This is a genomic window from Methylobacterium sp. Leaf465 (genome assembly GCF_001424705.1).
Classification (GTDB): Bacteria; Pseudomonadota; Alphaproteobacteria; order Rhizobiales; family Beijerinckiaceae; genus Methylobacterium.
In genome coordinates, this window is record NZ_LMRA01000044.1 from 228,458 (window position 1) to 279,927 (window position 51,470).

General features: G+C 67.6%; 50 protein-coding genes and 1 pseudogene. 31 read left to right on the forward strand and 20 right to left on the reverse strand.

Translation table 11 applies throughout. The features are described from left to right. Position 1: 1 nt before the first annotated feature. Genes ASG51_RS18375 through ASG51_RS18405 form a run of 7 tightly spaced genes read left to right on the forward strand, consistent with a single transcriptional unit; the run spans position 2 to position 3,047 of the window. Positions 2–370 carry a head-tail adaptor protein gene (locus tag ASG51_RS18375; protein ID WP_056382314.1) on the forward strand — a complete coding sequence of 123 codons (369 nt, stop codon included), beginning with the start codon at positions 2–4 and terminating at the stop codon, positions 368–370. After that, on the forward strand, positions 367–813 hold the full coding sequence (locus ASG51_RS18380; protein WP_056382316.1) for a DUF3168 domain-containing protein: 447 nt from the start codon (positions 367–369) through the stop codon (positions 811–813). The genes ASG51_RS18375 and ASG51_RS18380 overlap by 4 nt, the downstream gene beginning before the upstream one ends. A 23-nt stretch (positions 814–836) precedes the next feature. Next, positions 837–1,244 (forward strand): phage major tail protein, TP901-1 family, encoded by a 408-nt coding sequence (locus tag ASG51_RS18385; protein WP_056211943.1) that lies wholly within the window; start codon positions 837–839, stop codon positions 1,242–1,244. After that, the gene (locus tag ASG51_RS18390) at positions 1,244–1,567 is read left to right on the forward strand and encodes a gene transfer agent family protein (protein ID WP_056277413.1); all 324 of its coding nucleotides are present in this window, start codon (positions 1,244–1,246) and stop codon (positions 1,565–1,567) included. Before ASG51_RS18385 ends, ASG51_RS18390 begins: the two co-directional genes overlap by 1 nt. Then, positions 1,564–1,782 carry a phage tail assembly chaperone gene (locus ASG51_RS18395; protein WP_056277409.1) on the forward strand — a complete coding sequence of 73 codons (219 nt, stop codon included), beginning with the start codon at positions 1,564–1,566 and terminating at the stop codon, positions 1,780–1,782. The genes ASG51_RS18390 and ASG51_RS18395 overlap by 4 nt, the downstream gene beginning before the upstream one ends. A 16-nt stretch (positions 1,783–1,798) precedes the next feature. After that, complete coding sequence (locus ASG51_RS18400; protein ID WP_056382319.1) at positions 1,799–2,374, forward strand: phage tail tape measure protein; 576 nt, start codon at positions 1,799–1,801, stop codon at positions 2,372–2,374. A gap of 19 nt (positions 2,375–2,393) precedes the next feature. Beyond that, positions 2,394–3,047 (forward strand): DUF2460 domain-containing protein, encoded by a 654-nt coding sequence (locus tag ASG51_RS18405; RefSeq protein WP_056382321.1) that lies wholly within the window; start codon positions 2,394–2,396, stop codon positions 3,045–3,047. On the opposite strand, the gene ASG51_RS18410 is transcribed toward ASG51_RS18405, so the two are convergent. Then, positions 3,028–3,978, reverse strand: coding sequence for a pyridoxamine 5'-phosphate oxidase family protein (locus ASG51_RS18410; RefSeq protein ID WP_056382323.1), 951 nt, complete (start codon positions 3,976–3,978; stop codon positions 3,028–3,030). The genes ASG51_RS18405 and ASG51_RS18410 overlap by 20 nt on opposite strands. A gap of 29 nt (positions 3,979–4,007) precedes the next feature. Then, positions 4,008–4,622, reverse strand: a complete 615-nt coding sequence (locus ASG51_RS18415; RefSeq protein WP_056211931.1) for a glutathione S-transferase — start codon at positions 4,620–4,622, stop codon at positions 4,008–4,010. 149 nt (positions 4,623–4,771) lie between these two features. Between ASG51_RS18415 and ASG51_RS18420 the strand changes: the two genes are divergently transcribed. Genes ASG51_RS18420 through ASG51_RS18430 form a run of 3 tightly spaced genes read left to right on the forward strand, consistent with a single transcriptional unit; the run spans position 4,772 to position 7,053 of the window. Beyond that, positions 4,772–5,647, forward strand: a complete 876-nt coding sequence (locus ASG51_RS18420) for a LysR family transcriptional regulator (RefSeq protein WP_056350942.1) — start codon at positions 4,772–4,774, stop codon at positions 5,645–5,647. Positions 5,648–5,669: 22 nt separating this feature from the next. After that, positions 5,670–6,563, forward strand: coding sequence for a DUF2163 domain-containing protein (locus ASG51_RS18425; protein ID WP_056350944.1), 894 nt, complete (start codon positions 5,670–5,672; stop codon positions 6,561–6,563). 52 nt (positions 6,564–6,615) lie between these two features. Next, positions 6,616–7,053, forward strand: a complete 438-nt coding sequence (locus tag ASG51_RS18430) for an NlpC/P60 family protein (RefSeq protein ID WP_244480192.1) — start codon at positions 6,616–6,618, stop codon at positions 7,051–7,053. Here the strand turns inward: ASG51_RS18430 and ASG51_RS18435 are convergent. Together ASG51_RS18435 and ASG51_RS18440 are read right to left on the reverse strand one after the other, a co-directional pair. Continuing rightward, complete coding sequence (locus ASG51_RS18435) at positions 7,050–7,424, reverse strand: helix-turn-helix transcriptional regulator (protein ID WP_056211922.1); 375 nt, start codon at positions 7,422–7,424, stop codon at positions 7,050–7,052. The genes ASG51_RS18430 and ASG51_RS18435 overlap by 4 nt on opposite strands. A gap of 48 nt (positions 7,425–7,472) precedes the next feature. After that, positions 7,473–7,727 carry a type II toxin-antitoxin system RelE/ParE family toxin gene (locus ASG51_RS18440; protein WP_056212124.1) on the reverse strand — a complete coding sequence of 85 codons (255 nt, stop codon included), beginning with the start codon at positions 7,725–7,727 and terminating at the stop codon, positions 7,473–7,475. 85 nt (positions 7,728–7,812) lie between these two features. Between ASG51_RS18440 and ASG51_RS18445 the strand changes: the two genes are divergently transcribed. Further along, positions 7,813–11,706: a glycoside hydrolase/phage tail family protein gene (locus ASG51_RS18445; RefSeq protein ID WP_056382326.1), complete on the forward strand. Its 3,894-nt coding sequence runs from the start codon at positions 7,813–7,815 to the stop codon at positions 11,704–11,706. Between the two features lie 42 nt (positions 11,707–11,748). Then, the gene (locus ASG51_RS25225) at positions 11,749–13,257 is read left to right on the forward strand and encodes a DUF2793 domain-containing protein (RefSeq protein ID WP_056382328.1); all 1,509 of its coding nucleotides are present in this window, start codon (positions 11,749–11,751) and stop codon (positions 13,255–13,257) included. A 10-nt stretch (positions 13,258–13,267) separates the two neighbouring features. On the opposite strand, the gene ASG51_RS18455 is transcribed toward ASG51_RS25225, so the two are convergent. Beyond that, positions 13,268–13,477 carry a hypothetical protein gene (locus ASG51_RS18455; RefSeq protein WP_056211916.1) on the reverse strand — a complete coding sequence of 70 codons (210 nt, stop codon included), beginning with the start codon at positions 13,475–13,477 and terminating at the stop codon, positions 13,268–13,270. A 98-nt stretch (positions 13,478–13,575) separates the two neighbouring features. Between ASG51_RS18455 and ASG51_RS18460 the strand changes: the two genes are divergently transcribed. Together ASG51_RS18460 and ASG51_RS18465 are read left to right on the forward strand one after the other, a co-directional pair. Then, positions 13,576–14,259 (forward strand): lysozyme, encoded by a 684-nt coding sequence (locus tag ASG51_RS18460; protein ID WP_082487291.1) that lies wholly within the window; start codon positions 13,576–13,578, stop codon positions 14,257–14,259. A gap of 50 nt (positions 14,260–14,309) precedes the next feature. Then, positions 14,310–14,687, forward strand: a complete 378-nt coding sequence (locus ASG51_RS18465) for a hypothetical protein (RefSeq protein WP_156389785.1) — start codon at positions 14,310–14,312, stop codon at positions 14,685–14,687. A 231-nt stretch (positions 14,688–14,918) separates the two neighbouring features. Here ASG51_RS18465 and ASG51_RS18470 read toward each other — a convergent pair whose 3' ends face one another. The 7 genes from ASG51_RS18470 to ASG51_RS18500 form a co-directional block, all read right to left on the reverse strand. Beyond that, complete coding sequence (locus tag ASG51_RS18470) at positions 14,919–15,854, reverse strand: hypothetical protein (RefSeq protein ID WP_056382331.1); 936 nt, start codon at positions 15,852–15,854, stop codon at positions 14,919–14,921. A 17-nt stretch (positions 15,855–15,871) separates the two neighbouring features. Then, positions 15,872–18,280 carry a S8 family peptidase gene (locus tag ASG51_RS18475; protein ID WP_056382333.1) on the reverse strand — a complete coding sequence of 803 codons (2,409 nt, stop codon included), beginning with the start codon at positions 18,278–18,280 and terminating at the stop codon, positions 15,872–15,874. A 46-nt stretch (positions 18,281–18,326) separates the two neighbouring features. Further along, positions 18,327–19,415: an AAA family ATPase gene (locus ASG51_RS18480; RefSeq protein WP_162245253.1), complete on the reverse strand. Its 1,089-nt coding sequence runs from the start codon at positions 19,413–19,415 to the stop codon at positions 18,327–18,329. A gap of 50 nt (positions 19,416–19,465) precedes the next feature. After that, positions 19,466–19,852, reverse strand: coding sequence for a hypothetical protein (locus tag ASG51_RS18485; protein ID WP_156389787.1), 387 nt, complete (start codon positions 19,850–19,852; stop codon positions 19,466–19,468). 399 nt (positions 19,853–20,251) lie between these two features. Beyond that, the gene (locus tag ASG51_RS18490) at positions 20,252–20,434 is read right to left on the reverse strand and encodes a hypothetical protein (protein ID WP_244480193.1); all 183 of its coding nucleotides are present in this window, start codon (positions 20,432–20,434) and stop codon (positions 20,252–20,254) included. Further along, the gene (locus ASG51_RS18495) at positions 20,431–22,581 is read right to left on the reverse strand and encodes an AAA family ATPase (RefSeq protein ID WP_056382339.1); all 2,151 of its coding nucleotides are present in this window, start codon (positions 22,579–22,581) and stop codon (positions 20,431–20,433) included. Before ASG51_RS18495 ends, ASG51_RS18490 begins: the two co-directional genes overlap by 4 nt. 455 nt (positions 22,582–23,036) lie before the next feature. After that, entirely contained in the window at positions 23,037–23,729 is a 693-nt protein-coding gene (locus ASG51_RS18500) for a hypothetical protein (protein WP_056382341.1), read from the reverse strand. Positions 23,730–23,965: 236 nt separating this feature from the next. On the opposite strand from ASG51_RS18500, the gene ASG51_RS24345 reads away from it, so the two are divergent. The 7 genes from ASG51_RS24345 (at position 23,966) to ASG51_RS18525 (ending at position 33,042) form a co-directional block, all read left to right on the forward strand. Further along, on the forward strand, positions 23,966–24,286 hold the full coding sequence (locus tag ASG51_RS24345) for a hypothetical protein (protein WP_156389788.1): 321 nt from the start codon (positions 23,966–23,968) through the stop codon (positions 24,284–24,286). A 329-nt stretch (positions 24,287–24,615) separates the two neighbouring features. Further along, positions 24,616–25,245 (forward strand): hypothetical protein, encoded by a 630-nt coding sequence (locus ASG51_RS18505; RefSeq protein WP_210168773.1) that lies wholly within the window; start codon positions 24,616–24,618, stop codon positions 25,243–25,245. Positions 25,246–26,281: 1,036 nt separating this feature from the next. Continuing rightward, the gene (locus ASG51_RS24350) at positions 26,282–26,455 is read left to right on the forward strand and encodes a hypothetical protein (protein WP_156389789.1); all 174 of its coding nucleotides are present in this window, start codon (positions 26,282–26,284) and stop codon (positions 26,453–26,455) included. A gap of 360 nt (positions 26,456–26,815) precedes the next feature. Continuing rightward, positions 26,816–27,565 carry a hypothetical protein gene (locus tag ASG51_RS18510; RefSeq protein WP_156389790.1) on the forward strand — a complete coding sequence of 250 codons (750 nt, stop codon included), beginning with the start codon at positions 26,816–26,818 and terminating at the stop codon, positions 27,563–27,565. An 88-nt stretch (positions 27,566–27,653) separates the two neighbouring features. Continuing rightward, the gene (locus ASG51_RS18515) at positions 27,654–29,969 is read left to right on the forward strand and encodes a DDE-type integrase/transposase/recombinase (protein ID WP_056382347.1); all 2,316 of its coding nucleotides are present in this window, start codon (positions 27,654–27,656) and stop codon (positions 29,967–29,969) included. Beyond that, positions 29,920–31,128: an ATP-binding protein gene (locus ASG51_RS18520; protein WP_082514105.1), complete on the forward strand. Its 1,209-nt coding sequence runs from the start codon at positions 29,920–29,922 to the stop codon at positions 31,126–31,128. Before ASG51_RS18515 ends, ASG51_RS18520 begins: the two co-directional genes overlap by 50 nt. Before the next feature lie 24 nt (positions 31,129–31,152). Then, complete coding sequence (locus tag ASG51_RS18525; protein WP_082514107.1) at positions 31,153–33,042, forward strand: TniQ family protein; 1,890 nt, start codon at positions 31,153–31,155, stop codon at positions 33,040–33,042. On the opposite strand, the gene ASG51_RS23640 is transcribed toward ASG51_RS18525, so the two are convergent. Continuing rightward, the gene (locus ASG51_RS23640) at positions 32,989–34,896 is read right to left on the reverse strand and encodes a TniQ family protein (protein WP_082514108.1); all 1,908 of its coding nucleotides are present in this window, start codon (positions 34,894–34,896) and stop codon (positions 32,989–32,991) included. The two genes, ASG51_RS18525 and ASG51_RS23640, sit on opposite strands and share 54 nt — an antisense overlap. Positions 34,897–37,019: 2,123 nt before the next feature. On the opposite strand from ASG51_RS23640, the pseudogene ASG51_RS18530 reads away from it, so the two are divergent. Both ASG51_RS18530 and ASG51_RS18535 read left to right on the forward strand, forming a co-directional pair. Further along, positions 37,020–37,658 (forward strand): annotated as a pseudogene (locus tag ASG51_RS18530) (2,3-bisphosphoglycerate-dependent phosphoglycerate mutase). 147 nt (positions 37,659–37,805) lie between these two features. Beyond that, positions 37,806–38,903, forward strand: a complete 1,098-nt coding sequence (locus ASG51_RS18535; protein WP_043765941.1) for a putative sulfate exporter family transporter — start codon at positions 37,806–37,808, stop codon at positions 38,901–38,903. Between the two features lie 26 nt (positions 38,904–38,929). On the opposite strand, the gene ASG51_RS18540 is transcribed toward ASG51_RS18535, so the two are convergent. Then, positions 38,930–40,081, reverse strand: coding sequence for a TDT family transporter (locus ASG51_RS18540; RefSeq protein WP_012752395.1), 1,152 nt, complete (start codon positions 40,079–40,081; stop codon positions 38,930–38,932). A gap of 214 nt (positions 40,082–40,295) precedes the next feature. Between ASG51_RS18540 and ASG51_RS18545 the strand changes: the two genes are divergently transcribed. From ASG51_RS18545 to ASG51_RS18565, 6 genes are all read left to right on the forward strand, one after another. Then, positions 40,296–40,529: a hypothetical protein gene (locus ASG51_RS18545; protein WP_012752396.1), complete on the forward strand. Its 234-nt coding sequence runs from the start codon at positions 40,296–40,298 to the stop codon at positions 40,527–40,529. 78 nt (positions 40,530–40,607) lie between these two features. Continuing rightward, positions 40,608–40,742: a hypothetical protein gene (locus ASG51_RS25400; protein WP_012752397.1), complete on the forward strand. Its 135-nt coding sequence runs from the start codon at positions 40,608–40,610 to the stop codon at positions 40,740–40,742. Positions 40,743–41,020: 278 nt separating this feature from the next. Further along, on the forward strand, positions 41,021–42,244 hold the full coding sequence (locus tag ASG51_RS18550; protein ID WP_012752398.1) for a molybdopterin-dependent oxidoreductase: 1,224 nt from the start codon (positions 41,021–41,023) through the stop codon (positions 42,242–42,244). Positions 42,245–42,255: 11 nt separating this feature from the next. Then, a complete protein-coding gene (locus ASG51_RS18555; protein WP_012752399.1) occupies positions 42,256–42,594 on the forward strand; it encodes a cytochrome c in 339 nt (112 codons plus the stop codon). A gap of 185 nt (positions 42,595–42,779) precedes the next feature. Next, positions 42,780–43,763: a beta-propeller fold lactonase family protein gene (locus ASG51_RS18560; RefSeq protein ID WP_012752400.1), complete on the forward strand. Its 984-nt coding sequence runs from the start codon at positions 42,780–42,782 to the stop codon at positions 43,761–43,763. A 78-nt stretch (positions 43,764–43,841) separates the two neighbouring features. Then, positions 43,842–44,927 (forward strand): molybdopterin-dependent oxidoreductase, encoded by a 1,086-nt coding sequence (locus ASG51_RS18565; RefSeq protein ID WP_012752401.1) that lies wholly within the window; start codon positions 43,842–43,844, stop codon positions 44,925–44,927. Positions 44,928–44,930: 3 nt separating this feature from the next. Here ASG51_RS18565 and ASG51_RS18570 read toward each other — a convergent pair whose 3' ends face one another. From ASG51_RS18570 to ASG51_RS18595, 6 genes are all read right to left on the reverse strand, one after another. Then, positions 44,931–45,302, reverse strand: a complete 372-nt coding sequence (locus ASG51_RS18570; protein WP_012752402.1) for a DUF202 domain-containing protein — start codon at positions 45,300–45,302, stop codon at positions 44,931–44,933. Further along, a complete protein-coding gene (locus tag ASG51_RS18575) occupies positions 45,299–46,189 on the reverse strand; it encodes a LysR family transcriptional regulator (RefSeq protein ID WP_012752403.1) in 891 nt (296 codons plus the stop codon). The genes ASG51_RS18570 and ASG51_RS18575 overlap by 4 nt, the downstream gene beginning before the upstream one ends. Continuing rightward, positions 46,186–46,977 carry an SGNH/GDSL hydrolase family protein gene (locus ASG51_RS18580; RefSeq protein ID WP_056382354.1) on the reverse strand — a complete coding sequence of 264 codons (792 nt, stop codon included), beginning with the start codon at positions 46,975–46,977 and terminating at the stop codon, positions 46,186–46,188. Before ASG51_RS18580 ends, ASG51_RS18575 begins: the two co-directional genes overlap by 4 nt. A gap of 112 nt (positions 46,978–47,089) precedes the next feature. Further along, positions 47,090–47,893 carry an anti-sigma factor gene (locus tag ASG51_RS18585; protein ID WP_012752405.1) on the reverse strand — a complete coding sequence of 268 codons (804 nt, stop codon included), beginning with the start codon at positions 47,891–47,893 and terminating at the stop codon, positions 47,090–47,092. Beyond that, positions 47,890–48,399 carry a sigma-70 family RNA polymerase sigma factor gene (locus ASG51_RS18590; protein WP_012752406.1) on the reverse strand — a complete coding sequence of 170 codons (510 nt, stop codon included), beginning with the start codon at positions 48,397–48,399 and terminating at the stop codon, positions 47,890–47,892. The genes ASG51_RS18585 and ASG51_RS18590 overlap by 4 nt, the downstream gene beginning before the upstream one ends. Positions 48,400–48,442: 43 nt before the next feature. Beyond that, entirely contained in the window at positions 48,443–48,838 is a 396-nt protein-coding gene (locus ASG51_RS18595; RefSeq protein ID WP_012752407.1) for a hypothetical protein, read from the reverse strand. 182 nt (positions 48,839–49,020) lie between these two features. On the opposite strand from ASG51_RS18595, the gene ASG51_RS18600 reads away from it, so the two are divergent. Next, complete coding sequence (locus ASG51_RS18600) at positions 49,021–49,476, forward strand: DUF305 domain-containing protein (protein WP_012752408.1); 456 nt, start codon at positions 49,021–49,023, stop codon at positions 49,474–49,476. Continuing rightward, on the forward strand, positions 49,473–50,909 hold the full coding sequence (locus tag ASG51_RS18605; protein ID WP_012752409.1) for a YncE family protein: 1,437 nt from the start codon (positions 49,473–49,475) through the stop codon (positions 50,907–50,909). Before ASG51_RS18600 ends, ASG51_RS18605 begins: the two co-directional genes overlap by 4 nt. The last annotated feature ends 561 nt before the right edge of the window (positions 50,910–51,470 follow it).

The window sequence follows — 51,470 nt, forward strand, 5'->3', positions numbered from 1 at the left end:
CATGCCCCAGCCCCTCCCCCCCGTGTCCATCGGCGCGCGCCGCCGCCGCTTCGTGCTCGAACGTCCCGTGGAGACGCCGGACGGCTTCGGCGGCGTGGTGCGCCGGTTCGAGGCCGGCCCGCTGCTCTGGGGGGCGATCGAGCCCCTGCGCCCGGTCGAGCGGCTCCGCTTCGGCCGCGCCGAGGCGGTCGCCACCCACCGGGTCCGGTTCCGCTTCGGCCCCACGATCACGCCGGCGATGCGCCTCGCCAGCGGCCCGCGCCGCTTCGCCGTGCGCAGCGCGGGCGATCCGGACGGGCGCCGGCGCGACCTCGTCTGCCAGGTCGAGGAACTCAACGTCGAGGAACTCGGTGCCGGGGCCGCCGCATGAGCCTCGCCCCCGCTCCCGCCGGCTCGCCCACCAGCCCGCTCCTGGCGCTGCGCGCCGCCATCCTCGCCTGGCTCGCCACCGACGCGCCCCTGGCGCGGCTGATGGGCGGGTCCCTGCGCCTGGCCGACGAGCCGCCCCGGGGCGTCGCGCCGGTCTACGCCCTGTTCGGGGACGCCGAGATCCGCGACGATTCCGTCGACGGCGCCCGGCGCCACCGGCACGCCCTCGGCCTGACGGTCTTCGCCCGGCCGGGCTCGCTCCGCAGCGCGGTGGATGCCGCCGAGCGCATCGCCGACCTCCTGCACGACGCGCCCCTCGCCCTCGCGGGCCACACCCTCGTGCGCCTCGACCTGGAGGCCATCGCCGTGCGGCGCGACCCCGCCAGCGGCGAGGCCCGCGCCACCCTGACCCTGCGGGCGATCACCGAGCGCCTCTCCGCCTGACCCCTCGATCCACGGAGCCCCCCATGGCAGCCCAACGCGGCAAGGACCTGCTTATCCGCATCGCCTCCGGCAGCGGCTTTCTCGCGGTGGCGGGCCTGCGGGCCCGCCAGATCGCCTTCAACGCCGAGACGGTGGACGTGACGAACGCCGATTCCGCCGGGCGCTGGCGCGAACTCCTGGCCGGGGCCGGGGTGCGCCGGGCCGCCCTCTCGGGCTCCGGGGTGTTCCGCGACGAGGCCTCCGATGGCCGCCTGCGGCAGGTGTTCTTCGACGGCAGCCTGGAGACCTACCAGATCGTGGTGCCGGCTTTCGGCACCCTGGAGGGCGTCTTCCAGATCACCAGCCTGGAATACCGCGGGGATCACGCCGGGGAGGTGACCTTCGACCTGGCCCTCGACTCGGCCGGCCCCCTCGCCTTCACGGCCGCCTGATGGCCAACCGCCGGCGCGGCGAGGTGGCCCTGGCCCTGGGCCCCGAGCGCTACACCCTCTGCCTCACCCTCGGGGCCCTGGCCGAACTCGAGGATGCCCTCGGGGCCGCCGACCTCACCGAGCTCGCCGCCCGCTTCGGCGAGGGGCGGCTCAGGAGCCGGGACCTCATCGCGCTCCTCGGCGCGGCCCTGCGCGGCGGCGGCCACGACCTCGACGCGGCCGCCGTCGCGGCCCTGCCGCTGGCGGGCGACCTGGAGGCGATCGGAACGGCGATCGGCGCCGTGCTCGCCGCGGCCTTCGGCGAGGCCCCCGAAACCCCTTGAGCCCCACGGGCGGGACCGCGCCGGAGCCGCCCTCCGCCTTCCCGTGGGACGAGGCGCTGGCGCTGGGCCTCGCCCGCCTGCGCTGGCGCCCGCGCGACTTCTGGCGCGCCACGCCGCGCGAACTGATGGCCGCCGCCGGCCTGACCGGGGCCCGCACCGCCCTCGACGGGGCGGCCCTGCGGGACCTGATCGCCCGCTTCCCCGACCCGACCTGATGCGAGGACCCCCGCCATGGCCGAGACCGACCTCGACCGCAGCACCGCGGCCCGCGCCCGGCAGCTGGAGACCCTCGACCGGCTCGCCCAGCGCTTCGGCCAGAGCCTGTCCCAGGCGCTGAGCCTCAATGTCGGGGCCGGGCGCCAGCTCGACAGCGTCCTCGGCACGCTGGCGACGAAGCTCTCCAGCGTGACGGTCAAGGCGGCCCTGAGCCCGGTGAAGGCCGGGATCACCCGGCTGGTGAACGGGCTGATCGGGTCGGGCGCGGGCAGTGCCGAAGCGGCCTTCGCCGACGGCGGGGTTCTGCAGCGGGGCCGCGTCCGCCCCTTCGCGGCCGGCGGCGTCGTGGCCGCCCCGACCTACTTCCCCATGCGCGACGGCCTCGGCCTGATGGGCGAGGCCGGGCCGGAGGCGATCCTGCCCCTGAAGCGCGGCAGCGACGGGCGGCTCGGCGTCGCGACGGGCGGCCAGGCCTCCGCCCCCGTGACCATCCACATCGCCACCCCGGACCTCGAGAGCTTCCGCCGCTCGGAGGCGCAGGTGGCCGCCGGCCTCGCCCGGGCGGTGGCCCGGGGCCGGCGCGGCCTGTGAGGCGAAAGGAGGAATCCACATGGTCGACGATCCGCCGAGCGACTTCCACGAGGTCCGCTTTCCCCTCGACGTGGCCCTGCGCGGCAGCGGCGGCCCGAGCCGGCTGACCGAGATCGTCACCCTGGCCTCGGGCCGCGAGCACCGCAACAGCCGCTGGGCCGATTCCCGCCGGCGCTACGATGCCGGCTTCGGCATCCGCACCCTCGACGCCCTGCACGCGGTGCTGAGCTTCTTCGAGGAGCGGCGGGGCCGGCTCTACGGCTTCCGCTACCGCGACCGGGTCGATGCGACCTCCGGGCCGCCCTCGCGCGCGATCGCGGCCACCGACCAGCTCCTCGGCCTCGGGGACGGGGCCACCCGGGTGTTCCAGCTCGCCAAGACCTACGGCACCGGGCCCGCGCCCTATCGGCGGACCATCGCCAAGCCGGTGGCCGAGAGCGTGCGGGTGGCGGTGGACGGCGTCGCGGTGCCGGTGGCCAAGGTCGCCTGCGAGGCCGCCACCGGCCGCCTCACCTTCGCGGCCGACGCCGTGCCGGCGGCGGGCGCGCGGGTGACGGCGGGCTTCGCCTTCGACGTCCCGGTCCGCTTCGACACCGACGACCTCACCATCGACCTCTCGGCCTTCGCCGCGGGAGAGATCCCACGGGTGCCGCTCATCGAGATCGTGCCGTAGGGGGTGCGAACCGCAGCGGCCAGGCGCCCGGGCGCCGGATCACTTTGCGGGGCGTGACGCGCCAGAGGCGCTCGGCGCCGGGGTGCTCCGCGAGATCGGGAGCGTCGAGGACGACCTCGGAATGCCCGGTCATCTGCACGAGGTCGCCGGTCGCGAAGTCGATGAACAGGAGCCCGGCGCGCGGGTTGGCGAGCAGGTTGCCCAGGGTGTTGAAGAACCGGTTGCCGGCATAATCCGGCACCGTCAGAACCCCGTCCGCGCCGATTCGGACGAAGCCGGCGGGACCGCCCCGATGCGAGACGTCGACCTGCCGGCGGCCATCGGCGCCGAGGGCGTAGCTCGCCACGAACATCGTCTCCGCGCTCCCGATGAGGGCGCGGGCCTGCCCGTCGAGGTGGTGCGACACGCGGGGCGCGGCCAGCGAGGCCGGGACCGGCGCCGGATCGGTCCGGACGCGGATGTATTGCGGGCAGTTGCCGAAGCTCTGCGCCACGCGGACCGCGAAGCCGTCCGGGCGGTCGCGCACCACCGTGCCGTTCAGGCGGTTGCGCCGCCGCGTGCCGAGGTCGATCCCGAGGAGGCCGAGGGCGGCGCCGTCCGAGAGCCCCGCCTCGGCGGGATCGTCGGGCTCGGGGGCCGCCCGGACCCGCAGGTGCCCGGGATCGGGCGCGTCGAGGAAGCCCGGCGCCCCGGTCCGCACCGTCGCCCAGGCCTCGCCGTCCGGATCGACCGTCCCGAGCACCACGAAGGGGAGTTGGCGGTAGAAGGCGCGGTGCTGCGCGATCAGGTGGTCGCGGATCACCCGGGGACCCAGTTCGGCCATCCGCTCGGCGACGCCGACCCGGGCCTGGAGGGCGGTCTCGCCCGCGTGCCAGGGCGGGGTGGGCCGGGTTTCCGGGAGGGAGCAGGAGGGGCAGTCGGTGGGGGACATGGGCGTTCTCCTGACGAGAGGGATGGGACTCAGGCGGCGCGCAGGCCTGCCGGCGTCTGCGGGAAGGGCACGAAGCCCGGCAGCGCCTCGATGCGGGCGAGCCAGGCGCGGACGGCGCCGTAGGGGGCGAGGTCGACGTTCCCCTCCGGCGCGGCGGCGACGTAGCTGTAGAGCGCCACGTCCGCGAGGGTCGGGTGGTCGGCGGCGAGCCAGGGCCGCTCGGCGAGTTCGGCCTCGATGCGGCCGAGGATGGCGTGGGCCCGGGCGATGACCTCGGCCGCGTCGAAGGCGGCGCCGAAGACCGTGATCAGGCGAGCGGCCGCCGGCCCGAAGGCGATGGGCCCGGCCGCCACCGAGAGCCAGCGCTGGACCCGCGCCGCGCCGGCCGCGTCCTCCGGCAGCCAATCGGTGCGGCCGAGGCGCTTGGCCAGGTAGACCAGGATGGCGTTGGAATCGGGGACGACCGTCTCGCCGTCCACGAGCACCGGCACCTGGCCGAAGGGATTCAGCCTCAGGAAGTCCGGCGTCCGGTGCTCGCCCTTCGCGAGATCGACCGCGACGATCTCGCAGGGCTGGCCGACCAGGGACAGGAACAGGCGGGCCCGGTGGGCGTGGCCGGACAGCGCGACGTGGAACAGCTTCATGGGAGGCCTCCTCGGGGACGGGGACAGAACCAGGGCCGGGCCACCGGCGACATCCGCATTCAAGACCAGGGGCCGGACGGGGAGAATGCGCTTTCCGCGCAAGCCACTGTTCCGCAAAATGGAACAATCGCGAGTCGGCGGAGGACGGCATGGATCGGTGGCAGGCGATGCGGGTCTTCGTCCGGGTGGCGGAGGGCGGGGGCTTCGCCGAAGCGGCGCGCCAGCTCCGCCTCAGCCCGCCGGCCGTGACCCGGGCGGTGGCGGCCCTCGAGGCGCGGATCGGGGCGCGGCTCCTGACCCGGACCACCCGCTCGGTGAAGCTCACCGAGGCGGGCGGGCGCTACCTGGAGGATTGCCGGCGCATCCTGGCGGAGATCGCGGAGGCGGAGGCCGCCGCGGCGGGCTCCTACGCCACGCCCTCCGGCACCCTGACGGTGACGGCGCCGGTGCAGTTCGGCCGCCTCTACGTGCTGCCGGTGATCACCGAATACCTGGCCCATCACGCCGCCGTCTCGGCGCAGGCCCTGTTCCTCGACCGGATCGTCAACATGGTCGAGGAGGGCGCCGACGTGGGCGTCCGGATCGGCGCGCTTGCCGATTCCGGCCTCGCGGCGATCCGGGTCGGCACCGTCCGGCGGGTGCTCTGCGCCGCACCGGACTACCTCGACCGGCACGGGACGCCCGGGACGGTGCGGGACCTGCGCGACCACGCCGTGATCGGCTCGGCCAGCACCGGCCCCGGGACCGTCGCCCTGCGGCCCCGGCTGACCTGCAACACCATCGACGCCGTCCTGGCGGCGGCGCTGGCCGGCCAGGGCCTCGCACAGCTCCTGTCCTACCAGGTCGCCCCGGCCGTGGCGGAGGGGCGCCTGCGCCTCGTCCTCGACGATCCGGAGGCGGCGGCGATGCCGGTCCACGTCGTGAGCCCCGAGGGGCGGCGCGCACCCGCCAAGGTGCGGGCCTTCATCGATCTCGCCGTGGCGCGGCTCCGGGCCGACCCGCGGGTCAACCCGACCCGTTCCTGACATTCTTCGGGGCTTCCAGACCATGCGCGACCTGCCCCCCGACCTCGCCGCGCATCTCGCCGGCGGGGCGACCACGCTGTGCCATTGCTGGGCCCTGACCCGGCGCGACGGCGTCCGCCTCGGCTTCACCGACCACGACCGCGACCTCAGCTTCGGCGGCCTGACCTACGCCGCCCGCTCCGGGCTGGAGGCGGCCGAAGCCAGCGCCGAGCTCGGCTTCGCCATCGGCGGCGGCGAGGTCGCCGGGGCGCTCTCGGCGGTCGGGCTCACCGACGCCGACATCGCCGGCGGCCTCTACGACGCCGCCTCGGTGGAAACCTGGCTGGTGGATTGGCGCCGCCCCGAGACGCGCCTGCTCCTCGAAATCGGCACGGTCGGCGAGGTGCGCCGGGCCGGCACCGCCTTCGTGGCCGAGTTGCGCGGGCTGATGGACCAGCTCGACGCCGAGCGCGGCCGGACCTACCGTGCCACCTGCGGGGCCGATCTCGGCGATGCCCGCTGCCGCGTGGACCTGACCGATGCCCGCTTCGCCACGACCGGCACGGTGCTGGCGGCGCCGGAACCCGGCCGCCTCGCCGTCGCCCTGGCGGGAGATTTCGCGCCAGGGTGGTTCGCCGGGGGGCGCCTCGCCTGGATCGGCGACGGCCAGGCCGGACAGGAGGCCGAGATCCGCGACCAGGCCGGCGCGACGGGGACGATCCGCCTCGACCTCTGGCAGGCCCCGCCCCGCCCGGTGGCGCCGGGCGACCGCTTCCGCCTGACGGCGGGCTGCGACAAGCGCCTCGCCACCTGCCGCGACAAGTTCGCCAACGTGCCGAACTTCCAGGGCTTCCCGCACCTGCCGGGCAACGATTTCGTGCTGCGCCCCGCCCCCGGCGCCGGCCCGGGCCTCGACGGCGGCAGCCTGTTCCGGTGAGGCCGCCATGACATCCGAGACGATGACATTCGAGACGATGACATCCGAAACGATGACGCCCGAGAGGATCGTCACCCTGGCGCGGGCCTGGATCGGCACGCCCTATCGCCACCAGGCTTCCCTGAAGGGCGTCGGCTGCGACTGCCTCGGGCTGCTGCGCGGGGTCTGGCGCGAGGCCCTCGGCCCGGAGCCCGAGGCGGCCCCGCCCTACGCCGCGTCCTGGGCCGAATCCGCGCCGCCCGGCTGCGATCCCCTGGCGGACGCGGCCGCGCGCCACCTCCTGCCCGTCGACGGTCCGCCATCGGCCGGCGACGTCCTGCTGTTCCGCTTCCGCGCCCACCTGCCGGCCCGGCACTGCGCCCTCGCCACCGGCGCCGGCACGATGATCCACGCCCATGACGGCGCCGCCGTCACGGAGGTCGCCCTGACGGCCTGGTGGCGCCGCCACCTCGCCCAGGTCTTCCGCTTCCCGGGCGTGGAGGGCGGCTAACCGACGAGGTCGTCGATCGTGACGGACAGGACCTCGGCGATCCGGCGCAGGGTGTCCACGGTGCCCTCGCGCTTGCCGGTCTCGATCTGCGACAGGAACGGCTGGGCGATCCCGGCGGCCTCCGCCAGGGCGCGGGCGGTGAGGCCGCGGTGCTCGCGCCAGACGCGGATGCGGTTCTCCCCGCCAAGGATGCGGTCCACCATCCCGGAGGGCAGCAACTCCTCCTCGCCGGCGGCGAGCCGACGGCGGAATTCCTGGATCGCGAGGCGGTCGGCATTGTCCTCGGCCGCCTCGCTCAGGGCGCGAAAATCGGCTTCCGACAGGACGACGAGGCGCTCGCCGGCCGGGGTGACGATGGTCTGGGCGTTCATGGGCGAAGGTCCGTTCCGGCAGTGTCCGATGCGACGGGTTCGTCGGGGTCAGTCATAGGCGCTGCCCCGGGGGGCGACCCGGATCACGGCGAGGATCTCGCCCTGGTCCGTATAGAGGACCCGCCAGTCGCCGACCCGCAGGCGGAAGACCCCGGGTTCGCCCTTGAGGGCCTTCACGTTGTTGGCCTGGGCGGCCGGATCGGCCGCCAGCAGGGCGATCTTCGAGCGGATCATCGCCGAGACGTTGGCCGGCATCCGGCTCAGCGTCTTCAGGGCAGCCTTGCTGTAAGCGATCCGTTTCACCAACTAAAAATAGCACATCGCTATAATACCGCAAGGGCGAGTTGCCCCGAGATCTCAGACCTCGCCCCCGCTATCGGAGTCCGCCATGGCCACGCTGATCCTGCAAACCGCCGGGGCGGCGGCCGGTACGGCGCTGGGCGGGCCGATCGGCGGGATCATCGGCAGTGCCCTCGGGGCGGCGGCGGGCTCCGGCCTCGACGCCGCCCTGTTCGGGGGACTGGCGGGCGGGCGCACGGTCGAGGGGCCGCGCCTCTCCGACGTGGCGGGCCTCAGCTCCGGCGAGGGCGACCCCATCCCGCGGGTCTACGGCCGGGCCCGCATCGGCGGCACCCTGATCTGGGCGACCCGGCCCCTGGAGGTGGCGAGCCCCGCCGCCGCCAGCGCGGCCGGCGGCAAGGGCATCGGCGGCGGCAAGGTCAAGCGGACGGCCTATGCCTACTTCGTCGACCTCGCCATCGGGCTCTGCGAGGGCCCGGTGGCGGGCCTCCGGCGGGTCTGGGCGGACGGGCGCGAGATCGACCTGACCACGGTCACCCTCCGCCTGCACGTCGGCGACGGGGACCAGGCACCGGACCCGCTCATCGTCGCCAAGGAGGGGGCGGCGGACGCGCCCGCCTATCGCGGCCTCGCCTATGTGGTGTTCGAGCGCCTCGCCCTGGCCGAGTTCGGCAACCGGATCCCGCAATTCGCCTTCGAGGTGCTGCGCCCCGTGGCAGGCCTCGCCGGGATGATCCGGGCGGTCTGCCTCATCCCCGGCTCCACCGAGTTCGGCCTCGATCCGCTGCGCGTCACCGAGGAGGCGGGCTACGGCACGACCCGCCCGGCCAACCGGTTCCAGCTGCAGGCGGGCACCGACGTCACCGCCTCCCTCGACGCGCTCCAGGCGCTCTGCCCGCGGCTGGAGCGCGTCTCCGTGGTGGCGAGCTGGTTCGGGGACGACCTGCGCGCCGGACTCTGCACCCTCGCCCCCCGGGTCGATTCCGCCGCCAAGGTGACGAGCGGCGACGCCTGGTCGGTGGCGGGCCTGGGCCGCGACCAGGTGGCGCCCGTCTCGACCGGGCCCGAAGGCGGGCCGGCCTATGGCGGCACGCCCTCGGATGCGGGCCTGACCCGCCTCGTGGCCGACCTGCACCGGCGCGGCCTCGCGGTGGTGCTCTACCCCTTCGTGATGATGGACGTGCCGGCGGGCAACCGCCGGCCGGACCCGCGCGACCCGGCCGCCGCCGGCCAGCCGGCCTATCCCTGGCGCGGGCGCATCACCTGCGACCCCGCCCCCGGGCAGCCGGCGAGCCCGGACGGCACCGCCGCGGCCGGCACGCAGGTGGCGGCCTTCCTCGCGCAGTATCGCCCCTTCGTGCTGCATTACGCGACGCTCGCGGCCGCCTGGGCCGCCGCGGGGATTCCCCTCGCCGGCTTCATCCTGGGCAGCGAGTTCGTCGGCCTCACCCGGGTGCGGGCGGAGGCGGGGCGCTACCCCGCCGTGGAGGGCTTCCGCAGCCTGGCGACGGCCCTGCGCCAGCGCCTCGGCCCGGACGTCGCGCTCGTCTACGCCGCCGACTGGACCGAGTACGGCGCCGACGTGCGCGACGGCGGCGCCACGGTCCGCTTCCCCCTCGACGCCCTGTTCGCGGACCCGGCCATCGACGCGGTGGGGATCGACTACTACCCGCCCCTGACCGACTGGCGCGACGGGGACGCCCATGCCGACCTGGCGCTCGCCGATTCGATCTACGACCCGGCCTATCTCAAGGGGCGGCTCGGCGCCGGCGAGGCCTTCGACTGGTTCTATGCCGGTGCGGCCGACCGGGCGGCGCAGGTCCGCACGCCGATCACCGACGGGGCCGCCGCCAAGCCCTGGATCTTCCGGGCCAAGGACCTCGTGGGCTGGTGGGCGAACCCGCACATCGAGCGGGCGGACGGGCGCGAGACCCGGGCGACGGCGTGGGTGCCGCGGGGCAAGCCGATCTGGCTCACCGAGATCGGGGTGCCGGCGGTGGACAAGGGCACCAACGGCCCCAACGTCTTCCCCGACCCGAAATCCGCCGAGAACGCCAGCCCGCCCGCCTCGCGCGGCACCCGCGACGACCTGATCCAGGCGCGCGGCCTCGCGGCGATCCTGGGGCGGTTCGACCCCGACCTGCCCGGCTTCGAGGCCGCCCACAACCCGGTCTCGCCGGTCTATGGCGGGCCGATGGTGCCGGCGGAGGGGATCTTCGTCTGGTGCTGGGACGCCCGGCCCTACCCGGCCTTTCCCGACTTCGACACCGTCTGGGCGGATGCGGGCAACTGGCCGGTGGGCCACTGGATCACCGGGCGGATCGAGGGGCTGGAACTCGACCGGCTCATCGCCGCGATCCTGGCCGACCTCGGGATCACCGTGCCGGCCGCCATCACCGCCGACGCGACCCTCGACGGCTACGTCATCGACCGGCCGATGTCGGCCCGGGCGGCCCTGGAGCCCCTGGCGCAGCTCTACGGCCTCGACGTCTCCGCCGCGGCCGGCGCGCTGATCGTGCGCGGGCCGCGGCGGGAGGTGCCGCGGGCGATCGCGGCGGACGACCTCGTGGTCCTGCGCGACGCGGAGGCCCCCCTGGCCCGGGTCCGGGCCGAGGAGGCGGAGCTGCCGCGCTCCCTGGCGATCGGCTTCACCGACGGCGAGACCGCCGAGTACCGCCGGGCGAGCGCCGCCGCGACCCGGCCGACCGGCCGGCGCCGGCGCGAGACCCGGATGGAGGCCGCCGTGGTGACCCGGCGCGCCAGCGCCGAGGCCCTGGCGGAGGCCGCCCTCGACGCCGCCCTCGCGGCCCGCGACACCGCGCGCTTCACCCTGAGCCCGCGCCGGATCGACCTCGCGCCGGGCGACCTCCTGGCCCTGCCGGGGGAGCGGCTGCCGCACCGGATCCTGCGCATCGCCGACAGCCCGCGCGGGCGCGCCATCGAGACGCGGGGCGTCCCCCGTCACGGACGGGCGCCCCGCGCGGGCGAACCGGCCGGACTGCGCCCGCGCCGGGCGGTGCCGGCCCTGGCCGGGCCGCCCTTCGCGGTCGCCCTCGACCTGCCGGCCGACCGCGGCACCCCGACCACCCTGCAGGCGCTGGCGGTGACGGCCGACCCCTGGCCCGGGCCGATGGCGATCTGGCGGGCGGAGGGCGAGGCCGCCCCGCTGGTGCCGCAGGGCTTCGTCGACCACCCCGCCTGCCTCGGCGAGACCCTGACGGCGCTGCCCCCCGGCCCGCTCTGGCGCTTCGACCGGGGCGCGGCCCTCACGGTCCGCCTGCGCCAAGCCGGGGACCTCGACGCCATCGGCGAGGCGGCGGCCCTCGCGGGCGGCAACCTGTTCGCGGTGCGCAGCGCCGGGGACGGGGCGATCGAACTGATCGCAGCCGCCGGCGCCACGCTGGTGGGGCCGGGCTCCTACCGGCTCACCGGGCTCCTGCGCGGGCTGGCCGGAAGCGAGGCGCAGGCCGGGCGCGCGGCCCCGGCCGGCAGCCTGATCGTGCGCCTCGACGGGGCGGTGGTGCCCCTGGTCGAGCGCCTCGACGAGGCCGGTCGCCCGTTCCGCTACCGGCTCGGCCCGGCGGCGCGCGATCCGGCCGATCCGGCCACCGTCGCGCTGCGCGCCACGGCAGGCCTCACCGCCCTTAAGCCCCTGCGCCCCGTCCATCTCCGGGCACGGCGGGCGCCGGGGGGCGTGCGCCTCGCCTGGATCCGGAGGGCCCGGCGCGACGGGGATTCCTGGGACGCCGTCGAGGTCCCGCTGGAGGAGCCCGAGGCCTACCGGGTCACGATCTACGCCGCCGCGGGCCACCCCCTCCGGACCCTGAGCGCGGACCGGTCGGACCTCCTCTACGCCGCGGCGGACGAGGCGGCGGATTTCGGCACGCCCCAGGACCGCCTCGACGTCGCGGTGGCGCAGGTCGGCGCGGCGGCCGGGCCCGGCCCCGAGACCCGGACGCGGGTGCCGGTGGAGCCCGCCTGAACCCGCGATCCAACCCAGTCCCGAGACACCCGGAGCCCGACGATGCCCGAGACCACCCCGATTCTGGCGCTGCCGCTGATCGCGGCCGGCCAAGCCCAGAAGCACGTCACCCACAACGAGGCCCTGATCCAGCTCGACGCGGTGGTCCAGCTCGCCTGCCGCGACAAGGACCTCGCCGCGCCGCCGGCCGCCCCCGCCGAGGGCGACCGCTACCTCGTGCTGAGCCCCGCCCCCACCGGGGCCTGGGCGGGGCTGTCCGGCCAGGTCGCCCAGTTCCAGGACGGGCGCTGGCGGGGCCTCGCGCCGAAACCCGGCTGGCTCGCCTGGATCCTCGACGAGGACGAGCTCTACATCTTCACGGCCGCCGGATGGGTCAGGTTCCGCAGCACCCTCCGGCAGCTCCAGACCCTGACGCGCCTCGGCCTCGGCACCACGGCGGACGCCGCCAACCCCTTCGCGGCCAAGCTGAACACCGCCCTCTGGACCGCCCTGACGACGGCCGAGGGGGGCACCGGCGACCTGCGCTGCACCCTCAACAAGCAGGGGCCCGGCAACGTCCTCTCCCTGCTGTTCCAGAGCGCCTTCACGGGACGGGCCGAGATCGGGCTGTCGGGCAGCGACGATCTCACGATCAAGGTCGCGCCCGACACCGGGGGGTTCCGGGAGGCCCTGCGGATCGACCGGGCGACGGGCCGGGTCGACGTCGCCGGGCCGGCACCCGCCCCTCTCCTCGGAGCGCCGGCCCTCCGCCTGACCCAGGACCTCGCCACGGATGGCAGCCTGCTGGCCGGCGGCCTGACGATGCAGGCGTCGAGCGGGGGCCTCGCCTGGACCGTCGCCGGCCTGGCCGGAACGGGCGGAACGGCGGGCGGCTTTGCGGGGGGCCTCGCGGTCTTCGTCAAGCCGGCGGACAGAACCCGCCCGGGCGCCCTGCGCGAGGCGGCGCGCTTCGGGCCGGAGGGCAATCTCGGCCTCGGCACCAGCGCCCCCCTGACGACGCGGCTCGGGGTCGCCGGCATCATCGCCCACGCCGCCGACAACACCTGGAGCCTCGGCACGCCGGCGCTGCGCGCCTCGGAGCTCTATGCCGGGACCGGAGCGATCAGCACGTCCGATGCCCGCGAGAAGACGCCGGTCGCCCCCCTCTCGGAGGCCGAGATCGCCGCCGGCCGCGCGCTGGCCCGGGAGATCGGCACCTTCCGGTTCCATGACGCCGTGGCGCGGAAGGGGAACGGGGCCCGGCGCCACGTCGGCCTCACCGTCCAGCGGGCCGTCGCGATCCTGGAGGCCGAGGGCCTCGATCCCTTCGCCTACGGCTTCGTCTGCCGCGATTCCTGGCCGGCGGTCGCCCCGCAGGAGGCCGTCCCGGCCACGGAGGCCGTGCGCGACGCGGACGGCGCCACGATCGCGCCGGCGATCCCGGCACGGGCGGCCTGTCCCGGGCGCGCGGCCGGCGAGCGCTACGGCTTCCGCACCGACCAGCTGCTGCTGTTCCTCGCCCGCGGCTTCGAGGCGCGGCTCACCGCCCTGGAGGCGGCCGCCGGTCCCTGATCCGCGCAGGTCAGCGCAGGTATCCCGCCGCCCGCAGGTCGGCCTCGACCGCCTCGCACAGGGCCGCCAAGGGGTTGTCGTTCCGGGCGGCGGGCGGCTCGACCGGCCGCATGGGCGGGAACGCCAGGTCGGGCGGCCGCGCCGACCCCTCACGGGCGATGTCGCCGGTCTCAGTCTCGGTCTCGCGTCGCAAGGCCGTCGAGATGAGCTTTCGCAGCATGTCCGCCCCCGACCCCGCGGTCCTTCCAAGTATCGCGTCAGTTATCGCGTCGCGTATCGCGCAAGTCTAGCTGCCACGCCATCAAGCGGAGACAGGCCATGAACCTCAGTGCCATCGGCGAAGCCGTGCTCATCGCGCGCGAAGGGCGCCGCCTCACCGCCTATCGCGACAGCGTCGGGATCTGGACCATCGGCATCGGCCACACCGCGGCGGCCGGGCCGCCCCTGGTGACGCCGGGCCTGCGCCTGACCGCGGCCGCCTGCGACGCCCTCTTCCGGCGCGACGTCGCCCGCTACGTCCGGGCGGTGGACGATGCCATCCAGGACGCCTTGCCCGACGCCCTGCCCGACCACGCCTTCGACGCCCTGGTCTCGCTCTGCTTCAACATCGGCCCGTCGGCCTTCGCGCGTTCCACCGTCGTCCGGCGCCTGAAGGCCGGCGACCGCGACGGCGCCGCGGCGGCGATCCTGCTCTGGAACCGCCCGGCCGCGCTGATCCCGCGGCGCGGCGCCGAGCACGACCAGTTCCTGACGCCCTACGACCGCGCCCTGCCGCGGGCGCGCCGGAGCGACGCGGCGCCGGTTCCCGCGCCAAGTGCCCTGACCCCGTCCCTGCAGCTTCCCCTGACCCCGCCCCTGCCCGTGCAGCGCCGGACGGTGCCGCGCATCCCGCCGCTGCCGCGCCGCGGCCTCGAGCCGGCCCCCGATCCGGCGCCCGGGCGGCCCGTCGCCCTGGCCCGCCTGTGGGCGACCCTCCGCAACCGCCTGCGCGGCGGCCCCTGAGGGCCGGCCCCTCCGCCTTCGCTTCGATGTCCCCACCGATGGAGTCCGCGATGATCCGATTTGTCCCCGTTCCCTTGCGCGCCCGCCCCTTCGCCGCCCCCTTCGCCGCCGGCGTCGGCCTCGCCCTCTTGGCGGTCGCAGCGGCCTCGGTCGCGGGGGCTTCGGCGGCCCCTTCGGCCGCACCGGCGACCGCCGCCGTGACCGTCCCCTGGGGGGACGCCCTCGCGGCGGCCGTCCAGGGCATCGGGAGCGTGGTGGTGCCCCTCGCGGTCACCGCCCTGACGGCGGCCCTGGCGCGGATCGCCGGGCCCGTGCGGGTCCTGATCACGGCCAGCCTGGTGGAGCGTCTGGTGCGCAATGTCGGCGCCTACGCGGTCAACGCGGTGGCGGGGGCGGCGCAAGGCCGCACGCTGACGGTTGTAGTATGACTCAAAAATCTGGTTCTTTTCGCAATTTTGTTGCTCCAATGGAGCCGTAATTCTAGTTCCTCGCATGATTGGGAGAGCGACCAATAATCCTAGGTGAGATTTTTACGTTAATTTATAGATTCAGTTTCTGCCCGCGCACAGCTGCTCACTCTGAGGAGCGATCGACGTTCAGCCTCCCTTCGATCCACCCAGCTCGGTTTTCGACGCTCGGCAGATCGCCGCCGATCGAGGCTATTGTTCAGATTTAGCTGCAGGCCGCCTGCTCGGCCTTGCGGCAGGTCTCGCCGCCTCGCCTGCAAAGTCGTCGATCCCTATAACGAAATAGTTGGCCTCAAGAGACTGGCCGTCCGCTCTTCTAAGCACACGCCGCGTCTGAGCCGCGAACGAGAATCGGGACCAATCCCACTCCGCTTCGCTAGTTTGGACGATGACGTAAGATCCACGACGAAGGCGTGCCGATAGGTTGCGAGTATTAAAATCCAGACCAATGTCGAATTTGAAGACTGGCATGTTGAGACTGCGTTTGATGGCCGCCTTCACCACATTGGTGGCGAGACCGACAAACGGTTTGAGAGCCGGCTGAAGCGTCGCCGCGAGAGTTAGCCCACCCTTGAAGGCGTCTCCGTTGATCGCATCCAGAATGAGGTCATCGGTCCGGCTGCAGATGTTCACAGTCTGACCGCGGAAGTTCATTCCGTCTTCGCCGATCGTCAGACCCATGAAGATCGGCTTGCCGATGACGGCTGCCGGCTGTCGGTCGGCGGCCTCGACCATCAGCGTGAATTTCAGCTCCTCGATATCGTCGGCGATCTGATTCCGGCCGGCAAATTCGCATAGGATCCGATGCGTCCCGATGCCCGGATACTCCTGAACGAAGAACTGATCGAGCGTGACTTTGACCCGCCGACCTTTAAGGTCGACCTCAGGCTCGATCGTATTTGCGTCCACGATGGCACGCGTTTGCTCGCCCTCGTTCGGGACGAAGCCCACCACGAGCCCGCTGCGAAGGTATTTCGTAGGCAAGATTGCAGCGGCGAGGCTCTGCCCTTGCGGACGCAGAGCTTGCCGCTCCAGGCGGTCGGCACCTTCATCGTCCTCGATCGCGCGAAGATAGGCAACGATCTCTGGAATCGTGCGTTCGGCGAGGACGCGTTCGTCGTCATCCATCCAAGTCGTTCCTTGCTTTAAACGCGTTCGCGCTGCCGAACCCGCGGCCGGACGCGCTGGCGCACGTCCGTGTAGATGTCGGCCCGCAACGTCTGTGCGACCTCGATGGTCACGGCCAAGGCATACGGGACGATCGCCTCCTCGAACTCCTCGTGGAGGCGGTATGCCTGGACGCCGACGAAGACGCCGCCTTCGGGAAGCGCGCCGATTCTCCGCGCGCCCTCGAAGACACGATGGATCGTCGTACCCTTGGCACCAAAGTTCGGATGGGGCTGAAGGAACGGATCCACTGCCTTCCAGTACTGCCCCTTGCCTTCGCGGTTGACCAGCTGCAGTCGTACACCCCGATAGGTCGAATTCGCCGGATGGATCGGCGTGCACCAAGACAGAGTCAGGGAGATGCGGCGGATCTCACGGCTGCCGAGGAGCGCGCTCGGGATCGGGATGCGGTACTCGTGGAGATCGCCGCTCCTGATCTGATCATCCGCCAGCAGTGTGATGCGGTTCGCATCTCCTTGAATGACGCTATCGATGTCAGGACGCCCGAATCCAAGGAAGCGCGCGATGGTCTCGCGTCGACGCTGCCGCCTCGGATCCGCTGGCGGATAGGCTCGATCCAGCACGCCGCCGATCGAGCCCCACCGGCAGCCATGCGTGAGCAGTGCCTTCAACATGACCGCGCGGGTGGCCTGATTCTGCCACCGTTCTCCCGACGACGCAAAGACATCCTCGAGGGCCTCAGCGATTCGGATGCCGTGACGTGTGGCGAGGGCCGCGGCGTTGCTGGTCCCGGTGGAGCGTCGGACGTAGTCAGTGGTGCCGCCGTCGACGTCCGGAGCGGCCGCCCTTTGTCCCAGATGCGCGATCTGACGACCTTCGATCGCAAACCCGCCCGGGTGAGCGACCGCAGCCGCGACCTGACGCCCTCCATCCATGACCAGATCGGGTTTGAGTGCACGGGCGAAGCCCAGACCGATGGCCGAGCAGAGGTTGTTGGCAGCAAATCCGAACGGATCGACCTGGCGGGGCGGACCGTCGTCGGCACCATCCGCATGAAGGGCGCCGACAGTCACGGCGTTCAACGCTTCCGCAGGGCTCAGAATGCCGCGCCGTCCCTTTGCCGCCTCGACGGCCCGGAGGATGGCGATGCCTCGTTCGTCCGGATCGTGCGCCAGGAATTCATCGAAATCCTCGTAGGCGTCCATCGGGATCGGTGCATGCACGTTTCCGGCACTGACGATGAAGAGGATCCGATGTCGGTGGCTGAGATGGTCGAGGAGCTTTGCCCAGGGCGTCGGCCGCCGCACGAAGGGCGAGGAGACGTCGCAGACCGAGTGATTGAACAGGACGGTGTCGAGCGTACCGTTGCTTCTCGCGGCCAGTGCTTCGACCGCTCGGTGAACCATCGCCAGCGGAAGCTTGTCGGTCGGTGTGGTTTCGACGTCCGCGTCCTGCGCTCCGGCCAGTATCGGCACGACCTTCAGCACCCGCTCCAGCGGTGCTTCGTTCGCCGCAAGATCTCCATGGAGGATGAGGGACGCCATAGCCGTCCCGTGAAAACGCATTTCGACTGGCGCATCGTCGCCTGTGACGTCGACTTCCTCGATGTCGATGCGATTCCGCAGAAGTTCGTGCGACTGGACGGGATAACCGTCGAGCAGCACGGCGATGGGAGGACGGACGTCGAGCGTCGGTGGAACGGCACGATTTTCCCGTTCGGTCGACGCTGTCTCCGGCAATGCGATCGAAAAGAGCGATTGCGGCCGCACGATCATCACCATGGACGCGGTAGCCAGTGGTCCAGTTCTTCCGGCCGCTTCGCGAGCGATGCCGGCGGGCATCGAGGCGAGCACGCCGTGATAATGAATCTCGGGTATGCTCACCTCGTCGAGAACGGAGGCGTCCAGTTCGCTAAGGACCGATTGCAGTTCGTCGACCGCGCGACGTCTCCGAGCCTCGGTGCCGAGATACCAGAGATCGAATTCGACACGCACGAGCGCCTGCGGATCCCGCTCGAGCATGCGTTCGACGTACGCAGCGAGGGAAGGATCGACGCGGTCTTTCGCCGACCAGACGCGTACGTCGGCGAGGTAGCCGAACAGCTTCCACCATTCCTTCTCGAGCTTGTCGGACGGCTCCTTTCCGTCGGTAAAGGCCTTCCACCATCCGAGGAGGCGCCTCAGTCCTTCGAGAGACGGCATCGTCACGTAGAGTATCGAGGACGAGGCTTCCTCTCCCGTGTCGTCGGCCGCATCATCCTCGTCGCCCGCGGCTTCCGGGTCGACGAGGTCTTCCGAAAGCCATTCAAATCCCGCCTCGCGGGCGGCGCGGGCAAACCCGTCGACGCGACCGATCACCTCGAAGACGAGCGCCCGGTCGGGCGATGTCGCGGCGGGGTCGACCGAGATGCCGGCACCGGTCGTCATCCTCTCGAAATCGGCGGAAATCCTTGAGAACGTACCCGCCTGCCGCTCAGCTTGTTCCTGGTAGGTCAGCTTGCGTGGGATCCGCGGCTTTCTCCCGGGGATGCGCCTTCCGAGCCTTTGCTCGCGTCGAATTCGAACGATCGGCCTTTCTGGCATCTACTCTCTCGTTCTCCACCAACGAGTCCTGTTGGCGGCACCACCTACTCAGCACGATCAACGCAACTTCGCTGGCCGTCATCGAGCCTCTCGACAGCACCAAACGACGTTTCACGTCAAGGTTGAACTGCTCAATCTCGGACATGCTCCGACCAAGCATGCAATCGACATACTTCTCTTGCGTGAACCCGGATCCACGCACCGTCCTGGCAAGCCGGCGATACATCTCGACGACCGCATCCCGATCGGGCAGCGGCAATTCGATCCGAAGCTGGAACCGCCGCCAGACGGCTCGATCCAGCAGTTCCGGATGGTTCGTGGCGCATACCACGACGCAGTGGGAGGGCAGGGAATCCAACTGGACCAGCAGCGAGTTCACGACGCGCTTGATCTCGCCGGTCTCGTGGATGTCGCCACGCTCCTTTCCGATCGCATCGAACTCGTCGAAGAACAGGACGCACGGCGCCGCGGCCGCATGATCGATGATCCGACGAATGCGTGCGGCCGTCTCGCCTAGATAGCTGTCGACCACGCCGTCGTAGCGGACGGTCAGGAACGGGAGGCCGAGTTCGGTCGCTATCGCTTCGGCGAGCGTCGTCTTGCCGTTGCCGGGCGGGCCGACCAGCAGGATTGCGTGGCGCGGCTCTAGCGAATTCGCCCGGAGGAGCGCCGTCTCTTCCTGCTCCTGAATGACCTCGCGGACATCGGCGACGATTTCGGCTGGAAGGATCATGTCGCCAAGCGTGCGACGAGGCATCCTGTCGATCAAAAGGTCCCGAACGGATTCGGGAAGACCGCGCGAGCCGACGCGACCTGCCGCAGAGGAGGCACGTCGCGGCTTGTCACCGGCCAATAGACCCGTGAGTCGACGCGCCTGGGAATGGCGGCCTTGTTCCGCTGCTTCGGTAGCAAGAAGGTCCATCGTCCGCTGAAGTGCGTCGCGGTCTCCCTTGGCACCGGCTTCGGCGAGTCTGTACACGAGGTCGCTCCTGCTCATCCCGATTGTCTCGCAGGTAACAGGGAGACGATTCAATATGGCGATCCGGCGCGGCCTGGGCGCCCGGCGACATCGGTGTCGCCCGCCTCGTAGGCATCCAGAGCCGCGATCAGATAGTGAAGCATGAGCCTCATCTTCGCAACGTCAGATCGTGAAAAACGAAACTGATCAACCTGTTTCTTTTCCCTTTTCCCCGCTGTTTCCACAGTCGATCCCGCAGTCTGGCTGCCTGCGACCCCCTCCAACGCGTGCTTCAACTTCGTGACGTTTCGCGGGATCGCCTTGCCTGTCTTCAGAAATCTCCAGACGAAGATGCGCGAAAGCTGGAGCGCATCGGCCGCTTGCGCTGCGCCGCCATGCTGCTCGACGAAGACCGAAAGCTGTCGGCGCAGTATCTCGTCCGCTTGCATTCTGGGCATGGCGTTTCAGTTATCACGTTCAAAAACGAAATGATATTGCGTTTTGAGCTACTTGGCTTTATGACCTCGACGTCATCCGTCGAGCGTGCGCCTGAGACCTATGCCGTCGGCTCGTCGTCCTCGTTCAGTGCCACCAACTGTGGAAGGCAGACCGACAGATCTCGGGTCGTCGCTGAGAACTCATCGCGAGCGCAAGCTGCTCACCTCGGCGACGGCAGCAGCACCAAGACCCGCGGCCGGGTCCGGTGCGCCAGCGTCAAGAGGATGGCGACATGACACCTCACAAGGCATGGGTGGCTCGTTGCTCATCGGATCCTGCCGGAACGGGGGCCTGCGCCGGCATCCAAGAACGAGGAACGAACCGGGTCAGACGCGAGGTCCTGGCCCGGTCCTTGGTCCCTAGCGAGAATCCAAGAGTTGTTTCAAAGCTTCGAACTGGGTGCGACGCCGTAGGATCTCGGCCAAGCCCTCGATGACTGTCTCGCGGTCGCCGTCCAGGATCTCGCAGAGATTGTCGATGGCTTCCACCAGCGGCTGCAAATCGCCGAGATCGGGTTCATCGGGAGGAAGCGCGAACATCATGCCGCCCCCATCGTGAGTGCCGGTACAGGCATCTCGACCGGATGCGCAGGTGCCGCATGAGCCAGCATGATCCGGTCGACATCCTTGGCTGAGAGGTAGCCCGCCTCGGCAAGTTCCAAGGCGATCGCCCGCAGCGCCGGCGTTTGTGTCTCGAGGACGGCACGGGCTCGCGCATAAGCCCCACGCAGCCGTTCGGCCACCGTCTCGACGAGACCATGGGCGAGGTAGAGCGGGCTATCCGTCGGGTCGACGTAGTACGGTCCCAGCTTGCCGAGCCCGAACTGCAGATCGATGTTGCGGGCAAGTTCTGTCGCCTGGGCGAGGTCCGAGCCCGAGCCTAAGCTGCTGCCGATCGAGATGTCGCCGAACGTGATCTCCTCGGCCGCGCGTCCGGCGAGCAGCATGGCGAGCGCCACCTCGAGCTTCGGGAGCGTCGCAGCACCATCGACTGGAGGCTCGAACTGGGCTTCGCCACCGCCGTCGTGAAGCGAGAGGTCGACGATTGCACTGTGGCCGAGGGACAGGCTCACGATCGCATGGCCCGCCTCGTGGATGGCCGCGCGCCGCCGCGACGCCTCGGACATCGCGAGCCGCCCCTGGCGGATCTCGGCCAGGATGTCATCGAGACCGATCTGGCGCCCCGCACGCCGCGCGGCCCCCCTGGCTCGGCGCACGAAGGCTTCGACATCGGCTCCGGTCTTGCCGCGCGCGGCCAGTGCAAGTGGCAGCAATGAAGCCTCGGCCAGCGCGTCGACTCCGAGATGATGCCGGAAGATCCTGGCCAGGCTCATCGTGTCCGGCCGCTTGATCGCGATCTCCCGATCAAGGCGGCCGGCTCGTTTCACAGCGGGATCAATCATCTCGGGGTGGTTCGAGGCCGCGACGACGACCACGCCCGGGCGCTCCTCGACACCGGCGAGCAACTCGAGGAACAGGTTCACGACCTGGGTCCAGTACTGGACATGTTCGCCCCGGATCTGTGCGCGGTCCGAGATCCCGTCGAGCTCGTCGATGAACAGGATGCAGGGGGCCTGCGCCCGAGCCTGGGCGAACGCCCTGCGGATCGCCTGCAGGGTGCCGGAGAGGTAGTCCGAAGCGTTCCACTCCGCGACCGAGGTCGCCACCAAGGGGACGCGCGCGGATTTCGCCAGGGCGCGGGCGAAGCTGGTCTTGCCGACGCCCGGAGGACCCGACAACAGCAGACCCCGATTGTCAATGTCGGCCCAGGCGAGGCGACCGCCTCGGTAGGCCTGCAGGTCGACGGCAAGGGCCAGGCCCCAATCCTTGGCCGTCCCATACCCGTCGAGCTCCTCGAGTGACGGGCCCGTCTGGAAGTAGTCGGCCTTGGCGGCCATGACCCGGGCGACCGCATCGATGCAGGCATCCGGCGAGGCGGCGCCCCGGAAGGCGATCGGCAGGTCGGCGATGTCGACGGTGCGGACCAGATCGGGATCGATCCGTCGTGTCGGGCATCCACCGGTAACCGCTTCGATGACGAGGTCGAGCCCGCTCTGATCCAGGCCCGGGAGTACGATGCGATGCTCGGCCGCGCGCAGGAGATCGCGCGGCAGCTGGCGCGTGGGATCGGGGGCGACGCCAACGATGGGAACCCGCGCATGGAGCGCAGAGGCGACCATGAGGTTGCCGACATCCGGCCTATGCTCCTTGTGCGAGCCGTCGCGGATGAGCAGGCCAGCCTGCTTCGCACCCAGAGCAACCGCTCGGTTGCCGCTCAGGTCCATCGCCCGAACCCCCGGCCGGAAGACGCATCTCTCGAGGACGTCCCGCACCGGCTCGACGAGATCGGGCAGGTGAGTGGTGGTGATGACGACCGGCGCCTCACGCCGCAGCCGCCGCACGAGACCGTCTTCCGCCTCGATGGCACGCGCGACGAGCACGGCCACCGCGGCGAGATCGGCTGGAATGGGCACGTGCTCGGTCTTCCGCTCGCCCTCGGTTTGCGCCAGGATACGCTCGACCGGATCGTCACTCTCCAGGTCAAAATCGCAATCCAACCCGAGATCGCCTTTGAGCTTCGTCTTCCTACGCTCCTCCTGCGCGAGGGTTCTCAAGAACGCGCGGGCGAGCGCATCGGGCACCTGGGCGTCTGGATGCTGGTCGTTCGGGGTCGTCGAGGACGGCAACATGGCATGATCTCCCACGGCCGGGCAGCGGCGCCGGCCGTCAGCGTGAGGGCTGGTTTGGATGCAGCGACGCGGCTGGCTCGACGGAGTCGGAGCGCTCGGCGGGCGTCGGCTTCAGGAGATCGCCTGCTTCATAGGCGATATCGTCTAATAGAACATATCATGAACAAACGCAAATGCCGGATGGTCTCGCCGATGTGTGACGTTTCGAACGGGCTTCCGCCCGCGGCTAGGAAGCGAATCAGGCAACTTGGATCGGCATGCTTGATCTTCGGCCGCCGACACGACGGGGTTTCGGCGCCACCCGCTGGTGATGTCGCTGAAGCCTGCGAGTGTGAACCCACCGACCTTCGACGGCCGGCCATGCAGATGGTGGCAGCCCTCACGGAGCTGCATGTCGATGGATAAATGCCATGCAGGCTGGTGCAGACGCGGCCGGAGAGCGGCCCCCAATCCACCTACAATCCGAAGGACGGCCTTCTTCCGATCTCACCGAGCAGATCTCGGAAGTGATCGACCACGTCCCTCAGCGTGAAACAGCTGCCGTCCTCATGAATGTTCTGGTCCAGAAATCGGACGTCGTCCCGGTGGATATGAATGGCGCGCCCTTTGTCGCCGGCGAAGTACCGCATCCGGATCTCGTGGTCGCCGAGACGTGGAACGCGTCCGTCGCGATATTCGCGTTGCAGATGCTGCCAGACCGAATTGAGGAGCGTCTCGGGGTTCTCCATTGGCAACGTTCCGGCGACCGCACGGTAGCCCAACCACTCGGAATGCTCGATGGGATCGCGTCGGGCATACTTCCGGTCCAAGATCGACTGGAAGGTCCCGACGAAAGCGTGGAAGGATCCTGCGACTCGACGCATGTCGTCTTCGTGCATGCACCACCAGTCTCGCCCGCGAATGATTGTCACCGCCATGCGGATGGGTTGCCCCACGATCTCGGGTGTGCGTCCGCATTCGGTCATCGCAACCAACCAGTCCCAGGCTTCGGCCAACTGTCCGTGATGGTTGATGCCTAGCAATCTGGATATCGCCTTCATGGAGACCCAACGGTCGCCCTCCGCATGCGAAAGTTCGCTGGTGCGATCGTCGATGGCGACGACGTCCGAACCGTTGCCGACACTGATTGTCGAACCGTCGTTCCACATGGTTTGCGCCTCCGCGAGAAGCCGAATCGGGAGGGTCGCGAAAAGCCTTGAAAATCGCAAAAATCCGGTCCGACGCGGAATCTAGGACGACGCCGTCGAAGCCCGGGTACCTATGCGTCCGGTCGGGAACGTTCCTTGTGTCGAAAGAGGCAACAATGCCACTGGAAGGAATGGCCTCGCGGTGGCATCCTGCCGAAGGGTCACAGTCTCGAACGTCGGTTCCTTGAACGCTCCGCATGAACGGATCCGACTTCAAAAGCAGATTGAAACTGCTCGACCGAACCCAGGTGGGCTTCGCGCGGGAAAGTGGCGTCGCTCTCCGTACGGTCCACAACTGGGCAGCTTCCGGGCCTCCCGAAGAAGTGGTTCGCCTTCTGGACCTCATGGCGCGGCTGGAAAAGCCCTTCGAGTTTCCGATCGAACGAACCGAACCGACGGACTTCTGCGTCGCCGTTGCGGCAGAACTCGACCATCTTTGTCTTGCCGCCGGAATGAATCGTCGCGACGCCTTCGTTCGGAGCGTAGAAACTTGGCTGGCAAAAAACGGTGCGCTGTGAATGTCACTTTGCATCAACATTCACGTCCTTGAAACCCGCAGCGGCACAATCTGATTAATATTACGATCGCAGAAATTCTCATTGCCATAGTTGATGCCGAAATTCACATAACTCAGAAAACGGCGGGAATCCTGTTGTGAAAGGCCATTTTGGCCTTCATAGTCCGACTGTTCCAGCTTCAAGCTTCGAACATCGACGCCTGACCGAGGTCCACGACAACGACCTCTACGATCGATGCAGGCGTGGCAACCCTCGGAACCCCCGGTCGACGAGTAGCCGCCATGGTGCGGATTCGCGTTTCCGATCGGACTCGAAGTGGAGTCGCGTCAATGTCGCTACGACCAAAGTCCCCGGCCTTGTTCCCCGCGGAGATCGAGAAGAAACCAGATCGCCCCGGCTTCCGGTCGTTCAAGACCACGTCGGCCGTTTTCTATCCCCAGCGTTGGCACCGCGACCTGCTGATTCAGGCCACGCTGGACCCGAGCATCTCCTTCATCGAACCCGTTCCGGATGCGCGTCAATCGCTGGATTCATTCAAAGTCTCAGTCTGGTTCGAAGGTCGCAGTCGGCTCCTTGTCGCAGTCCGGAACGCGATCGACCTCGGCGTCTACGCTTCGCTTCCGGATGCGCTCTCCCTTGATCGTTCGACCGTACTGGACGAACCGCGATGTTCCGTGGCGCGGCAGATCTGGGCCACTCGAACGACGCAAATCTCCCCCGGCGATCGGATCAGAATCCTACGCGAATTGTCCGAGAGCGCCGGCGGGGCCCCTCTTGGACGCCTCATCGAATGCGTGAGAAGCAACGATGCCGACCCCGTGGACATCGTTCTTGCCCTGGTCTGTTCAGGCCAGGCTGAAGTCGAGCTCGGGGCGCATCTCGCCCCGGATACGCCGATCAGAAGCGCGGCGCGGTCCCAGCCTCCGGAACGAGGAACGATGCGCGCAACCTTCGTTTGAATTTTCGTCACTTTGAGCGCGGCTGTAGCCTTGTCTGCAATTATAGACGCAATTTTCCACATTTGTTGAATGCTGTTGGCAAGCGACGGATAACGATGTCACGGCAATATCCGAAAAAGCGCTTGTAGCGGACAGGAGTCTGAAGGCATCTTCCAAAAAGTTGCCTTGAGGACCCGTTCGATGATCCGGTTCGAACTTCCACCAGTCATGCGGAAGCTTGCGCGTCAGGCTTGAGGCCGACCGTCGAACCCCTGTCCGGACAGGGCCGGCGCTCAGCCGGCCAGCGACTCTTCCGCACCTCCCGCGCCACCGGCGCACGGTGACCTAGCTCTCAATGGGCTAGTACCGGCGGGCCGCCAGACGACCATAGCATATCGGTCGAGGCTCCCGACGCTCGAAATTCCCGGCCGCTCCCTGTCCGGACTTTCAGCATCACCCGAACATTCGAATTCTCTGGATCCGTCTCCGTCATCGCGGGCCGGACTCCGAGATCGGGCCGAATCTCATTCGTACGCTCCGGAACTCGATGCGGACCGGAGCAGCGCTCGATATTCGCCCATGGCCTACCGGGTCGCAGAGCAAGTATCTACCGAATATAAATTTGGAAAATACTTGATTTGACTTCCTTTCGATCTGGATACCAACGCGCTCGATTCGAGCTTGGAAGAGGAGTGATCGATGGTCAGAAATCTCGTCGCAACGTATCGCTACAACGATCGTCCTCGGACCGACAACCTCAGAGTCGATCCATGGAAGATCGATCCAGTCCGGCCGTTCGCTCAAGATCTGACGGTAGAGCCGACGACGCACGTACGTTGCGAGACGTGGCCGGGCGAAGAGATGCCGAACTAAAACCGCATCTAACGCCTCCGCTCTCGATCGAAGATCAGAAGCCATTGGAACGCCATATAGTTTCAACGACCTAGCGCTTCGATCAGCAGCAGCTTCGAAACTCCAGGCGATTATCTGGCTGCATCCCTAGAGTTGCCGGAGATCTGCGACGATCTTTTGAAAACACCCTCTTGAGGAGATATCCATGGCAAAAACCTATGCCGGGCGGCTTCGGATGAAGTCCAACTTCGAAGTTTGCGAGTCCTACTTCGGATTGTTGGATCCCGAGTTCGAAGGACTATCAGTCGCCGATCCGATGATCGGGACAACGACAGGCATGCGGCGCAAGCCGTGGTCCGACGACGGCTTTCTAAGCTGAACGCATGCCCCGTCCCCGGCGTCGCCAGGGGACGGGATCCGCGGCAGGACCTTGCCAACATCCCAGGAGGATCACGATGCACGACGAAATTCCTGCACCCAAGATCGATGGATGGGGCGCACCCTCGACCCCGGAGATGTTCGACGGGAATGCCAACTGGCACTCCAAAACGTCGGAACCGTCTGCTGGCCGATCGATGTCCGGCCTTCCACCACCACGAGTTGCCGCTGCGCCGGCGATCGCGCGCAGGCGGCCTGCATCCCGCACGATACTCCCGATCGATAGTTCGGTCGCTCGATCGAGCGACCAGTCGCAGCACTGCTTCCATTCGCGTCCGATCAACAGAAGGAAAAGACGACGATGATCGCTTTTCGTCCCAAGGAATTACAGAGGATAACCGGAGTACGCGCAGCAAGCAGGAAGACGAACCGCGCGAGTTTCTGCGGCGTCGTTCCGTGGTTCGACCTCGAAAACCTGATGGGCGCATCAAGGAGCGACGGCACGTCCTTCGAGGGCATCATCGAGTTCGAGTCTTTGCTCGAGCATGATTTTCTCGTCCTGACCCGCTCGGATGGTATCACCACGGAAGTTCGCCCGCAGCCGCGAAAGGTGGACTGGTTCGATCTGCGCTCGCGGAAATGGCGCGTCCACATTCCCGACTTCGCAGTCGTGCGCCGAGGCTGTTCGCGGCCGATCTATGTGCAAGTCAAACCCAAGGTCAAAGCAGACGTGCTGGCCGAGGAACTTGGCCTGATCGCTGACGAATTTCATCGTCAGAACCTCCCCTTCGAGGTTTGGACCGAAGTGGAGATCCGCCGTCAGCCGGTCTTCGGCAATGCCGAGCTGTTGTTCGAGCATTGTGGTCCCAGGGAGGACGTCGAAGCCCTCGACCGGGTGCGAGAGGTACTGCGAAATGCTCCTCGAACGGTGAAGACGATGGCACAGATCAAGGAAGCCAGTGGTATCGGTGGACGGACGCTCGGCGCCGTTCTGCGTCTTCACATACTTCGCGAGGTCGCACTCGACCTCGAGAAGCCGATCGACGATCGAGCCCTCGTACGCTCCGTCCGCGTGATCCGAGATCCAGCTGCCGACCAGCGTGCAGTTTGAACGAGTCGAGCGATCCGGTTCGGAAGATAGCGACAGTCGATCTTCCTAAAAGATGCACCGCACGAAGCGCGAACACCGAAGGTAAGCTATGGGTCCGTTCAAGCTGAGCAGCCGCGATATCGTGGTGATCGACGACCTTCGCTGGTTGCCGACGACTGCACTGGAGGACGGTATAGCGCTTCGACCCATCGATGGTGGTCCGGCCAAGGCGCACAGCTGGCACGAACTGGTCATGCTATGGGTCGATCGACGGATGCGGATCGAGCCCGAGCCCTGCAAGGGACTGCCTGCAACGCTCATCGAGGACATGCGCCGAGACATCTCGGGCTTCACCGAGCAGCAGCAGTCGGAGGCGATCCGCCGGGCCAAATATATCCGCCTTCTGGAATTCGCGATCGAATTGCGCGATGGCCGCCGCGTCACGTCAAATCGCCCTGCCCGGAAGCGCAAGAACCGGCACATCGTATTGAAGGCGAAGGAACTCGATTGGTGGTGCAAGCGCTGGGCTAGGCAGATCGAGCCCGGCGGCGTCTCGCAGGCGCCGTGCGGCGGTTCGCTGATCCAGTGGTACCGCCGCTACAAGCTCTCGGGCGGCCTTCGCTCAGCGCTGGTCCCCCAGAGCCATCGCCAGGGCAACCGTGTTCCCCGGTTGTCTCCCATTGCAGTCAAGGTCATGAACGAGTTCGCGCGCAATCAATACCTGCAGCGCGAACAGCCGAAGGCGTCGAAGATCTTCCCGCATGTCCGCGACGAAATCCGCGTCGTCGCCCGGAAAGCCGGCGTGCCGGAAGCCGACATCGCAGGAATGATTCCCAATATCCAGTCTTTCTATAAAATAATTCGCAGCATGGGGTCCCTGGAGACCGAAATCTATCGCGGCGATGCGAAGAAATCGAAACACAGGCATCGCATCAAGGCCCTCGGCCCCCGCTACGAGTGGATCGGCCAGGCAGTTCAGATCGACTCGACGGAACTGCCGATCCTCGTACGCGACCCCGCCACGGGTTTGACCTTCAAACAGGTCACGCTGACCGTCGTCATCGACCTGGCGACGCGTGCGATCGTGGGATGGTACGTCGGTCTGGAAAAAGGCTTTGCGACCATCCAGGAGGCTCTCCGGATGACGATGATGCCGAAGACTTGGATGTCTAAATTGGACGGCATCACGAATGAGTATTCGGCCACCGTAAAACCCAGCGTCGTATTTACCGACCAGGGATCGGACTATCGCTCAAACGATCTCGTCGTCACGTGCGGCCAACTGAACATCCGTCTCAAGCATACGCCTGCAGGAGCGCCGGACCTCAAGGGCATCGTCGAACGACAATTTCTGACGTCGAAGCAGGGCATGTTCGCCGGAATGCCCGGCAGCTTGTTCAAGAACGGCGATCGCTTCTCGGATTATCGCGCCGGGGACCATGTCGAGATGACCATGGAACAGGTCAACTGGATCGTCTGCAAATTCGTTGCCGACGTCTGGATGCAGGAGTGGGCCAGCGGCATCGAGGACAGTCCCGCCGGCGCGTGGCGAAGGCTTTCCAACATCCGTCATCCGGAGATGGCGCCCTCGATCGATCATCTCGTTCCGCTCGTCTCGAAAGTCCAGGAAAAGGTTACGATCCAGCATACCGGCGTTGAATGGATGAACCTCTTCTACGGCTCCGGCTCCGAGACGCTTCAGGAGCTGATGAACCGAGAAGGACCGGGCAAACGCCAGTACAGGATGCGGATCGACGCATTGGACGTCGGACGAGCCTACCTGCTTGTCGACGGCGAATGGATCGTACTCGCCGCGTCGGACCCTGCGGCCCGCGGCCGCCCGGTACACGATCATCTGGTTATCCGAGCCGAAGCGCGATCGCGCAAGAAGAGGCATGAACGCGTCCACCAGCCCGACATGGATGCCGCGAAACGACGTCTCTACGCTCCTGCGGAGGCACGGAACAACAAACGCGCCGCGCAGAGGATCAGCAGTCGAAAGGCGCGCCTTCTGGTCGAGGAAGTCGACAACCTGGCCGAGATGAAGGCGACGTACATCGAGGCGATAGATCCCGAAACGACGCATATCCCGTTCGACGACATCGAGTACCGCGATGATGACGAGTCGGATCTAACGCACGAATCCCCCATCCGTGCGAGGCCGCGTCGGCCGGAGAAGGTCGTCGATCACTCGGCGCAGCGGCCGCCCCGACGGCCGATCGCGAGCGCGGCGCCTCCCCGCAGGCCTGCCGAAATTCGGATCGTCGAAGACGCGGAAAATCCTCCCGCAGTCGTCGGCGCCGTCAGACCGTTCCCGGTCTCGCCCGTGAACATCAAGCCCGAGATGCCGTCGGCAGCGTCCGCGAACGCCGTCGATGTCCCGACCCGCCGCAGAAGGAACTTCCGCATTGCATCATTCAGCTGACGCAGCCTTCCATACCTCGGACGCCGACGAGGTCCTCGAGTGCGAGATCGATCTGATCTCGGGCCTCGACGACGGCGACGTCGGCCAGGATACCGGCGACGCCACTGATCTCCTGACCGACGAGGCCGAGGCCATGCTGACCAGGGCACGGCACGTTCTCATCGACAACCACGTGGATCTGATCGAAGGCATCAAGGCCATCGAGCGGTCCCGGCGCGCCTACGATCGTGGCGAACCGGGCCAGCTCCTGCTGATCACGGGAGCCTCCGGGACCGGCAAGTCGACCATTCAACGCGAATGGATCCGGCGTGAATATCAGCGGATCGTAAGGACAACGGGGCGGATTCCGCAGATCTGCAACTACGGGCTCGTGTTGACGGACGGCATCGACGGCGACGAGCGGCCGATCGTCTTCGTCAACGCCTCGAGCTCCCGGTCCACCAATGCGCTCGCGACCCAGATCCTTCGGGCTCTGGGTGCCGAGGTGCCGAGGGCGCTCCACGGCCATCAGATCCTCGACCGACTGAGGATGCAACTCGTCGGACAGAAAACCCGCCTTCTGTTCATCGACGAGTTTCATCACACCGTCTCGTCCCGCGACGAACTGGTTGAGGAGCTGTCTGAACTCGTCAAGGATCTGCTCGTCGAGACCCGAGTGCAGCTGGTGCTGAGCGGCATGCAGAAGGCCGCACGCCCGGTGGACGCCAATCCGCAGCTGGACCGCCGTTGCCGCATGCGGTTTCCGGTAGAACCGTTCAGCTGGGGTAGCGAGATCGAACACCGGCAGGAGTTCCTCGATTTTCTGGCGGATCTGGAAGAGGGCATGGACCTTCCGGAGGCGTCGAACCTTTCGGATCCGAAGAGGGCCGGCCGAATTCATGCGTCCACGGGCGGCATCCTCGGCCGCGTCACGCGCCTGATCCTGATCGCGCTCGAGCATGGTCTGGAGGATGGCGTGATGCACGTGGCCGACAGATATCTTGCCTATGCGCACGAGACCTTGAAGCGTTCCGGCGAAAGATCGAACCCCTTCCAGCCTCAGGCTTCCAAGAACGAACAGGCCCCTCGCCGCCGCGTGCAGCGGCCGTCGCGGACACGCGGCTCCCTATCGGGCAAACCGTCCGCGCCCACCTACGAGAAGACGGCCAGGACGGTATGAGATCGAACGAGGAGATGGGTAGCCATGACCTTTCCGATACGTCCTCGTCATATCCCGGGCGAGCCGGCAAGCGGCTACGTTCGCCGACTGGCCGAGGCGAACGGCTGCGACTGGCGGTCGAATCCGTTCACCGGTCGGGGCGTTTCGACGGCCCTCCTCGCCCGCGGAGATACGCGTGCCCTGGTGCCGTTTCTCGGGCGCGGGATGGTCGACGGAATCGATCGATTCTCTCCTCGGCGGATGCGGGATGGCCACATCTCATTGAACGGCGAGAAGCTGGAACCTGCTCAGGTTTTCTATGAACGTCAGCGCTACTGTGTTGCATGCTGGGCCGATGACGCTGCAGGCGAGTCCGGCGGCCGGTTTCCAATGCGACATCTGCGATGCTGGTGGTCGGTCGCAGCCGTTACGGTCTGTCCCATCCACAATGTGCGCTTGAACGACCGTTGCCTACAGTGCGATCGAACCATCCGGTTGGCCGGCGGGCGCGTGACGATCTGTCGTTGCGGCGCCAATCTTGCCCAAAGTACCCGGATCGTCGTCGACGCGCATGCCACCGCCGCCGACGCCTACGTGGTCGGCCGACTTGGAGGATGCTCGAGGGTGCCGCACGACATCCTGGACACCCTGCCGCTCTGTGATGCCATTGCCCTGATGCAGAGGCTCGGTTGCTGCGTTTCTGCCGGCCGCGACGCCAGATTCGGCAAGACGGATCCCCCCGATCGGCCAGCAATGATGCTGGCCGGCTTTCACACAGTCCGGACGGGCGACGAGGGCATCGAGAAGACGATCGATGCCCTACTGGCCGCCCCGGGCAGGCCGGATCGACTTCGGGTTCAACTCGGTCAGCTCTACAGCTGGTTCGCCGCTCTGCCGGATGGCGAACTCCAGTCTTGGATGGCAACCCGCATCGCGAACGTCGTGAAGCGGAATCAGCTGAGCTGGCAGGGTTGGGAGCGGCATGTCGTCGAACCACCGACACCGGATCGTATATCCGCCAGCAGAGCCAAGGCTTGCCTCGATGCCAGCTGGGATAGGACGGTTGCGATCCTGGACGCAGCCGGATTACGGAGGGACGTCGACCAACGATGCCGACCGACCGTAGACCGGCGACAGGTCGAGATGCTCGCCAGCCGCGTCGGGCGCTTCATCAATGTCGATGTCCTGGCAGGTACGCTTGGCATCACTCCCGCTTCCGTCCGCAAGCTGGTCGCCGCGGGCATTCTTCCACGCGACCGATTGGCTCTCGCGGCCTTCAGACATCCGAGATTCGATCCGATCGAGGTCGATGCGATCCTTGATCGTATGCAGGGAAGCGCGCCCGTCGTGGAGGCTCCTCCATCGAACTCCGTTTCGATCGTCCGCGCCGCCCGCAAGGTCGGAATCGTCGCGCTTTGCCGCGCGATCCTGGACGGGCGGATCGTTGCTACTGCGCGGATCGCCGGCCCCCCCGGCCTTGCAGGCATCCGAATCCGTTCGGTCGGTATCGCGGAACTCTCACGGGCCAGGAACGACCCCTGGATAGGGCTTCTGGAGGCAGGCAGGACACTCGGCATGCGACGGAACGGTCTCGATCTGATCGTCGCCGCTGGCCACATCCGGACCATAAAGGACGCCCGCGGCCTGCGACTGCTTGATCGGGCGGATGTCGGGAACTTTCAAACCCGCTACGTCTCGGCGACGGAACTTTCCCGCTCCTTCCGCACAAGTGCTAGGACCATCCTATCCAGACTTACGGAACGAGGCTACCGGCCGGCGATCGAACTCGCTCTCGGCGACCGAATCGAAATCAGACTCTACGAACGCAGCGTCGTCGACATTCTCCGACGAGCACCGGACGGCGTCGAGCGAGGCTCGATCTCAGTCGCCGGAGGCAATCTGCATCTCGGGCGCAGGCAGCCCGACACGGAGTAGATCCGACCGACGGAATAAGCTCACCCCGGCCTCCTTCGGAAGCACGCCTTCTATTCCGTATTTTTCGTGCAACATCTGCTTAATCAGACAGGCGTCGGTTTTTAGAGCCCAAGCAATTCTACGGGCGGTAACATACGTCTGAACGAATTTTTTGAATTCGCTCTCGTCAATGATGTAACATCGATCGGCCTGTCTATTGGATTTTTTGACAATACCGTGCAAGACAAGCTTCCTGACGTTTTTGACGTGCATGTTCAACCGTCTGCCAAACACTTCAGCCGTCAACGGAGGTTTCGTTTTTTCCTTCGGAGCCTCGATACGATCGAGATCGGCTTTCGAAACGAAGATCGAGCGTAGTCCTGAAAAGCTACGCACTTGGCATTTAGGCAGCAACCGACCATCGATAAGCGCCTCGAAGACCCTCATCGATCCTATTTCCGATCGAAGCGCCTGGATAAGTGGAATGCATCCATAGTCCGGTCTCGAACTAATAGGAATTTTATTAGAATTTAATTCTAGATAAAGATTGGCGGCTGAAATCCAGAAGGAATTATTACCTACCATTTCGGTGGGAGTCTGGTCCATTGTGTCGGCAGCCTGTCTAAGAAGTGTTTGCCGAAGCTTCTCTTCGGCCGCGAAAAGTCTAACGAGCTTTGCAACGTCCGGCTCCTCGAAGCTACGAGTATGAATCGATCTGACGTGCAACAGTCCGAAGAACTCTGCCATCAAACAGTCGGCGTTCTCATCTCTGCGACGCCAAAGAAAATCGACGAAGGAGTTTTTGCTCCGTGCGACCCGAAAGCCGGAACGCATCGCGTTTGCACCATGTTCGATGTGCAAACGTCGCGCCTTGCTGGGTACTCCGTGCAGTTCGACCGCACCGCACGTTGCCACCAAGTCGACGGTAGCCCTTAGGCTGAGCTGGTCGAGAAGCAGGGCTTCGGGCCGCTGTGTGAAACCCAGCCGTCCAAGAACATAGGCCTCCCACCCGTAGCCGTTCTCCGCGTCCGTATCCGCAGTGCCCTCCAAAACGCCCGGAGCTTCGGGCCTTAATCCACGCAACGGGATCTCATGAATCGGGCAGTGGTGAAGGAATGTCAGATCCCACCAGACACGGCGGCGGATTCCGAAACTGTTCTCTCCAGGCGTGGCGATTCGATCTTCGACCACGCAGGCCGGGCAGATGCGCTCACGGCCCTGCTCGATATACTGGGCCGTCAATCGTTCACCACTTACGATCCAGATTCTGGACCCTGCACGTGCCGGCGTTGCGAAGAGGAGCGAGGCCGCATCGACATCCGCCACCGCCGAAAGGCGACCTACCTCTGTCCGGTCTCCCCAAAGGAGCGCTCGAAAATCGAGGTTGTAGGCGTCGGCGAATTCACGGGCCCCGTAGGCGTTTCGGGACGCCAGACGATGAAGAAACGAGTAGGCCGGCTCCCCCGCTCCATGGCTGCGAAAGCGTAGCGGAGCTTTTCTGCAGGTCCACGACGATCTCGCCGAAACTGCGTCGGGGGCGTATCTCAACATAGGCGCGGCGGACGGGTTTCGTCCTTTCGGCCAAGTCATAGAGTTGCTCGCTCCGCCTCGATCGCCTGCCTCGACGATATGTCTTTGGCCGATGCGCTTGCGCTCCTTTCCGGTGATGACGCCGAACGGATCGATCACATCCGGACTGCCGTGAAAATTCGGGCGATCGAGCCTTGCGCCGGGAATGCGCAACTCAGCCTCCCTACCCTCCGGCGATGCCGCAGGTACGATGTGTCCGCACCTCTCGGCGTCGTCTCGGAGAAGATTGAAGGGGGCATCGTTCTGTTGAGCCATTTCGTCTCCGATGGCGCGGCTGGAGCGCATGTCGACGTCCGAAAAGCCTTCGGCAGGAAGCCACCGAAGGCGTAGTGGGACAGAAGTTCCTCCCCCGTCCGAACGGTCGCCGGATGCGATCAGCGGGGAGGCGGCGGTTTGGGCGGGGAAGGAGGCGAGCCCGGCACCGACACGTCGCGGAAGAAGCGAAAGCCGGTGCCAGGTCCTTTTCAAGCCCGGGTTTCACGATGGGATACTCGCCCTATACGACCCCGCTTCGCGGATCTGCGGAAACGCAGGCGCTGTGAACGAATGGTCGACATCGGCGGGACGGTTGATCTCCGCGGGAGCCGCGGAATGACGATGGCGCATCATGATGTAGTACTCCTTCCTAAGCGGTATGCTGTTGCAGATCTCCCGTTGGCAGCGAGGCTGCCCCGGGCGATGGTGGGCCTCGCGCTCGGGCCCACCGGCTTGGCCATCGACTCCCGATCACCAAGGGTCTCATTTCGCTTCTCCTTCGAACCATGAGGGCTAGGGACAAAGGCCGGACCGTCCGGCGGACGGCTTCGGTGCTTGTGCATGGTGGGTCCCGTGCTCGGGCCCACCGGCTTGGCCATCGACTCCCGATCACCAAGGGTCTCATTTCGCTTCTCCTTCGAACCATGAGAGCTAGGGACAAGGGCCGGACCGTCCGGCGGACGGCTTCGGTGCTTGTGCATGGTGGGTCCCGTGCTCGGGCCCGCCGGCTTGGCCATCGACTCCCGATCACCAAGGGTCTCATTTCACTGCTCCTTCGAACCAGGACGGCTGGCGTCTGGGGACCGGGAGGTCCGTAGGACGACTTCTATGCTTTCTCATGGTGGGCCTCTCGCTCGAGCCGTTGCGGTTGGGTCTAGCGGTTTCGGATGCATCGCCTTCGTCCCTTTCATCACGTTGGATCGCGCACTGAGGCCTTCGACGGGTCCACGGCCTTGGTGGACCCGTGGGCCGGTTTGCCCGCGGTGGCCGCCGAGAACCATTTGTCTGCGAGCTCATTCCATTGCCTCCTATGTGATCGCAGGTAGCCTCCAGGCGCATTTCGAACGGCCTTCGGGCGTGGCTTCGCCACGCGGCGAGGCCAATTCCAGAGAACGCTCAGGGCGTGGAGCTTGGTGATCTGACCGGGTTGCAAGTCCGTCGGGACTGGCAGTCTTCGAGCCCGGCTCGACCATTACGGAATGGTCGTTTCGGACACGCAGATCATTCATCCCGTTGAAAGGATGAGGCGCGGTCTGAGCGCGGTGTTTTGTTGTTCCAAGGGGGAAGTATCGGTAGGGGCCTGTAGGCGCGCCTACCCAATAGAGTTCGAGCGCGGCACTTAGGCCTTAAGGATACGTTCCGAAAGGAACGTCGATGTAAGCTCGAACCGGGTCATCGGAGCCTTCTCTTCGCGACTTCTGCGATGATGCGCCGAAGCTTTGCCTTCGCGCAATGGAGCATTGTGATAGCTGCCTTCATTGCGCTGGCGAAGGCAAACGAATCGTACATGACGATCGTTCGATTTTAGGTTTCCCGAGGGACGGCGCCTGCGCCGGGATCGAAGCCAATGGGATCGCAACTTGGCTCACTCGACCTAGGTATGGGAAACACAGGGTGGCTGTCGTTCGCAGTTTCCATCCAGCATCAGTGGACGTCCTCAACGGCTGGCTGTTCGTTGCAATCGGCTGGAAGGGAAGCGGAACCAAGCTTTGGAGTGATGATGCTGGGACAGCGATCCCACCCGAGCGCTCCGTGGCGTCTGCTGCCTGCCCGGAGTGGATCCTAAGAATTCGCTATCACGTCAAGCACGGCCTAACCCCTGGCGAAGTGGAAACACGGGTTTTCTGCTTGTCGACTTTCTGACGGCGGATGTATGAAGCTGATATAACCATAGAGACCGCCCACGGCCCTTCATAGACTCGCGGAAGGTCTGCTTCGCTGCGGCTTGACGGGGCGATGAAGCACGTCCGGGTTGGGTGGGAAGCAGCTTGGCTGCTTTCAGTCGCATGACGTTCTTAAGCGGACCTAGGATGACCCGCCGTCTCTGGATGGACGGTCCAACCCATCGCATGGTCGAAGTTCGTTAAAGTCGGATGCCGACTTCATCAGAGGCGATGCGACCGGCGCGAAAGTGCTCTGCCTCGGGAGGCAGCGTGATTCACGATTGCAAAGGCCCGGTCACGCGATGTCTCGTGCTAGTCCGGCATGGCCAGCGCGTAGCCAACCGATCCGGCCTGTTCACGGGATTGCTGGACTCGCCCTTGACCGAGCAGGGCCGGATGGAAGCCGAGACAGCCGGGCGGCGTTTGGCCGAGCGCCGCTGGCGCTTTTCCGCTGCCTTCACCTCGACGCTGACGCGGGCCGTCGTGAGCGGCCGGCTGATCCTCGATGCGCTCGGGCAACCAGGATTGGTCCCCCAACGCTTCGCCGCGCTCGTCGAGCGAGACTACGGCGACCTCAGCGGGCTCGACAAGATCGCCGCCGTTGCGCGCTGGGGGGCGGAGCGGATCGAGACCTGGAGCCGCTCCTACGCCGAGGCGCCGCCGAACGGTGAGAGCCTGCGCGATACCGTCTCCCGCATTGTGCCATGCTACCTCCGAACCATCCAGCCGGCGGTCATGGGCGGAGACGTGCTCGTCGTCGCCCACGGTAAATGCCTGCGGGCGCTTGTGATGGCGCTCTAAGACCCCAGCCCGGCGGAGGTCGAGCACCTCGAACTCGCGACGGGCTCCGTCAGGATCTATGAGCTTGCCGCGGACACGACGATCGAAGCTCGCTGGATCGACGGGTGAATCCGCCTGTCGGCCCCCCACAATGGATCTCCACCGGCTGCAGAAGGTTCCACATTTCATCTATTTCAGTGATGGAAAGCATCTAATCATTCCGTTGGAGTGAATGAACAGGACCTGGGATCCTCCGGCATCACATCGGAGCCATCCATGTCCGCGCCCAGACTTTTCTCCCACTGTCGTTCGACGCGTGCTTTGGCCGGCACGAGAGCCATCCTTCCGGGACTCGGCCTCTGCGTGGCGGTCACCGCCGCCGCGGTCGGCTTCGAGGCCGTCGAAACGCACCTGTTCGGTCGCGCCTGGCTCGAAGCCCTGGTGCTGGCGATCCTACTCGGGAGCGCGATCCGCACCGCCTGGACCCCGTCGCAGCGTTTCTTTCCCGGCATCGCCTTCGGCGCCAAGACCGTGCTGGAGATCGCGGTCGTCCTGCTCGGGGCCTCGCTCAGCCTCACGAAGATCCTCGCCGCCGGTCCGGGCCTGCTCTTCGGCATCGCGGGCGTGGTCATTGTCGCGATCCTGTTGAGTTACGGCATCGGTCGGGCGCTCGGGCTGCATCCGCGCATGGCGATCCTCGTCGCCTGCGGTAACTCTATCTGCGGCAACTCAGCCATTGCCGCCACGGCCCCGGTAATCGGTGCCGACGGCGAGGACGTCGCAGCCTCCATCGCCTTCACCGCGGTGCTCGGCGTGCTGGTGGTGCTCGGCCTGCCGCTGCTGGTGCCGCTGCTTGGCCTGTCGCCTATGCAGTACGGCGTGCTCGCCGGCCTCACCGTCTACGCCGTGCCGCAGGTCCTCGCCGCCACCGCGCCGGTCGCGGCACTTAGCGTCCAGGTCGGGACGCTGGTCAAGCTGGTGCGCGTGTTGATGCTCGGCCCGGTCGTTCTGGCGCTCTCCCTCGGCGCAAGCCGGCTTCGCGAGGAGCCGGACGCGGCCGAACCTCGCGTCACGGCTGGGGACCGGCCGGCCGGCGGCCGTCTCGCAATCCACCGGCTCGTGCCATGGTTCATCCTGGCCTTCCTAGCGGTCGCTGCCCTGCGCTCGGCCGGACTGATCCCGGCCGTCGCCCTCAAGCCGATCTCACAGATGGCCAACCTCCTCACCATCGTCTCGATGGCGGCGCTCGGCCTCGGGGTCGACGTGCGCAGCGTCGCCAAGGCCGGCGCGCGGGTGACCCTGGCGGTAGTCGCCTCGCTCCTCGCGCTCGGCGCCGTCAGCCTCGGTCTGATCCGCGTGCTGGGCCTCGCTTGAACCGATCGGATGCGCCCGAGGCCCGGTCAGGCCCCGGCGAGGCATGGTGAGACGAAGAGCTCCCCGCGATAGGCCCCGCGCAACGTGCGCACGGACACGATCAGCCAGAGCAGGGTCAGCAAGCCGACGAGGCCCGCTCCGAGCCAGGCGAACCCGCTGAGTGCCGTCACTTCGCCGATCCGCAGGGTGGCCAGGGCATAGACGCCGAGCGGGAAGATGTAGCCCCACCAGCCGAGGTTGAACGGAACGCCGGCGCGCAGGTAGCGCACCGTAACAGCGAGCGAGAGCAGGAACCACCAAGCCCCATAGCCCCAGAGAATCAGTGCGCCGATGAGGCCCACGATCCTGAGGATGTCCGGAGCTCCGGCAAAACCGCCCGCCGCGAGGATCGGGCCACCGGCCTGCCCCAGCACGAGCAGGCCGAGCGCCCCGGTTCCGAGCGGACCGAGGGAGAGCCAGCTCGATGCCGCCATCTCTCGCGGCGGCAGGTTGTGCAGCGCCATGCGCAGCACCAGGATCGCCAGGATACTCAGCGCCAGCGGGACCGAGACGCCCCACAGCACGAAGCTCGTGACGATGACGGCGAGCTGCTGGCTCTCGCCGCTCAGGGCCGGGGCGAGCAGGCCGCCGGAGACGGCGACGACCTCGGCGGTCACTACCGGCAGCAGCCAGACGGCCGTCATCTGGTCGATGCGGTGCTCCTGACGGGTGAACATCAGATAGGGAATCGCGACGGCACAGATCAGAGCGAGCGCCACGTCGATCCACCACAGCGGCAGGGCGATGCGGACGGTATCGGCGCCGAGATACGGTGGACCGAAGATCAGCAGCCCGTTCAGCAGCGTCGCCAGCGCCATCGGGATCGCCCCGAAAAACATTGACACCGTCGAGTGTCCGAAGATCCGTCGGGCGCCATCGAAGTAGAAGATCCAGCGCGCGCCGTAGACCAGGCAGAAAGTTGCGAAGAGCACGACGGAGGCGAGCCAGAGCCCGAGCGGGACAGGGGCCAGCAGGGCATGCGTCGCCGGCAGACGGTCGAGGGCCAAGGCGACCACGCCAGTGCCCATCACCACTGTGAACCAGTTCGGCGTAAATTGCCGGATCACGTCCCGCGGATGCTGGAGGCGCGAGAGCGGCTTTAGGCCTGTGCTGATCGCCAGCAGACTGGATTCGGACACGGGGCGTTCTCGGGCTTCGGAGGGTCAACGCACCGGCTCTAGCACGCCCCCGCATCGCGCGCCGCCGCGATAGATAGCAGCTCGCAAGTGGCGGCTAATCATCAAAACAATCGATTAAAACTAGCTATGCAAACCGTTAGTACGAATGGTTTCCGGCCGCTACCTTCTTGTCATCACGAACCGACGTGACGACCCCACCAGAAGGATATCGACCATGACCCGTACGATCGCCGCCCTCGCCCTCACCGCGTCCGCCCTTGTCGGCATGACGGGCCTCTCGCAGGCCCAGGGCCTCCGCGCTCCGCAGGCCCGCTCCATCACCAGCCCATCCGCACCGATCTACGGCGACGCCGATGGCGCCAACGCCAAGAACCCGGCACTCCCGGCCTACGCCCGTGGCCGCGGCCAGGAGACCGGCGGCCCGGCGCGGGAACTGATCGGTCGCTGACAGCGCCCCGTTGGCCGCCGGGCATCAGTCCGGCGGCGCGTGAAGCCTTCGACCACCCGAATGGCAGGGAGATCCATCATGACCCGACCCACCTTCGAGACCACCGACGAGGCCCGGCAGGGCGAGACCAGCGGTCATATGCGCTGGGTCCTGTTCTGGACGGTCGCCCTGACTGTCGCCGCCGTCGGCACCGCCTGGCTGACGATCACCTGATCCGGCCGCCCGCCATTGATTGAAGATCGGAAATCTTCGGATGATCGCAATCGGAGATCGTTCAAATTTCTAACGATCATTGGATGGAATAATCGTCTCGCCGTAGCATCTCCTTCATGGGGAAGTCGCCTCTTTGCCGGGATGACATGGATCGACGACCCGAGTTTCCGGCGGCGAGACCGGACCGTCCCGACCGACGCCAATGCCGTCCGCCGACGGCGACACCGAGATCTAGCGACCGGCCGACGCGGTCCAACAAACGATTCCAGGGAGACATCATGCGTCATCTGCACGAACCGTTGAACCGCCGCCTCGTCCTGGGTGGACTCGGGCTCGGCAGCCTCGGCGCCGCACTGCCGGCCTGGGCCGCGGGCTCGGTGAAGCTGCCTCTGCCGGGCGGCCCGGACGAGCGGGCGCTGACCACCGCCTTTCCGGGCAAGGGCGAGATGATCCTGCAGCGTACTCATCCTCCGCTGCTGGAGACGCCGTTTTCGGTGTTCGACGAGGGCGTGTTCACCCCTAACGACCGCTTCTACGTGCGCTGGCACTGGGCCTCGATCCCGACCGAGGTGGATGCCGACACCTTCCGGCTCAAGGTCCACGGCCATGTGGAGAAGGAACTCTCGCTCTCCCTCGACGCCATCGCCGGCCTGCCGCGCTTCGAGATCGCCGCGGTCAACCAGTGCTCGGGCAATTCGCGCGGGCTGTTCGAGCCGCGAGTGCCCGGCGCGCAATGGGCTAACGGCTCGATGGGCAACGCCAAATGGACCGGCGTACGCCTCAAGGATGTGCTCGAACAGGCCGGGGTGAAGGCCGGTGCCGTGCAGGTGCGCTTCGACGGCCTCGACGCGCCGGTGGTCGACGACGCGCCCGACTTCAAGAAATCGCTCGATCTCGATCACGCAAGCAATGGCGAGGTGATGATCGCCTACGCGATGAATGGCGAGCAATTGCCGCTGCTTAACGGCTTCCCGCTCCGGCTCGTGGTGCCGGGCTGGTACTCGACTTATTGGGTGAAGATGCTGTCCGACATCGAGGTGCTGGACAAGCCCGACGAACAATATTGGATGAAGACCGCCTATCGCATCCCCGATGTGCCGGGCGCTAACATCAAGCCCGGCCAGACCGGCTTCAAGACAGTGCCGATCAACAGGATGGTGCCGCGCTCGTTCGTCACCAATCTGCAGGACGGCGCCAGGGTGGCGGCCGGAACGCCGGTGGCCATCCGCGGCATCGCCTTCGGCGGCGATTGTGGGGTGAAGACGGTCGAGGTCTCTGGAGACGGCGGAGCGACGTGGGTCCCGGCGCAACTCGGGGCGGACGAGGGCCCCTACAGCTTCCGCCGCTTCGACGGCAGCCTGCCGGCGCTTGCTGCCGGGACCCATACGGTCAAGGTCCGCTGCACAAACACCAAGGGCGTCGCGCAAGGCATGGACCGGGTCTGGAACGCCAACGGCTTCATGCAGAACGGCATCGAGACCGTGTCCTTCCAGGCCGCTTGAGGAGAACAGCCATGAACACGATCCGCCCTGCGGCCCTCATCACCGCGCTCATCCTGTCTCCCTTGGTGGCGCTCGCGGCGCCTGCTCCCGAGCCGATGCGCTTCAGCTCGCAATCGATCGAATTTCCGACGTCCGACCGGATCTTTCCGGACGGGCCGGGAGCCGAGGCGGTCAATAACAATTGCCTCGCCTGCCACTCGGCCGGGATGGTGCTGACCCAGCCCAAGCTCACGAAGGCGCAGTGGACCGAGACCGTGAACAAGATGGTCCACGTCTACAAAGCGCCGGTCGATCAGGCCGATGTGCAGACCATCGTCGACTACCTCACGGCGTTGAAGCCCACGCCCTGAACCCTCGAATCCCGAGGCCGCCGTGCTTTTTTCGTCGGCCTCGGGGAATAGACCGCCCTCGCTGGCATCTCCCTAAGGCGATGCACGGCCTGACCGGTCCCGCACGACGCAATCCGATTTCGAACTCGCCCGCACGGCCGGCCCCAGGCCGCCGAACGAGGGCGCATGCCCGAGAGACACGCTTCATGACTGACGTCCGCACCAGCCTCCGCGCCCTCCTCGCCGGAGCTGCCTTGCTCCTCACCCAGAACCAACCTGGATTCGCCGCCGGCTTCGACGGCGCAATCAAGAACAACGCGCTCGCCCTGAACGCCGCCGGCACGGTCGCCGCGGTGTCGAACAGCGAGGAGAGCGCCGTCATCGTCTACGACGTCGCCAAGGGCACGGTGCTGCGCCGCCTCGACGGCTTCGTCACGCCGCGCAACATCGTGTTCGCGCCGGACGGCGCCCGCTTCTACGTCTCCGACAGCGGCACGGGCCGGATCACGGTCTACGAGACCGGCACCGGCAAAGAAGCCGGCGTTCTTGCCGCGGGCCCCGGTGCGTTCGGCACGGTGCTCTCGGCCGACGGGACAAAGCTCTACGTCAACAACGAGGCCGCGAGCACGCTGACCGTGTTCGACACCAAGACCATGCTCGCAGACGCCGTGATCCCCGGCTTCGCTCAGCCGCGCCAGGGCGTGAAGCTGTCGCCGGACGGCAAGACCGTGTTCGTGACGAACTTCCTCGGCGACAAGATCACGTTGGTCGACACCGCCACCAACAAGATCACCGGCGAGATCGTCGGGTTCGAAAAGCTGCGCGCCATCTCGATCACCAAGGACGGCAAGACGCTGTTTGCCGCCAACAGCGGCCGCAACACCATCGGCGTGGTCGATGTCGCCGCCCGCAAGGTCACCTCTGAAGTCGCGGTGGGCAAGGACCCCTACGGGGCCGCGCTGACCCCGGACGGGCGCTTCGTCTATTCGGGCAACCTCAAGGACAACTCCTTGTCGGTGATCGACACCGGCAGCCTCAAGGTCGTCGCCACGGTGACCGGGCTGAACGAGCCGCGCCAGGCGATCGCGTTCTCGGCCGACAACGCCCACGCGTACGTCCTCAACCGCGACCTCAGCGTGGCCGTGGTCGACCGCGCGAAGAACGCGGTGGTTTCGACGATGAAGCCGTGAAGCGTCGCGCGCCGGGTGCCTTTCGGCGCCCGGCGCGTTCTCGATCTCGACACGTCGCGAACGCAGGACAAAGACCCCATGCTCGGCCTGTTCCAGCGCAAGGACCGCCTCATCGTCCACGGAAAGGCGCCCTACAACGCCGAGCCGCCGCTCGATCGCCTGCGGGCCGCCTTCCTGACTGATCAAGCCGACTTCTACGTCCGCAGCCACGGCGACATCCCGGACCTCGACGCCGACGGCTACCGCCTGACCGTCGACGGAATGGTCGCGACGCCCCTCGACCTCTCCCTCGCCGATCTCAAAGAACGCTTCGCGCCCGTCACCGTCACGGCGGTGATGCAATGCGCCGGCAACCGCCGGGCCGACATGCTGGCCGTGGCGCCGGTCTCCGGCGACCCGTGGGCGCCCGGTGCCATCGGTAATGCGGAATGGACCGGCGTGCGGCTCGCCGACGTGCTGCGCGAGGCCGGCATCGATGCGGATGATGAGCGCCACGTCGCCTTCGAGAGCCACGACCGGATCGCGGACACGGACACGCGCTTCGGTGCCTCGATCCCGCTCGCCAAGGCGCTGGCCCCCGAGACGCTGCTCGCTTTCGCGATGAACGGCGAGCCTCTCGCCCCCGAGCACGGCCATCCGTTGCGCGTGGTCGTTCCGGGATTTGCCGGTATCCGCAGCCCGAAGTGGCTCGCCCGCATCTCGGTTCAGGACCGGCCTTCCGACAACCCGATGCAGGCCGACGACTACAAGCTGTTTCCGCCCAACGTGACGGCCGGGACCGCCGACCCGGCCCACGGCATGACCATCGAGGCGATGCCGTTGAACAGCGCGATCTGCGAGCCCGCCCGCGGCGCGGCGTTGAAGGCCGGCCGGCACGCGATCCGCGGCTACGCCATCGCCAGCGACCGCGCGGTCGCCCGCGTCGACGTCTCGACGGATGGCGGCCGCAGCTGGGCGCAGGCCCGGATCGAGCGCGATGCCGACGCGCCCTACGCCTGGACGTTCTGGGAGATCGAGCGCGAGCTGACCACCGGCGAGCACGAGCTCGCGGTGCGGGCCTGGGATTCCGCCGGCCAGACCCAGCCGGCCGCCCCCGACGACACCTGGAACTACAAGGGCTACCTCAGCGCCGCCTGGCACCGGGTGCGAGTGACGGTGGCCTGACCCTCACGCCCAGAGCAGTGCGGTGGCCGCGAGACCCGAGATCGCGATGAGCAGGGCCGCAATCCCGACGGTGAGGAGGCGCGGCATCATCGGGATCTCGGCATGGGTGAGCCGTGCCCGGATCGCCCGGTCCCGCCACACGGCACCGGCGAACGAGGCAAGCGCGCAGGCGATCAAGGTCAGCGACAGCACCTTCAGCGGCCAGACCGCGAGCACCTCCCGGAGGAAGCGCTGCGCGGCGAGGCCGACGCCGAGGAACGCGAGCCCGGTGCGAAGCCACGCCACGAAGGTGCGTTCGGCCGCCAGAACCGTCCGATCCTCGGCGAGCCTCACCCGCGGGTCGTCGGGGGGCACGGGTTTCGCGGGCTCGCTCATCCGGCATTCGCTGCCGCGATCAGGTGAAGCAGCGCGTCGGCGGCCCGGCTGCGGTAGCGCTCCTTGTGGCGCAGCACCCGGAACGGCCGGCTCGGCAAGTCGAACGCCGCCCGCACCAGGGTCCCGGCCCGAAGCGATGCGGCGACCACGGTTTCGGACAGTACGGCGGCCCCGCCCCCGGCCTCGACGGCAGCGCGGACCGCCTCGTTAGAGGGCAGTTCGAGCGTGACCCGAAGCTGGGCGGCTGCGAGGCCGGCCGCACCCAGGGCCGCCTCGAAGGCCGAGCGGGTTCCCGATCCCGCCTCGCGCAGCACCCAATCGACCCCGGCGAGGTTTTCGGGTTCGAGGTCGGTCGCCTCGGCGAAGGCATGGCCAGGGGCGACGACGAGGACCAGTTGGTCCTGGGCGATGGTCGTACTTGCGAGCGTCGGATCGTCCAGCGCCCCCTCAACAAAGCCGAGTTCGGCCTGCCCCGCGCGCACCGCATCGGCGGCCTCGGTGGTGTTGCCCACCCCCAACCGGATGGCAATCTCGGGGTAGGCCCGGCGGAAGGCGACGAGGTGGCGCGGCAGCCAGTCGCTGGCGATGGTCTGGCTGGCGTAGAGGGCCAGCGTCCCGCGTCGCATGCCGCTGAGGTCGGCGAGCACCAGTTCGGCAGCTTCGGCACGGGCGAGCACGGCGCGGGCCTCGACGAGGAACACGCGCCCCGCCTCGGTCAGCTCGATCCCGCGGCCGACCCGGTGGAACAGCTTGGTCGCGTGCCGCCCCTCGATATTGGCGATCGCCGCGCTGACCGCCGACTGCACGAGGTTCAACGCCTCGGCAGCCCGGGTCACGTGCTGCCGCTCGGCCACCGCCACGAAGATGCGGAGCTGGTCGAGGGTCACGGCTGGCGGGCGGCTGCGACGAACAGATCTCCGATCGTCCGGTAACCGGCATCCGAGGGGTGCAGGTCGTGGCCGGGCGTGCAGAACAGCGTCAGCGCACAGAGCCGGGCGACGGGATTGCCAGTCCGGTTGAAGGTGGGAAAGACGAGGACCGTGCGGGCGCCGGCATCGGCGGCGGCGGCTATGATCACGCGGTTGAGGTCCTCAACGAAGCGGTCGCCCCCCTGATCCGCGGCGGCGAGCCAGTTGTAGTAGGTCCCGACGAGGATGCGCGCCCTGGGCGCCGCCTCCCGCAACTGCCCGAGGATGAGCTTGAGGTTGGCCTCGGTTCCCTTGAGCGCCGTCGGCCAGCGGGTCGCAATGCAATCGGCACCCTGGTCGGCGCAGGCCGTCTGGACGGCGCGCAGGTCGTTGATGCCGATGTCGAGGGTGATCGTACCCACGCCTTCAGGATGAGCGCCGAGATACGCGGTCGCCGCAGCGAGCTGGGCCCCCTGGTAGGGGATGTGCAGGGGCAGCGGTGTGGTGCCGAAGGGCTTCCCGGTGGTGGCGAAGCCGCAGGGACCGGCGATGAACGAGGTCGTCGATTCGCCGGGGCAGCCGAGATTGACCACTGTCAGGCCGGCCGCGGATCGCTTCAGATCGGCGGCGAGAATGTCGACGTAGCCGGTGTCGAAGCTCTCGGGCCGCACCGCACCGTTCGCGATTTGACCCTTCAGCTTGTCGATCTGCAGGCCGTAGGCCAGCGAGTCTCCAAGCGCGAGGTAGGTCGGGGCCGGCTCGGCCACGACCGACGTCGGCCCCCCGAGCCCCACAAGAAGGCAGAACAATGCGCCCGCCAAGCCACGGACGCGGTGTCGTCGAACGGCGGTCTTCATCGTGTCCCCCTATGTCCCGATCCTATCGCCGGTCCGGCGCGAGGCCGCGCACCTGCGCGTCGACGGCCTGGGCGACCGTCAACAGCCGCGCCTCGTCGGTGCGGCCGGTGACGACGTAGGACATGCCGCCATCGACCCACGAGAAGGCGGCGACGTCGCCCTCGCGGGCGAAGCGGAAGAGCGTGCGCCCGTCGCCGTCACCGACGCGGCTGTAGAGCGTCAGCCGGGTTCCGCGGTCGTCGTCGTACATCAGCATCGCGGCGGATTCGGAACCCGCCGGTAGCAGCCGGCCACCCATCAGGCGGAAGCCGTACGCCGTGAGGTCGGGGGTGGTTACGGCGTGGCCGAGGCGCTTGGAGAGCCACGCGACGAGATGGGGCTTTTCGTCTGCGCGCACCTCGACCGGATGCACCGCCTCGACCACGAAGGTGCGGAAGGCTGCGACCGCGTCCTGCGTCGCCGGTGCCTCCACCACCATCGCCGTCGCGGGCCCGCCGTGCAGGGCATAGCCGACCCAGCCGCCGGCACCGCCGAGTGCGAGGCAGAGCACGGCTGCCGCCGCCATGGGAAACCACCCCACGCCGACGAGCCGATGTCGCGGGCGGATATTGGCCACCCGGAGCCGCGCCGGGATCGCCTCCTCGGCGATCGGCGCGAGGCGGGCACGCAGGCGCTCGCGCAGGGCGCGATCCGCCGAGATCTCGGCCGCACGTGCGGGGTTGCCGGCGAGCCATGCCTCGACCAGCGCTTGCCGCTCCGGTTCGAGACGACCGTCGATCAGGCCGTGCAGGTCGTCCTCGCCGACCGGGCGTGGATCCCCGCTCATTTCACCCTCCTCAAGAGGCCAGTCCGGCCAGTTTCCAGGAAACTTCGCATCCGTGTCCGCGCCCGGCTCAACCGCGACATCACCGTGCCCAGCGGTACCCCAAGCACCTGGGCCGCCTCGGCATAAGACAGATCCTCCACCGCAACGAGCAGCAGCACCGAGCGCTGATCCTCGGGCAGGGTATCGAGCCCGACGAGTACGTCGCGGGCCCCCATCGAGGCCTCCGGGTCAGCGCCCGGATCGGGCACCAAATCGAGTGCTTCCGCGCCAACATCGACGCCGCGTCGGCCCCGGCGCCGGACGGCGCCGAGGAACAGGTTGCGCTCGATCGTGAACAGCCACGCCCGCAGGTCGCCGTCGCGGCGGCGCCCGGACCAGGCGGACAATGCCCGCTCCAGCGTGTCCTGGACGAGGTCGTCGGCTGCCTCGCGGTCCCGCAACAGCGCGACGGCGTAGCGCCGCAACGCCGGGATCTGCGGTTCGATGAGGGCGGCGATCTCGTCCAACGACGTTTCCCGGTCAGAGGGGGCCGAGCCCGGCATTCAGCGATTATGGCTTGGCGATGTGCCACGCGCCGTTGAGGAATCCGTCGCCGGTGATGTCGCCCGGCTTGGTGTCCTTGGCGAATGTGTAGAGCGGCTTGCCCTTGTAGGCCCACTGCATCGTGCCGTCGTCCCGTGTCACCATCGTCCAGTCGCCACTGGCAGCCGAGCCGGAGGCGGCCATCAGTGCCGGCCAGTTGGCGGCGCAGGGGCCGTTGCACATCGACTTGCCGCCCATGTCCTTGTCGAAGGTGTATAGGGTCATGCTCTTGGAATCGACGAGCGCCGGCCCCTTGGCGGTCTCGGCGGTCATGGCGGGCGCGGTCATGGCGGGCGCGGCCTGGGCGGCCACGGCCGAGAAGGCGAAGGCCGCAAAGGCGGCGCGGATCAGCATGGTGCGCATGAGTGAGGTCTCCGGCGGTCGACCATGACCGCATTGGGAGAGATGCCGAACGGGCGCGTCTATTCCACTGACATTTGGAAAAGATCGATCACATCGGCAGGGCCGCCAATTCGTCCCCGGCCATGGAATAAAACCGTTTCCCCGGCATCTCTCCCCTCGACAACGAACAGGGAGGACGGCTCATGCGCGGAGCATTGGGATTTGCGCTCACGGCCGCCGTGATGGCCGGCGGCCTCGTCGGGGGCCGGATGATGATGCCCCCGACGCTGGCCGCCGCCGAGCCGCCGGCCGTCGTCTCCGCGTCCTTCGACGCGATGATGGCGCAGTCGATGACGCGGATGCATGACGACATGATGGTCCCGCCCTCGGGCGATCCGGACCGCGACTTCGCCGCGATGATGATCCCCCACCACGACGGCGCGATCGCGATGGCCCAGGCAGAGCTGCTCTACGGCAAAGATCCGGTCCTGCGCCGCCTCGCGCAGGGGATCATCGTCGAACAGGGCCAGGAGATCGCAGTGATGCGACGGGCGCTCGCCGATCTCCCTCCCGCGCCGGAATCGTCCGCCGCAGCCACCCACCTTCACCACCATGGCACGGCCCCTGCCGCCGAGATGCCTTCGGAGATCTGCCGATGAAGACCGCCCTGACCGTCCTCGCCCTCGCGTTGCTCTCCGGCTCGGCTCTCGCCGGGCAGGCCCCGGGCGCAGCCTCCGCACCGGACGTGCCGGTCAGCGGCAGGGACCGGTTCTACACCTCGGACCAGTTCTCCAACACGGTCTCGGTGGTCGATCCCGCCGCCAACGTCCTGCTCGGCGTGATCCGGCTCGGCGACCCGACGCCGATGAACCTGAGCCCGCTCTATCGCGGGCAGCTTCTGGTCCACGGCATGGGCTTCTCGCCCGACCACAGGACCTTGCTCGCGGTCTCGATCGGCTCGAACTCCGTGAGCTTCATCGACACGGCGACCAACACGGTCCGCCACACCGCCTATGTCGGGCGCGCGCCGCACGAGGCCTTCTTCACGCCGGACGGCCGGGAGGTCTGGGTGAGCGTGCGCGGCGAGGACTACATCGCCGTACTCGATGCCGCGACCGCCAAGGAGACGCGCCGGATCACCGTGCCGAACGGGCCCGGCATGACGATCTTCTCGCCGGACGGCGCCTACGGCTATGTCTGCTCCAGCTTCAGCCCCGAGACGGTGGTGATCGACACGAAGACCCACACCATCGTCGGGCGCGTGAAGCAGGAGAGCCCGTTCTGCCCCGACATCGCCGCGACACCGGACGGCAAGCAGGTGTGGTTGACCCTCAAGGATGTCGGCAGGACCCAGGTGTTTTCGGCGCGTCCGCCCTTCGCGCCTCTGAAGACCATCGAGACCGGGCCGATCACCAACCACGTCAACATCGTCTCGACCAAGGCCGGCCAGTTCGCCTACGTGACGATCGGCGGCCTGAACCAGGTCAAGGTGTTCCGCACCGAGGACTTCACCCAGGTCGCCACCATCCCGACCGGCGCCCTGCCGCACGGGCTCTGGCCCTCGGGCGACGGCAGCCGCGTCTATGTCGGCCTGGAGAACGCCGACAAGGCGGCGGTGATCGACACCGCATCGAACACCGTGATCGCCGAGGTGCCGATCGGCCAGGGACCGCAGGGCGTGGCCTACGTCCCGAACGCCGTGCCGGAGGGGGACGGAAAGCAGAACCTCCAGCCGCTGGGCGCCGCCGGCAAGACCAGCGTGCTGACGCTCGCGGGCACCGATGGCAAGCCGGCGACGCAAGTGACCCTCTTCGACCAAGGCGTGTTGCAGACGCTGCAGGCCGCGGTCACGGGACTACCCGCGAAGATGCCGTTCGTGCTGGCGCTGGCCGCCGATCCGAAGGGGGCCGCCGGCCTGGAGCCGCTCGCCGCCTTCATGACCAACCCGGCCGGCGCGGCCATCGTCAACGCGATCGGCCCGATCCGCCAGATCACCCGCACGGATGCCGGCGCGAGCCGGCGCTACCTCGTGGTGGTCTCAGGCAAGCCCGGTGAACTCGGAGGCGTCTTCCAGATGCAGACTGTGGATTGAACGGGCGGCCTCACGAGCGCGGGAAGCGGGAATCCGAGAGCATGCGTTCGCAGCGCGCGTCCGGCTGCGACGTCTGCTTTCGAGGCCGCCATTGGCTTGCTTCTATGACCGAGTAGGGTCGAGTCCTGCCGTTCCGCAGAAGGCATCCGTACGACACAGACATTCAATCGATTTTCTGTATTCAGTCGGCAGATTGGCGGATCGGCAGACAGCTCCTTCGGATTTAATTCTCTCTGAAGCCGAGGCGGTCCCGTATTCAGGGTGGCTCCAGCGCAGGCTCGCGCTATGTAAAACATATGAYCGATCCAAACCGCCGTCGCCTTCTCGCAACATCCGCGAGCGCTCTTACCGCCGCGGGTCTCGTGACGAATGTGTCCGCCCAATCGCTGGCCGCCGCCCSGGAMAACTGGATGACAGCAAGTCAGGGCGAACGCGACGGCGCCTACAACAACTCCACCGCAGTGCCGGGCAGTGCGGGGATCGTGGAGGGTTGGACGACGGACTCCGCCCGCCTCCGCGCGCAGCATGCCGGCACCATCGATCTCGCCTATGGGCCTCGCC

What these genes read in the sequence shown, in the direction of transcription:
- ASG51_RS18535 (WP_043765941.1), top strand. Translation starts at nt 37,806, where the DNA reads ATGTCCGCGCCCAGACTTTTCTCCCACTGTCGTTCGACGCGTGCTTTG.
- ASG51_RS18470 (WP_056382331.1), bottom strand. Translation starts at nt 15,854, where the DNA reads ATGGATGACGACGAACGCGTCCTCGCCGAACGCACGATTCCAGAGATC.
- ASG51_RS18400 (WP_056382319.1), top strand. Translation starts at nt 1,799, where the DNA reads ATGGCCGAGACCGACCTCGACCGCAGCACCGCGGCCCGCGCCCGGCAG.
- ASG51_RS18435 (WP_056211922.1), bottom strand. Translation starts at nt 7,424, where the DNA reads ATGAACGCCCAGACCATCGTCACCCCGGCCGGCGAGCGCCTCGTCGTC.
- ASG51_RS18510 (WP_156389790.1), top strand. Translation starts at nt 26,816, where the DNA reads ATGATCGCTTTTCGTCCCAAGGAATTACAGAGGATAACCGGAGTACGC.
- ASG51_RS18545 (WP_012752396.1), top strand. Translation starts at nt 40,296, where the DNA reads ATGACCCGTACGATCGCCGCCCTCGCCCTCACCGCGTCCGCCCTTGTC.
- ASG51_RS18445 (WP_056382326.1), top strand. Translation starts at nt 7,813, where the DNA reads ATGGCCACGCTGATCCTGCAAACCGCCGGGGCGGCGGCCGGTACGGCG.
- ASG51_RS18490 (WP_244480193.1), bottom strand. Translation starts at nt 20,434, where the DNA reads ATGATGTTCGCGCTTCCTCCCGATGAACCCGATCTCGGCGATTTGCAG.
- ASG51_RS18600 (WP_012752408.1), top strand. Translation starts at nt 49,021, where the DNA reads ATGCGCGGAGCATTGGGATTTGCGCTCACGGCCGCCGTGATGGCCGGC.
- ASG51_RS18565 (WP_012752401.1), top strand. Translation starts at nt 43,842, where the DNA reads ATGCTCGGCCTGTTCCAGCGCAAGGACCGCCTCATCGTCCACGGAAAG.
- ASG51_RS18500 (WP_056382341.1), bottom strand. Translation starts at nt 23,729, where the DNA reads ATGTGGAACGACGGTTCGACAATCAGTGTCGGCAACGGTTCGGACGTC.
- ASG51_RS18410 (WP_056382323.1), bottom strand. Translation starts at nt 3,978, where the DNA reads ATGTCCCCCACCGACTGCCCCTCCTGCTCCCTCCCGGAAACCCGGCCC.
- ASG51_RS18380 (WP_056382316.1), top strand. Translation starts at nt 367, where the DNA reads ATGAGCCTCGCCCCCGCTCCCGCCGGCTCGCCCACCAGCCCGCTCCTG.
- ASG51_RS18390 (WP_056277413.1), top strand. Translation starts at nt 1,244, where the DNA reads ATGGCCAACCGCCGGCGCGGCGAGGTGGCCCTGGCCCTGGGCCCCGAG.
- ASG51_RS18415 (WP_056211931.1), bottom strand. Translation starts at nt 4,622, where the DNA reads ATGAAGCTGTTCCACGTCGCGCTGTCCGGCCACGCCCACCGGGCCCGC.
- ASG51_RS18475 (WP_056382333.1), bottom strand. Translation starts at nt 18,280, where the DNA reads ATGACGACCGGTGCCGGCATCTCGGTCGACCCCGCCGCGACATCGCCC.
- ASG51_RS18405 (WP_056382321.1), top strand. Translation starts at nt 2,394, where the DNA reads ATGGTCGACGATCCGCCGAGCGACTTCCACGAGGTCCGCTTTCCCCTC.
- ASG51_RS18425 (WP_056350944.1), top strand. Translation starts at nt 5,670, where the DNA reads ATGCGCGACCTGCCCCCCGACCTCGCCGCGCATCTCGCCGGCGGGGCG.
- ASG51_RS18465 (WP_156389785.1), top strand. Translation starts at nt 14,310, where the DNA reads ATGATCCGATTTGTCCCCGTTCCCTTGCGCGCCCGCCCCTTCGCCGCC.
- ASG51_RS18420 (WP_056350942.1), top strand. Translation starts at nt 4,772, where the DNA reads ATGGATCGGTGGCAGGCGATGCGGGTCTTCGTCCGGGTGGCGGAGGGC.
- ASG51_RS18550 (WP_012752398.1), top strand. Translation starts at nt 41,021, where the DNA reads ATGCGTCATCTGCACGAACCGTTGAACCGCCGCCTCGTCCTGGGTGGA.
- ASG51_RS18560 (WP_012752400.1), top strand. Translation starts at nt 42,780, where the DNA reads ATGACTGACGTCCGCACCAGCCTCCGCGCCCTCCTCGCCGGAGCTGCC.
- ASG51_RS18570 (WP_012752402.1), bottom strand. Translation starts at nt 45,302, where the DNA reads ATGAGCGAGCCCGCGAAACCCGTGCCCCCCGACGACCCGCGGGTGAGG.
- ASG51_RS18515 (WP_056382347.1), top strand. Translation starts at nt 27,654, where the DNA reads ATGGGTCCGTTCAAGCTGAGCAGCCGCGATATCGTGGTGATCGACGAC.
- ASG51_RS25225 (WP_056382328.1), top strand. Translation starts at nt 11,749, where the DNA reads ATGCCCGAGACCACCCCGATTCTGGCGCTGCCGCTGATCGCGGCCGGC.
- ASG51_RS18555 (WP_012752399.1), top strand. Translation starts at nt 42,256, where the DNA reads ATGAACACGATCCGCCCTGCGGCCCTCATCACCGCGCTCATCCTGTCT.
- ASG51_RS18525 (WP_082514107.1), top strand. Translation starts at nt 31,153, where the DNA reads ATGACCTTTCCGATACGTCCTCGTCATATCCCGGGCGAGCCGGCAAGC.
- ASG51_RS18430 (WP_244480192.1), top strand. Translation starts at nt 6,616, where the DNA reads ATGACGCCCGAGAGGATCGTCACCCTGGCGCGGGCCTGGATCGGCACG.
- ASG51_RS18460 (WP_082487291.1), top strand. Translation starts at nt 13,576, where the DNA reads ATGAACCTCAGTGCCATCGGCGAAGCCGTGCTCATCGCGCGCGAAGGG.
- ASG51_RS18375 (WP_056382314.1), top strand. Translation starts at nt 2, where the DNA reads ATGCCCCAGCCCCTCCCCCCCGTGTCCATCGGCGCGCGCCGCCGCCGC.
- ASG51_RS18595 (WP_012752407.1), bottom strand. Translation starts at nt 48,838, where the DNA reads ATGCGCACCATGCTGATCCGCGCCGCCTTTGCGGCCTTCGCCTTCTCG.
- ASG51_RS18505 (WP_210168773.1), top strand. Translation starts at nt 24,616, where the DNA reads ATGTCGCTACGACCAAAGTCCCCGGCCTTGTTCCCCGCGGAGATCGAG.
- ASG51_RS23640 (WP_082514108.1), bottom strand. Translation starts at nt 34,896, where the DNA reads ATGCGCTCCAGCCGCGCCATCGGAGACGAAATGGCTCAACAGAACGAT.
- ASG51_RS18495 (WP_056382339.1), bottom strand. Translation starts at nt 22,581, where the DNA reads ATGTTGCCGTCCTCGACGACCCCGAACGACCAGCATCCAGACGCCCAG.
- ASG51_RS24345 (WP_156389788.1), top strand. Translation starts at nt 23,966, where the DNA reads ATGAACGGATCCGACTTCAAAAGCAGATTGAAACTGCTCGACCGAACC.
- ASG51_RS18520 (WP_082514105.1), top strand. Translation starts at nt 29,920, where the DNA reads ATGTCCCGACCCGCCGCAGAAGGAACTTCCGCATTGCATCATTCAGCT.
- ASG51_RS18385 (WP_056211943.1), top strand. Translation starts at nt 837, where the DNA reads ATGGCAGCCCAACGCGGCAAGGACCTGCTTATCCGCATCGCCTCCGGC.
- ASG51_RS18605 (WP_012752409.1), top strand. Translation starts at nt 49,473, where the DNA reads ATGAAGACCGCCCTGACCGTCCTCGCCCTCGCGTTGCTCTCCGGCTCG.
- ASG51_RS18585 (WP_012752405.1), bottom strand. Translation starts at nt 47,893, where the DNA reads ATGAGCGGGGATCCACGCCCGGTCGGCGAGGACGACCTGCACGGCCTG.
- ASG51_RS25400 (WP_012752397.1), top strand. Translation starts at nt 40,608, where the DNA reads ATGACCCGACCCACCTTCGAGACCACCGACGAGGCCCGGCAGGGCGAG.
- ASG51_RS18455 (WP_056211916.1), bottom strand. Translation starts at nt 13,477, where the DNA reads ATGCTGCGAAAGCTCATCTCGACGGCCTTGCGACGCGAGACCGAGACT.
- ASG51_RS24350 (WP_156389789.1), top strand. Translation starts at nt 26,282, where the DNA reads ATGGCAAAAACCTATGCCGGGCGGCTTCGGATGAAGTCCAACTTCGAA.
- ASG51_RS18485 (WP_156389787.1), bottom strand. Translation starts at nt 19,852, where the DNA reads ATGCCCAGAATGCAAGCGGACGAGATACTGCGCCGACAGCTTTCGGTC.